At 64.2% G+C, this 56,732-nt stretch carries 50 protein-coding genes and 1 pseudogene (2 of these 51 cut by a window edge); 27 read left to right on the top strand and 24 right to left on the bottom strand.

Annotated features, from left to right (window positions below; translation table 11 throughout):
* The 7 genes from AC56LR_RS07510 to AC56LR_RS07480 form a co-directional block, all read left to right on the top strand.
* Nucleotides 1-381 carry the 3' portion of a glycerate kinase type-2 family protein gene (locus AC56LR_RS07510; RefSeq protein WP_497129162.1) on the top strand. 888 nt of this gene lie to the left of the window's left edge, so 381 of the gene's 1,269 nt are visible here — the last part of the coding sequence; its start codon lies off the left edge, out of view; its stop codon occupies nt 379-381.
* 210 nt (nt 382-591) lie between these two features.
* The gene (locus AC56LR_RS07505; RefSeq protein ID WP_497129160.1) at nt 592-2,802 is read left to right on the top strand and encodes a TonB-dependent receptor; all 2,211 of its coding nucleotides are present in this window, start codon (nt 592-594) and stop codon (nt 2,800-2,802) included.
* Nucleotides 2,803-3,145: 343 nt separating this feature from the next.
* Nucleotides 3,146-4,930, top strand: coding sequence for a S8 family peptidase (locus AC56LR_RS07500; RefSeq protein ID WP_497129158.1), 1,785 nt, complete (start codon nt 3,146-3,148; stop codon nt 4,928-4,930).
* A gap of 198 nt (nt 4,931-5,128) precedes the next feature.
* Nucleotides 5,129-6,511 (top strand): pre-peptidase C-terminal domain-containing protein, encoded by a 1,383-nt coding sequence (locus tag AC56LR_RS07495; RefSeq protein ID WP_497129156.1) that lies wholly within the window; start codon nt 5,129-5,131, stop codon nt 6,509-6,511.
* Between the two features lie 20 nt (nt 6,512-6,531).
* Nucleotides 6,532-6,927, top strand: a complete 396-nt coding sequence (locus AC56LR_RS07490; RefSeq protein WP_497129154.1) for a hypothetical protein — start codon at nt 6,532-6,534, stop codon at nt 6,925-6,927.
* A 127-nt stretch (nt 6,928-7,054) separates the two neighbouring features.
* On the top strand, nt 7,055-8,167 hold the full coding sequence (gene dinB / locus AC56LR_RS07485) for a DNA polymerase IV (protein WP_497129152.1): 1,113 nt from the start codon (nt 7,055-7,057) through the stop codon (nt 8,165-8,167).
* A 75-nt stretch (nt 8,168-8,242) separates the two neighbouring features.
* Nucleotides 8,243-9,139: a recombination-associated protein RdgC gene (locus AC56LR_RS07480; protein ID WP_497129150.1), complete on the top strand. Its 897-nt coding sequence runs from the start codon at nt 8,243-8,245 to the stop codon at nt 9,137-9,139.
* Nucleotides 9,140-9,185: 46 nt separating this feature from the next.
* On the opposite strand, the gene AC56LR_RS07475 is transcribed toward AC56LR_RS07480, so the two are convergent.
* Nucleotides 9,186-9,671: an asparaginase domain-containing protein gene (locus tag AC56LR_RS07475; protein WP_497129148.1), complete on the bottom strand. Its 486-nt coding sequence runs from the start codon at nt 9,669-9,671 to the stop codon at nt 9,186-9,188.
* Nucleotides 9,672-9,807: 136 nt separating this feature from the next.
* On the opposite strand from AC56LR_RS07475, the gene AC56LR_RS07470 reads away from it, so the two are divergent.
* The gene (locus AC56LR_RS07470; protein WP_497129145.1) at nt 9,808-10,563 is read left to right on the top strand and encodes an L-asparaginase; all 756 of its coding nucleotides are present in this window, start codon (nt 9,808-9,810) and stop codon (nt 10,561-10,563) included.
* Here the strand turns inward: AC56LR_RS07470 and AC56LR_RS07465 are convergent.
* Nucleotides 10,538-11,542 carry a D-2-hydroxyacid dehydrogenase family protein gene (locus AC56LR_RS07465; RefSeq protein ID WP_497129143.1) on the bottom strand — a complete coding sequence of 335 codons (1,005 nt, stop codon included), beginning with the start codon at nt 11,540-11,542 and terminating at the stop codon, nt 10,538-10,540. The genes AC56LR_RS07470 and AC56LR_RS07465 overlap by 26 nt on opposite strands.
* Nucleotides 11,543-11,879: 337 nt before the next feature.
* On the opposite strand from AC56LR_RS07465, the gene AC56LR_RS07460 reads away from it, so the two are divergent.
* Nucleotides 11,880-13,736 carry a phosphoenolpyruvate carboxykinase (GTP) gene (locus tag AC56LR_RS07460; RefSeq protein ID WP_497129141.1) on the top strand — a complete coding sequence of 619 codons (1,857 nt, stop codon included), beginning with the start codon at nt 11,880-11,882 and terminating at the stop codon, nt 13,734-13,736.
* Between the two features lie 175 nt (nt 13,737-13,911).
* Nucleotides 13,912-14,733 carry a lipid-binding SYLF domain-containing protein gene (locus tag AC56LR_RS07455; RefSeq protein WP_497129139.1) on the top strand — a complete coding sequence of 274 codons (822 nt, stop codon included), beginning with the start codon at nt 13,912-13,914 and terminating at the stop codon, nt 14,731-14,733.
* Nucleotides 14,734-14,896: 163 nt separating this feature from the next.
* Here the strand turns inward: AC56LR_RS07455 and AC56LR_RS07450 are convergent, their stop codons facing one another.
* Nucleotides 14,897-15,145 (bottom strand): hypothetical protein, encoded by a 249-nt coding sequence (locus AC56LR_RS07450; RefSeq protein WP_497129336.1) that lies wholly within the window; start codon nt 15,143-15,145, stop codon nt 14,897-14,899.
* A 296-nt stretch (nt 15,146-15,441) separates the two neighbouring features.
* Nucleotides 15,442-18,309, bottom strand: a complete 2,868-nt coding sequence (uvrA, locus tag AC56LR_RS07445; RefSeq protein ID WP_497129137.1) for an excinuclease ABC subunit UvrA — start codon at nt 18,307-18,309, stop codon at nt 15,442-15,444.
* A gap of 466 nt (nt 18,310-18,775) precedes the next feature.
* Here uvrA and ssb point away from each other — a divergent pair, with 466 nt between their 5' ends.
* A complete protein-coding gene (ssb, locus tag AC56LR_RS07440; protein WP_497129135.1) occupies nt 18,776-19,282 on the top strand; it encodes a single-stranded DNA-binding protein in 507 nt (168 codons plus the stop codon).
* Between the two features lie 631 nt (nt 19,283-19,913).
* The gene (locus AC56LR_RS07435; RefSeq protein ID WP_497129133.1) at nt 19,914-20,042 is read left to right on the top strand and encodes a hypothetical protein; all 129 of its coding nucleotides are present in this window, start codon (nt 19,914-19,916) and stop codon (nt 20,040-20,042) included.
* Between the two features lie 45 nt (nt 20,043-20,087).
* On the opposite strand, the gene mnhG is transcribed toward AC56LR_RS07435, so the two are convergent.
* Genes mnhG through AC56LR_RS07405 form a run of 6 tightly spaced genes read right to left on the bottom strand, consistent with a single transcriptional unit; the run spans nt 20,088 to nt 26,130 of the window.
* Entirely contained in the window at nt 20,088-20,471 is a 384-nt protein-coding gene (gene mnhG, locus AC56LR_RS07430; RefSeq protein WP_497129130.1) for a monovalent cation/H(+) antiporter subunit G, read from the bottom strand.
* Nucleotides 20,468-20,746, bottom strand: a complete 279-nt coding sequence (locus tag AC56LR_RS07425; RefSeq protein WP_497129127.1) for a K+/H+ antiporter subunit F — start codon at nt 20,744-20,746, stop codon at nt 20,468-20,470. Before AC56LR_RS07425 ends, mnhG begins: the two co-directional genes overlap by 4 nt.
* Nucleotides 20,730-21,248: a Na+/H+ antiporter subunit E gene (locus AC56LR_RS07420; protein ID WP_497129125.1), complete on the bottom strand. Its 519-nt coding sequence runs from the start codon at nt 21,246-21,248 to the stop codon at nt 20,730-20,732. The genes AC56LR_RS07425 and AC56LR_RS07420 overlap by 17 nt, the downstream gene beginning before the upstream one ends.
* The gene (locus AC56LR_RS07415; protein WP_497129123.1) at nt 21,245-22,870 is read right to left on the bottom strand and encodes a monovalent cation/H+ antiporter subunit D; all 1,626 of its coding nucleotides are present in this window, start codon (nt 22,868-22,870) and stop codon (nt 21,245-21,247) included. The genes AC56LR_RS07420 and AC56LR_RS07415 overlap by 4 nt, the downstream gene beginning before the upstream one ends.
* Nucleotides 22,867-23,211, bottom strand: a complete 345-nt coding sequence (locus AC56LR_RS07410; RefSeq protein WP_497129121.1) for a Na+/H+ antiporter subunit C — start codon at nt 23,209-23,211, stop codon at nt 22,867-22,869. The genes AC56LR_RS07415 and AC56LR_RS07410 overlap by 4 nt, the downstream gene beginning before the upstream one ends.
* Nucleotides 23,212-26,130 (bottom strand): monovalent cation/H+ antiporter subunit A, encoded by a 2,919-nt coding sequence (locus AC56LR_RS07405; protein ID WP_497129119.1) that lies wholly within the window; start codon nt 26,128-26,130, stop codon nt 23,212-23,214. It lies immediately after the preceding gene.
* A 133-nt stretch (nt 26,131-26,263) separates the two neighbouring features.
* Here AC56LR_RS07405 and AC56LR_RS07400 point away from each other — a divergent pair, with 133 nt between their 5' ends.
* The 3 genes from AC56LR_RS07400 (at nt 26,264) to nudC (ending at nt 30,324) form a co-directional block, all read left to right on the top strand.
* Nucleotides 26,264-28,027, top strand: coding sequence for an ABC transporter ATP-binding protein (locus AC56LR_RS07400; RefSeq protein ID WP_497129117.1), 1,764 nt, complete (start codon nt 26,264-26,266; stop codon nt 28,025-28,027).
* A gap of 236 nt (nt 28,028-28,263) precedes the next feature.
* Entirely contained in the window at nt 28,264-29,418 is a 1,155-nt protein-coding gene (locus AC56LR_RS07395) for an MFS transporter (protein WP_497129115.1), read from the top strand.
* An 84-nt stretch (nt 29,419-29,502) separates the two neighbouring features.
* On the top strand, nt 29,503-30,324 hold the full coding sequence (gene nudC / locus AC56LR_RS07390; protein WP_497129114.1) for an NAD(+) diphosphatase: 822 nt from the start codon (nt 29,503-29,505) through the stop codon (nt 30,322-30,324).
* On the opposite strand, the gene AC56LR_RS07385 is transcribed toward nudC, so the two are convergent.
* On the bottom strand, nt 30,321-31,190 hold the full coding sequence (locus tag AC56LR_RS07385) for a hypothetical protein (protein WP_497129112.1): 870 nt from the start codon (nt 31,188-31,190) through the stop codon (nt 30,321-30,323). The two genes, nudC and AC56LR_RS07385, sit on opposite strands and share 4 nt — an antisense overlap.
* Nucleotides 31,191-31,336: 146 nt before the next feature.
* Here AC56LR_RS07385 and folE point away from each other — a divergent pair, with 146 nt between their 5' ends.
* The 3 genes and pseudogenes from folE to AC56LR_RS07370 all read left to right on the top strand — a co-directional run bounded on the left by folE (nt 31,337) and on the right by AC56LR_RS07370 (nt 33,049).
* Nucleotides 31,337-31,903 (top strand): GTP cyclohydrolase I FolE, encoded by a 567-nt coding sequence (gene folE / locus AC56LR_RS07380; protein WP_497129110.1) that lies wholly within the window; start codon nt 31,337-31,339, stop codon nt 31,901-31,903.
* An 88-nt stretch (nt 31,904-31,991) separates the two neighbouring features.
* Nucleotides 31,992-32,314: pseudogene (locus tag AC56LR_RS07375) on the top strand (transposase); the annotation flags it as partial.
* A gap of 129 nt (nt 32,315-32,443) precedes the next feature.
* Nucleotides 32,444-33,049 (top strand): phosphatase PAP2 family protein, encoded by a 606-nt coding sequence (locus AC56LR_RS07370; RefSeq protein WP_497129108.1) that lies wholly within the window; start codon nt 32,444-32,446, stop codon nt 33,047-33,049.
* A gap of 185 nt (nt 33,050-33,234) precedes the next feature.
* Here AC56LR_RS07370 and AC56LR_RS07365 read toward each other — a convergent pair whose 3' ends face one another.
* The 3 genes from AC56LR_RS07365 to AC56LR_RS07355 form a co-directional block, all read right to left on the bottom strand.
* Complete coding sequence (locus AC56LR_RS07365) at nt 33,235-33,645, bottom strand: hypothetical protein (RefSeq protein WP_497129106.1); 411 nt, start codon at nt 33,643-33,645, stop codon at nt 33,235-33,237.
* 100 nt (nt 33,646-33,745) lie between these two features.
* A complete protein-coding gene (locus AC56LR_RS07360; protein WP_497129104.1) occupies nt 33,746-34,816 on the bottom strand; it encodes a lipid A deacylase LpxR family protein in 1,071 nt (356 codons plus the stop codon).
* A 103-nt stretch (nt 34,817-34,919) separates the two neighbouring features.
* Nucleotides 34,920-35,549 carry an HAD hydrolase-like protein gene (locus tag AC56LR_RS07355; protein WP_497129102.1) on the bottom strand — a complete coding sequence of 210 codons (630 nt, stop codon included), beginning with the start codon at nt 35,547-35,549 and terminating at the stop codon, nt 34,920-34,922.
* Nucleotides 35,550-35,728: 179 nt separating this feature from the next.
* Between AC56LR_RS07355 and AC56LR_RS07350 the strand changes: the two genes are divergently transcribed.
* On the top strand, nt 35,729-37,675 hold the full coding sequence (locus AC56LR_RS07350; protein ID WP_497129100.1) for an FG-GAP-like repeat-containing protein: 1,947 nt from the start codon (nt 35,729-35,731) through the stop codon (nt 37,673-37,675).
* Between the two features lie 18 nt (nt 37,676-37,693).
* Here the strand turns inward: AC56LR_RS07350 and AC56LR_RS07345 are convergent, their stop codons facing one another.
* The 7 genes from AC56LR_RS07345 to leuA all read right to left on the bottom strand — a co-directional run bounded on the left by AC56LR_RS07345 (nt 37,694) and on the right by leuA (nt 45,536).
* Nucleotides 37,694-38,434 (bottom strand): SDR family oxidoreductase, encoded by a 741-nt coding sequence (locus tag AC56LR_RS07345; protein ID WP_497129098.1) that lies wholly within the window; start codon nt 38,432-38,434, stop codon nt 37,694-37,696.
* A 72-nt stretch (nt 38,435-38,506) separates the two neighbouring features.
* The gene (locus tag AC56LR_RS07340) at nt 38,507-38,992 is read right to left on the bottom strand and encodes a hypothetical protein (RefSeq protein WP_497129096.1); all 486 of its coding nucleotides are present in this window, start codon (nt 38,990-38,992) and stop codon (nt 38,507-38,509) included.
* Nucleotides 38,989-39,831 (bottom strand): prepilin-type N-terminal cleavage/methylation domain-containing protein, encoded by an 843-nt coding sequence (locus AC56LR_RS07335; RefSeq protein ID WP_497129094.1) that lies wholly within the window; start codon nt 39,829-39,831, stop codon nt 38,989-38,991. Before AC56LR_RS07335 ends, AC56LR_RS07340 begins: the two co-directional genes overlap by 4 nt.
* Complete coding sequence (locus AC56LR_RS07330; RefSeq protein ID WP_497129093.1) at nt 39,828-40,289, bottom strand: prepilin-type N-terminal cleavage/methylation domain-containing protein; 462 nt, start codon at nt 40,287-40,289, stop codon at nt 39,828-39,830. The genes AC56LR_RS07335 and AC56LR_RS07330 overlap by 4 nt, the downstream gene beginning before the upstream one ends.
* A 7-nt stretch (nt 40,290-40,296) precedes the next feature.
* Nucleotides 40,297-40,776 carry a prepilin-type N-terminal cleavage/methylation domain-containing protein gene (locus tag AC56LR_RS07325; protein WP_497129091.1) on the bottom strand — a complete coding sequence of 160 codons (480 nt, stop codon included), beginning with the start codon at nt 40,774-40,776 and terminating at the stop codon, nt 40,297-40,299.
* Complete coding sequence (locus AC56LR_RS07320) at nt 40,773-43,721, bottom strand: DUF6701 domain-containing protein (protein WP_497129089.1); 2,949 nt, start codon at nt 43,719-43,721, stop codon at nt 40,773-40,775. Before AC56LR_RS07320 ends, AC56LR_RS07325 begins: the two co-directional genes overlap by 4 nt.
* A 132-nt stretch (nt 43,722-43,853) precedes the next feature.
* Complete coding sequence (leuA, locus tag AC56LR_RS07315) at nt 43,854-45,536, bottom strand: 2-isopropylmalate synthase (RefSeq protein ID WP_497129335.1); 1,683 nt, start codon at nt 45,534-45,536, stop codon at nt 43,854-43,856.
* A 742-nt stretch (nt 45,537-46,278) separates the two neighbouring features.
* Here leuA and infA point away from each other — a divergent pair.
* The 3 genes from infA to AC56LR_RS07300 all read left to right on the top strand — a co-directional run bounded on the left by infA (nt 46,279) and on the right by AC56LR_RS07300 (nt 49,517).
* The gene (infA, locus tag AC56LR_RS07310; protein ID WP_171088499.1) at nt 46,279-46,551 is read left to right on the top strand and encodes a translation initiation factor IF-1; all 273 of its coding nucleotides are present in this window, start codon (nt 46,279-46,281) and stop codon (nt 46,549-46,551) included.
* 132 nt (nt 46,552-46,683) lie between these two features.
* Nucleotides 46,684-48,333 carry an ATP-binding domain-containing protein gene (locus AC56LR_RS07305; protein WP_497129087.1) on the top strand — a complete coding sequence of 550 codons (1,650 nt, stop codon included), beginning with the start codon at nt 46,684-46,686 and terminating at the stop codon, nt 48,331-48,333.
* Nucleotides 48,334-48,434: 101 nt separating this feature from the next.
* The gene (locus AC56LR_RS07300) at nt 48,435-49,517 is read left to right on the top strand and encodes an NHL repeat-containing protein (RefSeq protein WP_497129085.1); all 1,083 of its coding nucleotides are present in this window, start codon (nt 48,435-48,437) and stop codon (nt 49,515-49,517) included.
* A gap of 24 nt (nt 49,518-49,541) precedes the next feature.
* Here AC56LR_RS07300 and AC56LR_RS07295 read toward each other — a convergent pair whose 3' ends face one another.
* Nucleotides 49,542-50,042: an NMCC_0638 family (lipo)protein gene (locus tag AC56LR_RS07295; RefSeq protein ID WP_497129083.1), complete on the bottom strand. Its 501-nt coding sequence runs from the start codon at nt 50,040-50,042 to the stop codon at nt 49,542-49,544.
* A 145-nt stretch (nt 50,043-50,187) separates the two neighbouring features.
* On the opposite strand from AC56LR_RS07295, the gene AC56LR_RS07290 reads away from it, so the two are divergent.
* From AC56LR_RS07290 to AC56LR_RS07280, 3 genes are all read left to right on the top strand, one after another.
* Nucleotides 50,188-50,754, top strand: coding sequence for a flavin reductase family protein (locus AC56LR_RS07290; RefSeq protein WP_497129081.1), 567 nt, complete (start codon nt 50,188-50,190; stop codon nt 50,752-50,754).
* 171 nt (nt 50,755-50,925) lie between these two features.
* A complete protein-coding gene (locus AC56LR_RS07285; protein WP_497129079.1) occupies nt 50,926-52,140 on the top strand; it encodes an extracellular catalytic domain type 2 short-chain-length polyhydroxyalkanoate depolymerase in 1,215 nt (404 codons plus the stop codon).
* A gap of 149 nt (nt 52,141-52,289) precedes the next feature.
* A complete protein-coding gene (locus AC56LR_RS07280) occupies nt 52,290-53,576 on the top strand; it encodes an MFS transporter (protein ID WP_497129077.1) in 1,287 nt (428 codons plus the stop codon).
* On the opposite strand, the gene AC56LR_RS07275 is transcribed toward AC56LR_RS07280, so the two are convergent.
* Both AC56LR_RS07275 and AC56LR_RS07270 read right to left on the bottom strand, forming a co-directional pair.
* On the bottom strand, nt 53,551-54,135 hold the full coding sequence (locus AC56LR_RS07275; RefSeq protein ID WP_497129075.1) for a hypothetical protein: 585 nt from the start codon (nt 54,133-54,135) through the stop codon (nt 53,551-53,553). The two genes, AC56LR_RS07280 and AC56LR_RS07275, sit on opposite strands and share 26 nt — an antisense overlap.
* Nucleotides 54,136-54,504: 369 nt before the next feature.
* Nucleotides 54,505-54,858 carry a hypothetical protein gene (locus AC56LR_RS07270; RefSeq protein WP_497129073.1) on the bottom strand — a complete coding sequence of 118 codons (354 nt, stop codon included), beginning with the start codon at nt 54,856-54,858 and terminating at the stop codon, nt 54,505-54,507.
* Between the two features lie 522 nt (nt 54,859-55,380).
* On the opposite strand from AC56LR_RS07270, the gene AC56LR_RS07265 reads away from it, so the two are divergent.
* Nucleotides 55,381-56,223, top strand: coding sequence for a DUF4007 family protein (locus tag AC56LR_RS07265; RefSeq protein ID WP_497129071.1), 843 nt, complete (start codon nt 55,381-55,383; stop codon nt 56,221-56,223).
* On the top strand, nt 56,216-56,732 hold the 5' end (the start) of the coding sequence (locus AC56LR_RS07260) for an ATP-binding protein (RefSeq protein WP_497129069.1). Its footprint extends 2,819 nt past the window's final position; the window shows 517 of its 3,336 coding nt (coding positions 1-517); its start codon is at nt 56,216-56,218; its stop codon lies off the right edge, out of view. Before AC56LR_RS07265 ends, AC56LR_RS07260 begins: the two co-directional genes overlap by 8 nt.

Genomic DNA, 56,732 nt, shown 5'->3' with positions numbered 1-56,732 from the left:
GCGCACGGGCAGCCCTTGCGCGCGCCCTGCGTGATCCTGTCCGGCGGCGAAACCAGCGTCACCGTGCGCGGCCACGGGCGGGGCGGGCGCAATGCCGAGTTCCTGCTGGCGCTGGCCGTGGCGCTGGACGGCCTGCCCGGCGTGCACGCGCTGGCCGTGGACACCGACGGCATCGACGGCAGCGAAGACAATGCCGGCGCCTGGCTGGCGCCCGGCACGCTGGCGCTGGCGCGTTCGAAGGGCATCGATGCGCGCGTGCGGCTGCTCGACAACGACGGCTATGGTTTCTTCAGCGCGCTCGGCCAGCTGGTGGTCACCGGCCCGACCCGCACCAATGTCAACGACCTGCGCGCCATCGTCATCGAGACGGATGTGTTGTAACGGTGTTGAAAAAAGCTCAACCCGGCGCGAATTGCTTGCTTTGGCAAACATCCATCACTGACAATACCGGCTTTATCAAGTCGGCAAGCTTTAGACATCATCAAGATGCGCGGCCGAGGGCGGGACATATCCGCTCGCGTCCCTGACGGGGCGTCGATTAGAAGAGAACGGGGACATCGGTTCTTTTATCAATCGTTAGGAAAAAACTCCATGATTAAGATGTCCAAGATGCACAAGCGCGTGCTCGGCGCCCACGGCGCAGCACTGGCCCTGGTTGCCGCAGCGATGCCGGTCCAGGCCCAGACGAACCAGGCTCCCGAGCTGCAGACCGTCACCGTGACGGCGCAGCGCCGCACTGAAAACATCCGCGAAGTTCCGGTGTCCGTCACCGCGCTCAAGGGCGAAAAACTCGACGTGCTGGTCTCCGGCGGCGAAGACATCCGCCTGCTGGCCGGCAAGGTCCCGAGCCTGAACGTTGAATCCTCGAACGGCCGTACCTTCCCGCGCTTCTACATCCGCGGCTACGGCAATACCGATTTCAACACCTTCGCCTCGCAGCCGGTCTCGCTGGTGTACGACGACGTGGTGCAGGAAAACCCGATCCTCAAAGGCTTCCCGATCTTCGACCTGGCCAGTGTCGAAGTGCTGCGCGGCCCGCAAGGCACCCTGTTCGGCCGCAACACCCCGGCCGGCGTGGTCAAGTTCGAATCCGAGCGTCCGAAGCTGGGCAAGGTCGAGGGCTACTACAACCTGTCGGCCGCGAGCCACTACACGCTCAACGCCGACGGCGCCGTGAACGTGCCGCTGTCGGACAAGTGGGCGATGCGCGTGTCGGCCACCGGCCAGCACCGCGACGACTACATCGAACATTTCGGCGACGTGGCGATGTCCCAGAAGCGTGGCCAGCTCGACGGCTACAATGAGAACGCCGAGCGCGTCCAGGTACTGTTCAGCCCGGACAGCAGCTTCAACGCCCTGTTCAACGCCCACCAGCGCAACACCAAGGGCAGCGCCCGCCTGTTCCGCGCCAACCTGATGCAAAAGGGCAGCAACAAGATCGCTCCCGGCTATGAGCTCGACAAGATCGTCACCAATGCCGAGAACTTCCAGCGCCTGAACTCCAACGGCGCCAACCTGCGCCTGTCGTGGGACCTGGAAGACTTCCGCGTCTTCTCGATCACCGGCTACGAGCACGTCAGCGACTACTTCAGCCGCGGCGACATCGACGGCGGCACCCCGACCGGTCCGGGCTTCATCCCGTTCCAGGTCCAGACCGGCGGCTATATCTCCGATCTCGACCAGTACAGCCAGGAGTTCCGCGTCGAATCGAAGAACACCGGCCCGCTGAACTGGCAGGCAGGCGTGTACTTCTTCGACGAAGACGCCACCGGCGGCAGCGACAACTTCAACGATGCCGGCGCCCGCACCTCGCGCCTGGTCAGCAACCAGACCAACGAAGCCTGGGCCGCGTTCGCCTCGCTGAACTACGCGATCAGCCCGGCCTTCACCCTGCGCGGCGGCCTGCGTTACACCCGGGACGAAAAGCAGTTCCGCACCATCACCGCGCAAAACGTCGTGCAGATCGGCGCGGGCTCGGTGGCGACCGACCAGGACAAGATCAACTGGGACCTGTCGGCCAGCTACAAGCTGACCAACGACGTCAACGTGTACGGCCGCGTCGCCACCGGCTTCCGCGCGCCGAGTATCGCGGCCGCGTCGGCATCGGTGCCGATCACGGTCGCCGATTCGGAAACCATCACCTCGGTGGAACTGGGCGTGAAGGCCGACCTGTTCGAGCGCCGCGCACGCACCTCGTTCTCGATCTATGACTACACCGTCAAGGACCAGCAGCTGACCGTGGTCGGCGGCAACTCGAACGTCAACCGCCTGATCAATGCCGACAAGACCAAGGGCAAGGGCGCCGAGTTCGACTTCGAAGCGGCCCTCAGCACCGCCCTGCGCGTGAGCGCCGGCGCGAGCTACAACTACACGCAGATCCGCGACGCCAGCCTGTCGGTGAACCGCTGCGCGCAGTGCACCGTGCTCGATCCGCTCAATGCGGCCGGCCGCGTCGTCATCGACGGCAACGCCCTGCCGCAGGCGCCGCGCTGGTCCGTGAACGCGACGGCCCGCTACGGCATCCCGTTCCGCGACGGCGAACTGTACTTCTTCACCGACTGGTCCTACCGCAGCAAGATCAACTTCTTCCTGTACGAGTCGACCGAGTTCACCGGTGCACCGCTGACCGAAGGCGGCCTGCGCCTGGGCTATATCTTTGGTGGCGGCAAGTACGAAGTGGCAGCCTTTGGCCGTAACGTGCTCGACCAGCGCCGGGTCACCGGCGGGATCGACTTCAACAACCTGACCGGCTTCACCAACGAGCCCCGCCAGTGGGGCATGCAATTCAAAGGCAACTTCTGATAGCTTGCTGGTAGCTCTGGTGTATTGACAAAGAAGGCCGCGCATTGCGCGGCCTTTTTCTATTGGCAACACGTTTTCAAAAGTGTCAACACAATTGTGGCAAACGATATTCGACGCTTTTAACGTTTCGCCGAAGAAAAAATGTTTCTGCAGTATCAGATCTGCCATGTGTTGTTATTACGCTGAAATTGTATCGAATTGTCACGCACAGTCTCTTCCTTTCGCGATACGCTGCTTTTCGCCGCACTCAGACGGCACCGGATATGCCGCTAGGCACCGGTTACACAACAACACAGGCGAGGCTCATTTCGCTTGACGGAAAACTATACAAAAAGGAAGAAACATGAAGCAATCGCATTCGATTCATCCTGCAATGTTGAAGATGTGTGCCGCAGTTTCGCTCGCTTTCGCCGCCTCCGTGGCCGGCGCGGCCGAGCAGAAGTTCATCCTGGAGACAGACCGTATCATCGTGAAGTACAAGGACGCCGTGCCTGATGGCAAGGGCGTTGCCAAGAAGGCCGCCCTCGGCGCCGACCGCAAAGCCAAGCTCGACCGCGCCGGCCAACAGTTCGGCATGCTGGTCAGCGAAAGCCACGACATCGCCACCGGCGGCAAAGTGTTCAAGCTCAACGGCCGCAAGGCACTCAAGGAAGTGGAACAGCTGGCTGCCGAAATGATGGCGCGCGACCCTTCCATCGAGTACGCCGAGCCGGATCGCATCATGACCCACATGGCGACCGCGAACGACCCGATGTACGCCCAGCAGTGGCACTACACCGACACCACCGGCGGCCTGCGCCTGCCGACCGCCTGGGACATGTCCACCGGCACCGGCGTGATCGTGGCCGTGATCGATACCGGTTCGCGCCCGCACGCCGACCTGAGCGGCCAGCAGCTGGCCGGCTATGACTTCATCAGCACCGCTGCAGTCGGCAACGACGGCGGTGGCCGCGACAGCGATCCGACCGACCCGGGCGACTGGGTTGCTGCAGGCGAATGCGGCACCGGTTCGCCGGCCTCGAACTCGAGCTGGCACGGCACCCACGTGGCCGGCACCGTTGCCGCCAAGACCAACAACAGCCTGGGCGTCGCCGGCGTCGCCTACAACGCCAAGATCGTACCGGTGCGCGTGCTCGGCAAGTGCGGCGGCTACACCTCGGACATCGCCGATGCGATCACCTGGTCGTCGGGCGGCACCGTGTCGGGCGTCCCGGCCAACGCCAACGTGGCCAAGGTCCTGAACATGTCCTTGGGCGGCACCGGCGCCTGCGATGCAACCACCCAGACCGCCATCAATGGCGCCCGCTCGCGCGGCTCGGTCGTGGTGGTGGCGGCTGGTAACGACAACATGAACGTCAGCAACGCCAGCCCGGCGAACTGCTCCGGCGTCATCGCCGTGGCGGCAACCGGCAAGACCGGCGGCCGTGCGTCATACTCGAACTACGGCACCCTGGTCGACGTCGCAGCCCCAGGCGGCGACGGCAGCTACAGCGTGATCTCGACCCTGAACACGGGCACCAGCTCGCCAGGCTCGGACAACTACGCAGGCTACCAGGGCACCTCGATGGCGACCCCGCATGTGGCCGGCGTGGCAGCACTGATGTTCGCCGCCAAGTCGACCCTGACCGTGGACGAAGTCGAAAGCATGCTCAAGTCGAGCGCGCGCGCCTTCCCGGCAACCTGCTCGGGCTGCGGCACCGGCATCGTGGACGCGACCGCGGCCGTGAATGCCGCGCTGGGCACGACCCCGCCTCCAGGCCCGACCATCACTGAAGTCGAGTCGAACAACACGACCGGCACCGCCAGCATGATCACGACCTCGGGCACCACCGTGAACGGCACCATGTCGACCACGACCGACACCGACTACTACCGTGTCGACCTGCCGGCCGGCAAGACGCTGAGCTCGGTCCTGACCCCAGGCCTGAGCACTGCCGACTACGACCTGTTCGTGTACAACAGCGCAGGCACTCTGCTGGGCAAGAGCGAAAACGGCGCCGGCGCCGTCGACAGCTACAGCACGACCAACACCGGCAGCACCACCGCTACCCGCTACGTCCGCGTGGTGTACTACAGCGGCGGCACTGGTTCGACCAACGGCAAGTACACGCTGAAGATGACCTGGTAATGGTTCGATAAGGACGAAGCGGCGCGGCTCCCCTGCGCCGCCTTTATCCGGAAACGCGCGGCTTGCCGCGCGTTTCTTTTTTCCAGCGTGTCCGAAACCGAAGACGTCTGGAATGTTCTTTCAAACGGATGGAAAAAGCCGTATAGGTAGAACCAGGAATTCCGTCAAATGGCGTCGTTCGACAACGGGGGAAAAACAATGCATATCGCGACAAGCTTGCGCGTTCTGCTGCTGGCAACGGCAGCCGGAGTGACCGGGGCAGCACAGGCAGCGAAACCAACGCAGCCAACTTGCGTCACCACGGAAGCAGAGCCGAACAACATCATCACCCAAGCCAACCTGCGCCTCTGCCCGGGCACGGCGGTCAGCGGCGCGGTCAGCTCGTCCACCGACTTCGACTGGTACCGGGTGGACGTGCCGAACACGGGCACCATGTCGCTCAGCCTTTCCCATGCCGCGGGAATCGACCTCGACTGGTATCTCACCAACGCCGCGGGCACCGACGTCGCCTCCGGCGCCAGCCTGGGCAATCCGGAAAACGGCACCTATAACGCGACCACGGCCGGCACCTACTATGTGCGCGTGCGAAGCAATGCCGGAACGGGCAGCTACAGCCTGAGCGTGACCTTGCCGGGCAGCGCCGCAACGGCCTGCACCTTCCCCAAGAAGGTCAACCTGGGCAAGACCGGCAATGCCACGCCGAAGGCCACCGCCACGCTCGGGGGCGCCGTGCTGATGGGCGGCGGGCTGGATGTGGACGAGGCGTTCAAGTGGATGATCGCGCGTTCCGGCGGCGGCGATTTCGTGATCCTGCGTTCGAGCGGGACGAATGCCTACAATGACTGGATTTACGCCATGGGCGGCATCAATTCGGTGCAAACCCTGCTCATCGCCAGTACGGCCGACGCCAATGATGCCTGCGTGGTGTCGACCATCCGCAACGCGGCCGCGGTCTTCCTGGCGGGCGGGGACCAGGCCAACTACATCAACTACTTCAAGGGCCAGGGCGTCGGCAACGCACTGAACTACCTGATCAATACCAAGGGCGCGCCGGTCGGCGGCACCAGTGCCGGGATGGCGGTCATGGGGCAGTACTACCACCCGGGCGGCGCCGCGGACAATGCGACCGTGCTGGCCAATCCCACCGCCATCGCAGTCGGTAACAACTTCATCGCCAATCCGGTGCTCGCCAACCTGGTGACCGACCAGCATTTCACCCAGCGTACCCGGCAACCCCGGCTGGTCAGCTTCATGGCCAGCAGCCTCTATCACTTCGGTGTGGGATGGGCGAGCATGAAAGGCGTCGGCGCCGATGAAAACACGGCGGTCGTGGTCGACACCAGCGGCGCCAGCCAGGTGTACGGCAGCGGCAATGCCTTCTTCGTCCGGGGCACCGACAGTCCCGAGGTGCTGCAGCCGTCGACCCCGCTGACCTGGTACCGGGCGGCCCAGGCACTGCGTGTCTACAAGGTGCCGGGCACGGTAACCGGCGCCAACACCTTCAACCTGATCAACTGGACCGGGACGGGGGGAACGACGGGGTACTGGAGTGCCAATAACGGCAACTGGCTCATGAACTGAGCGCTGAAAGGACCATGACAATGACATATCAACCATGCTTGTTCCTGCTTGCCGCGCTGCTGAGCGGCGCGGCATTTGCCGCCGAGCCCGTCAATCATGTCTACACGCCGGCTGCCGGCGTGCATGAAATGAAGATGTTCCACGCCTGCCACGACGATGTGGATGTGCAGAAGCGCCAGCGCATCAACCTCGTCATGAGCGGACTGGCATCGACCGACGTCGACCTGGTGGCCAGGAAGGTCGAGCCCGGCAAGCCGTCCACGGAAATGATCCTGTTCCGGGTCAAGGGAAAGGATGCCAGCATCAAGACCCTGTTCCGCAGCAACGACGGTCCGCACTGCCAGCAGGGCGTGCACAGCCTGCAGTTCACCGACAGGACGGTCCATTCGGCCGGCCAGCTGGGCCTGAACCGCTGAACCGGACGGCAGCATGAGACAAGGCCTTGCACCTGCATGCAAGGCCTTGTCTTGCAAGAAATCCACTTTCAGTCGATACTGTATGCAATTACAGTAGTCGACCCCGCCCCTGGGGCGCCTCGCCCCCGTGAACGCCCCGCTCCGTAAAATCATCCACTGCGATTGCGACTGTTTCTACGCTTCGGTCGAAATGCGCGACGATCCGTCGCTGCGCGGGCGTCCACTCGCGGTCGGCGGGCGTCCCGACCAGCGCGGGGTGATCGCTACCTGCAACTACGAGGCGCGCCGTTTCGGCATCCATTCGGCGATGGCGACGGCCCAGGCCATGAAGCTGTGTCCGCACTTGGTAGTGATTCCGCCGGCAATGGAAAAATACCGGATCGCCTCAGGCCAGATCATGGACATCTACCGCGACTACACCGAGATCGTGGAACCGCTGTCGCTCGACGAAGCCTACCTGGACGTGAGCAATGCCACGCACTGCAAGGGCAGCGCGACCCTGATCGCGCAGGAGATCCGGCAGCGCATCTTCGAGACCGTCGGCATCACGGCCTCGGCCGGCGTGGCGCCGAACAAGTTCGTGGCCAAGATCGCCAGCGACTGGAACAAGCCGGACGGCTTGTTCCTGGTGCGCCCCGAAGAGGTGGACGCCTTTGTCGCGGCGCTGCCGGTGAAGAAGCTGCATGGGGTGGGCAAGGTCACGGCCGACAAGATGCACCGGCTCGGCCTGCAGACCTGCGCCGACATGCGCGGCTGGAGCATGGAGCGCTTGCAGGAGCATTTCGGCAGCTTCGGCGCCCGCCTGCACGACCTGTGCCGCGGCATCGACGTGCGTGAAGTGAACACCTCGCGCGAGCGCAAGTCGATCAGCACCGAGGAAACCTATACGCCCGACGTGCCCGACCTGGCCGCCTGCCTGAAGCTGCTGCCGGAATTGCACGAGCACCTGCTGGGCCGGATCAAGCGCAACAAGGCGGAAAAATTCATCAACAAGCTGTTCGTGAAGATCAAGTTTTCGGACTTCCAGCAGACGACGGTCGAGTGTGTTGGCTATGCGCCACATATCCCGACCTATGCGCGCCTGATGGAAACCGGCTGGGCCCGCGCCAGCCGCCCGGTGCGCCTGCTGGGCGTCGGCGTGCGCCTGGGCGACACCGAGACAGTCGAGCAACTGCGGCTGTTCGATGACGCTGCCCCGGACGCCATTGCCAGCATTGTTGACGACTCGTCAACAGAATAATTCTCGTACTCGCTGCCGGCAACGGCAGCGTAGAATATCGTTCCCTTGAAATACTGAAACAATCGGATAACAGCTATGTGGTTCAAGAATCTCCAGATTTATCGCCTGCCCGCTCCGTGGGCATTCACCCCAGAACAGATGGAAGAAGCGCTTCAGTCGCAGGCGTTTTCTCCTGCGAGCAGCAACGAATTGCTGCGCCAGGGCTGGGATTCGCCGCGCGCCAACGGCAAGCTGGTCCACGTCGTCAACAAGCAGATGCTGATGATGCTCGGTACCGAGAAGAAGCTGCTGCCGTCGTCGGTGATCAACCAGGTCGCCAAGGCCAAGGCCGCCGAGATGGAAGAGCAGCAGGGCTTCCCGCCGGGTAAGAAGGCAATGAAGGAACTGAAGGAGCGCGTCGCCGACGAACTGCTGCCGCGCGCCTTCTCGATCCGCAGCAACGTCTGGGTCTGGGTCGACCCGGTCAACGGCTGGCTGGTGATCGATGCCGCCAGCCCGTCGAAGGCGGACGACGTCATCAAGCTGCTGCTCAAGGCGGTCGACCGCATGCCGCTGGAATCGCTGCGCGTGCAGCGCTCGCCGGTGGCCGTGATGACCGGCTGGCTGGAAGCGGACGAAGCGCCGTACGGCTTCACGATCGACCAGGACACCGAACTGCGCGCCACCGGCGAAAGCCGCGCCGCCGTGCGTTATGTAAAGCACACGCTGGAGCCGGACGACATCCGCCGCCACATCGCCGCCGGCAAGCAGTGCACCCGCCTGGCCATGACCTGGACCGACCGCATCAGCTTCGTGCTGACCGAATCGATGGCGATCAAGGGCATCAAGCCGCTGGACGTCATCAAGGAAGGCGAAGCCGTCACCTATAGCGATGATGAGCGCTTCGATAACGACATCATGCTGATGACCGGGGAACTGGCCAAGCTGATGGCGGATGTGGTGGAAGCGCTGGGCGGCGAAGCGAAGGCGTAATCAGTAATTCGCGGCGTGGGCAGGTCTCCTGCCCGCGCCCACTGCGCTACAGCTGCTGAAACACCCCCGCCGCCCGGTTCTTGGTCACGTTATCCCACGGGAAAACCTGCCCATTCATGGCGACATACACGCCGGCCGGCAAGACCTGCGCCACGCCGCAGGCCAGCCCCAGATTGAACAGCGCGTCCGAATTCGCGATCTCGTAGGGAATCATGGCGCCAGTCAGCACGATGGTCTGCTTGAGCCCGGCCGCGCCGAGCACGGCGGCGGTTTCGCGCATGGTGTCGGTGCCGTGGATGATGACGATGGCTTTCTCGCTTGCTGCCTGGCAAGCGGCCAGCACGCGCTGGCGGTCCGGGTCCTGCATGTCGAGCGAATCGAGCAGCGGCAATACGTCGAGCGCGACCGGAATCGTCATCCGCGAGCGGGCGATCACGGCCGGCAAATGGCTTTCGGAGAAGCCGAGCACGCCATTGAGTTCGTTATAGTGTTTGTCGAAAGTGCCGCCGGTGGCGATGATGCGCAAGGTCATGTTGATTTGTCCACGTGCTGAAAAAAGGTGGGTAATGATAGCCGCAAACCGGTGTGTATCCGTATGTGACTGCGCTAGAATCGGTCGGATCGGTTGAGTAAACCAAGCATCCTCCTTCCCCATTTCACTTGATCCCATGAAAGCCGTCGCACCGGGCACCGTCATCTTCCACCGCCATCGAGGCTATGGCGTGATCACCCACGTCAACCTGCTGACCGGCTGGATTTCGGCGCGTTTCGGCAGCGAAGCGCGCCCCCTCGACCTGAACCTGTCGAGCGACGAAGTGCAGCACGCCGACGGCGAGCCGATCCTGTTCCGCCGCGCCCCGCCAGACCGCATGCCGCATGCGCGCCTGATGGAGGTGGTGCGCGCGCTGCACAAGGCCGGCTACCAGAAGCTCTACCTGTATTCCTGGCCCAAGCCCTCGGGCCTGCACTGGCGCTGGCACTTGTTTACCGGCCCGCGCAACTGGATGCAGCGCACCTGGCGCGAAGGCTGGTACGGCTCGGGCGCGGAGTACAACAACAATCCGGTGATGGGCTGGGGCGATTTGCCGGGCGCGACTACCGATGAACTGATCCACGCGCTGGCGAAATTCGACCCGCAGGGCCTGGCGCAGGCGCTGGGGCGCGACGAAGACCACACGGCCTGGTTCGCGCAGGTCTGCGAGGCACTGTTGCCGGGCTACATGTACAGCCTGAACATGGAGCGGCCGAGCGGGGGAGGGCTCATCGAGGCGCCGCCGGTGCCGGTCGTGCCGGTGCGGGCGGGCCTGCAGCCGTACGCGGGGCCGGCAATCGGCTGGCCGCCGGGCTGGGCGGGCTTGTGGACGGGCCGGCATGTGATGCCGGAGCCGAAGGTGAACTTCACTGGCGAGCCGGAGTTGCGCTGAGCGCCTCCGGATTCAAGATATTATCCGGCGCCCCAGCCGCAAACCGCACGACATTCTCAAACGCCGCCTGGAAATAAATCTCGTAACTGTCCTGCTCCACATACCCCAGGTGCGGCGTGGCCAGCACCGTCGGGATGCGCAACAGCGGCGAATCCGCCCGCAGCGGCTCGCTGGCAAACACGTCCAGCGCTGCAGAGCCTGGCCGTCCCGCACGTAAGCCCTGTTCCAGCGCGCCTTCCTCGACCAGTTCCGCCCGGCTGGTATTGACGAACAGCGCGTCGGGCTTCATGCGCGCCAGGTCGTCCGGCCTGACGATGCCACGGGTAGCGTCGGACAGACGCAAATGCAGGGTCAACACGTCCGCCTGCGCAAACAAGGCTTCGCGCGAAGCCGCCGCCTGGAAACCGTCGGCCACGGCCGCCTGCCGGCTGGTGTCGCTGCCCCAGACCAGCACCCGCATCCCGAAGGCGCGCGCATAGCCGGCCACGAGCTGCCCGATCTTGCCGTAGCCCCAGATCGCCAGCGTCCGCCCGCGCAGCGAACGGCCCAGGCCGTTGAGCACCGGGTTGGTCGAGGCGGTCTGCCAGAGGCCGTCCTTCAGGTTGTTTGCGTAGGGCAGGATCTTGCGGCTGGCCGCCATGATCAGCGCCCAGGTGAGCTCGGATGGCGCCACCGGCGAGCCGATGCCCTCGGCGATCGCAATGCCGTGTTCGGTCGCGGCGGCCACGTCGATATGCCCGCTGATCTTGCCGGTCTGCGAGATCAGCTTCAAATTCGGCAGCCTTGCCAGCAGGGCCGCAGGGAAGGCGGTGCGCTCGCGGATCAGCACCAGCGCGTCATAAGGCGCCAGCCGGATCGCCAGTTGACCGAGCCCGCGGGTAGGGTGGGTGAACACCTTGACCTCATGCCCGTCGAGCAGGCGAAAGCAAGACAAACCGCGTACGGCGTCCTGGTAATCGTCGAGAACAGCTATTCGCATGAGTGTTTCTTCCAGTTAATGTTTGTCGCGTAGCGAAATAACAGGTTATAAAAAGATACCGAATAGCCTACTACATTAGTCGGGCATTATCTGCTACTTTTTTGTAGTAGGAGGCCGCGAATCCCGGTTTTAGGGGTGTACAATCGGCCAATTAATTGAGGCTTTGACACGCTTGTGTTGGCCCAGCAGCACAGTTCCCGGCGTCCCCTGGAGGACGTCGACATGACCGCCGTAAACGCCGCGCTCCGCTGGAGCGACCTGCCACGAAGGCACGGCCAGACGGGCGCACCGGGCGTGCCGGGACAGACAGTATTCTTAATTGGCATTGGAGGTATCTATGAACCAGCCCGTGATGGGCGGCGTCGCCGCTTTGAACGTTCCAGCTTACATCAAGCACCAGCAGCTTATCAATTGGGTGGCCGATATCGCCGCGCTGACCAAGCCTGACAGCATCTACTGGTGCGACGGTTCCGAAGAAGAGTACGACCGCCTGTGCGCACAGATGGTCGAAGCCGGCACCATGAAGAAGCTGAACCCGGCAAAGCGCCCGAACTCCTATCTGGCCTGGTCCGATCCGTCGGACGTCGCCCGCGTCGAAGACCGCACCTATATCTGCGCCGAAACCAGGGAGCAGGCCGGCCCGACCAACAACTGGATGGACCCGGCCGAGATGCGCCGCACCCTGAACGGCCTGTTCGACGGCTGCATGGCCGGCCGCACCCTGTATGTGGTGCCGTTCTCGATGGGCCCGCTGGGCTCGCCGATCGCCCACATCGGCGTCGAGCTGTCCGATTCGCCTTATGTCGCCGTCAACATGCGCATCATGACGCGCATGGGCCGTGCCGTGTACGACGTGCTCGGTACGGATGGCGAATTCGTGCCCTGCGTGCACACCGTCGGCATGCCGCTGGCCGCCGGCCAGCAAGACGTGCCGTGGCCGTGCAATGCCACCAAATACATCGTCCACTATCCGGAAACCCGCGAGATCTGGTCCTTCGGTTCCGGCTACGGCGGCAACGCGCTGCTGGGCAAGAAGTGCTTCGCGCTGCGCATCGCCTCGAACATGGGCTACCAGGAAGCGCAAGCGGGCGGCACCGGCTGGCTGGCCGAGCACATGCTGATCCTGGGCGTCGAGTCGCCCAAAGGCGACAAGAAATACGTCGCGGCGGCCTTCCCTTCGGCCTGCGGCAAGACCAATTTCGCCATGCTGATCCCGCCACAGGCGTTTGACGGCTGGAAGGTCACGACCATCGGCGACGACATCGCCTGGATCAAGCCGGGCCCGGACGGCCAGCTGGTCGCGATCAACCCGGAAGCCGGCTATTTCGGCGTGGCCCCGGGCACCAACGACAAGACCAACCCGAACTGCATGGCTTCGCTGCGCGAGAACGTCATCTTCACCAACGTGGCCCTGACCGACGACGGCGACGTGTGGTGGGAAGGCATGACCAAGGAGGCGCCGGCGCACCTGATCGACTGGCAGGGCAAGGACTGGACCCCGGCCTCCGGCACCAAGGCCGCCCACCCGAACGCGCGCTTCACCGTCGCCGCCACCCAGAACCCGGTGATCGACCCGGCCTGGGACGACCCGGCCGGCGTGCCGATCTCGGCCTTCATCTTCGGCGGCCGCCGCTCGACCACGGTGCCGCTGGTGACCGAAGCGAACAACTGGGTCGAAGGCGTCTACATGGCCGCGACCATGGGCTCGGAAACCACCGCCGCCGCCGCCGGCCAGATGGGCATCGTGCGCCGCGACCCGTTCGCGATGCTGCCTTTCATCGGCTACAACATGAGCGACTACTTCCAGCACTGGCTCGACCTGGGCAAGAAAGTGCAGGCCGCCCAGCCGAAGATCTTCTGCGTCAACTGGTTCCGCACTGGCGAAGACGGCAGCTTCGTGTGGCCGGGCTACGGCGACAACATGCGCGTGCTCAAGTGGATCCTCGACCGCGCCGACGACAGCGTCCCGGCCGGCAACGCCCACCTGTTCGGCAGCTCGCCATCGTACGGCGACCTGAACTGGGAAGGCGTCGAGTTCACCGAAGAGCAGTATGTGCAAATCACGTCGATCGACAAGGATGCCTGGCGCGAAGAACTGAAGCTGCACAGCGAGCTGTTCGACAAGCTGGCTTACCGCTTGCCGCAGGAGCTGGTGGAAACCAAGGCCAAGCTGGAGCAGCAACTGGGCGCATAAGCGCGGCCACGCCGAAAGCGTGAACAAACAGGGGCGGTGCCGCAGGCGCCGCCCCTGTTTTCATTGGACCTGTTCAATCATTCCTGCAGTCGTTTTCCCGCGCTCAAACTGGCGCTCCTCCTCCAAAGCGGGGTTTAGGCTTGGCTTTCCAAGGCCATTCAAGGAGGGACCGATCATGAATTCGACCATGAAGCGAATCATCGCGGCATCGATTGCCGCGCTGTTGACGGGAACGACCGCGGCTGCCCTTGCCCAGGTCGGGCCGGCACGGGAAGCCGCCACTCCGGGCACCGAGCGCCACAAAAAAGAAATGAAAAAGGCGACCGAACACGTCAACAAGGCCGTGCAGGTCGTGCAACAGATGCAGGCGACGCTCGAGATGCGCGCGCTGCTGCAGCGCGCGAAAGGCGTGTTCGTCGTGCCCGATTACGGCGGTGCGGCGCTCGGCATCGGCGCACGCGGCGGCGCGGGAGTGCTGCTGGTACGCAGCGGCGATACCTGGAGCAGTCCGGCCTTCTACAACATGGGCGGCATCAGCGCCGGCCTGCAGGCGGGCGTGGAAGCCGGCGCGATTGCCTTCGTGCTCAACGACCAGAAGGCCCTCGACAGCTTCATGAAAAATAACAAGTTCTCCCTGGGCGCCGACGCCGGCCTGACGGTGGCCGACTGGTCCAGGCGCGGCGAAGGCTCGGCCGGCTGGGGCAACATCACCGCCTGGGCCGACACCGAAGGCCTGTTCGGCGGCGTGGCCCTGAACGTCACCGACATCGACTACGACGAAGACGAGACCTCGGCCTATTACCGGCGCCAGGTGGCCGCACGCGAGGTCCTGGGCGGGAAGGTCCGCAATCCGCAGGCCGATACCTTGCGCCAGGCCCTGGCCAACATCTCCAGCGGCAGCGCTGCCTCGAGCATGGGGGGCAGCGGGGCCAAGGGCACGACTTCCTCGGGTAAGGGCAAGACCGAGGCGGAGAAGGAGCGGGAGCGCAGCCGCTAGGGTCTACCTGACTCAAGCCAGTGATGGGTGGTGGGTTTCCGTAGGGTGGTCGGCTTGGCCGACCGCGCGTTCAGCCACAGCGTGCGTCGCCACAGTGCATGCCCGGGTCGAACGCGCGCGCGGCAGAGCTCCCGCCCTGCGAATAAGCGGATCGCTGCGCTGCTCAGCTCCACCCCATCAGGCAGGGCGGTATCAGCAGCAGCAAGGCCATCACCAGGTAAATCAGCTGCAGCGGGATCATCCACTTGGCCCAGGTCAGCCAGGGGATGCGCGCCAGCGCCAGCACGCCGACCGTGATGCCCGACGTTGGAATCATCGGTGTGGACAGTTTGCCGAGCTGGAAGGCCAGGATCGCGGTCTGGAGCGTCACGCCCACCAGGTCGGCCAGCGGCGCCATGATCGGCATCGTCAGCGCGGCCTGGTGGATCAGGATGGATGTGCGGCCGGAGAGGATGCGGCAGCCGTTGTATACCGTGGAATAGGGAAGGGCTGAACGATCAAAAAAAGGGGCAGCGCCTTACTGCGTTGCCCCTTTTTTCATTCTCACCACCAGCCCTTAAACCGTCGTACGCGCCACTGGCGCCTACGACTTCCGGCGCAGGCAGGAACCCAATTTTACGCCAACCGCGAACGTTTGAAGCAGCAGGTACGCAACAAACTTGGGTCCCGGCCTGCGCCGGGACGACGGTCTGGAGGATAGCGATTACCTCAAACGGTATCGGTCGCCTTCACCTTCAACAACGGCTTCAAGTACTTGCCCGTCGCACTAGCCTTGTTCTTCGCCACATCCTCCGGCGTGCCGCTTGCGACGATCAAGCCACCCCCGGCGCCGCCTTCCGGCCCCAGGTCGACCACCCAGTCCGCCGTCTTGATGACGTCCAGGTTGTGCTCGATGATGGCGAGCGTATTGCCCTGGTCGCGCAGGCGGTGAATCACTTTCAGCAGCAAATCGATGTCGGCGAAGTGCAGGCCGGTGGTTGGTTCATCGAGGATGTACAGGGTGCGCCCGGTATCGCGCTTGGACAGTTCCAGCGACAGCTTAACGCGCTGCGCCTCGCCGCCCGAGAGCGTGGTGGCGCTCTGGCCCAGCTTGATGTAGCCGAGGCCAACATCCAATAAGGTCTGCAGCTTGCGCGCGATCACCGGCACCGGCTTGAAGAATTCGTGTGCGTCTTCGACCGTCATGTCCAGCACTTCGGTGATGCTCTTGCCCTTGTAGTGCACCTCGAGCGTCTCGCGGTTGTAGCGCTTGCCGTGGCAAACGTCGCACGGCACGTACACGTCCGGCAGGAAGTGCATCTCGACCTTGATCACGCCATCGCCCTGGCAGGCTTCGCAGCGGCCGCCCTTGACGTTGAACGAGAAGCGGCCCGCCGAATAACCACGTTCTTTCGCGGTCGGCACGGTCGCGAACAAATCGCGGATCGGCGTGAACAGGCCGGTATAGGTGGCCGGGTTCGAGCGCGGAGTGCGGCCGATCGGCGCCTGGTCGACCGAGATCACCTTGTCGAAATGCTCCAGGCCGTGGATCGATTCATGCTCGGCCGGCTCGGTCTGCGAACCATACAGGTGGCGCGACAGCGCCGGGTAGAGCGTGTCGTTGATCAGGGTCGACTTGCCCGAGCCCGAGACGCCGCTGATGCAGGTCATCAGGCCGACCGGCAAGGTGAGCGTCACGTTTTTCAGGTTGTTGCCCTTGGCGCCGGTGATCACCAGCTGGCGCGCCGGGTCCATCTTGGTGCGCTTCTTCGGCACGGCGATCTTGCGGCGGCCGTCCAGGTACTGGGCGGTGATCGAGTGCTCGTTCTTCATGATCTGCTCGAGCGTGCCTTCGGCGATGATCTGGCCGCCGTGCACGCCCGCGCCCGGACCCATGTCGACGATGTAGTCGGCGGTGCGGATCGCGTCTTCGTCGTGCTCGACCACCAGCACGCTGTTGCCGATGTCGCGCAGATGCTTCAGGGTGCCGATCAGGCGGTCGTTGTCGCGCTGGTGCAGGCCGATCGACGGCTCGTCGAGCACATACATCACGCCGGTCAGGCCCGAACCGATCTGCGAGGCCAGGCGGATGCGCTGGGCTTCGCCGCCGGAGAGCGTATCGGCGCTGCGGTCGAGCGACAGGTAATCGAGGCCGACGTTGTTCAGGAATTTCAGGCGCGCGATGATTTCCTTGATCACGCGCTCGGCGATTTCCTTCTTGGCGCCGACCAGTTCGAGCGTCTCGAAGAAGGCCAGCGTATCGCGCAGCGGCTTGTCGGACACTTCATAGATCGCACGCTGCTGCGCGCCCTGGCCGATCTTCACGAAACGCGCTTCGGTGCGCAGGCGCGCGCCTTCGCAGGACGGACACTTCTTCTCGTTGATGAACTTGGCCAGTTCTTCCTTGACCGCCATCGAATCGGTCTCGCGGTAGCGCCGCTGCAGGTTGTTGACCACACCCTCGAACGTATGCTCGCGGATCACGGTGCGGCCACGCTCGTTGACATAGCTGAACGGGATCGAGGTCTTGCCCGAGCCGAACAGCACCGCGTCCTGCGCGGTCGAGGGCAGGGTGTCGAAGGGCTTGTCGAGGTCGAAGTCGTAGTGCGATGCCAGGTTCTGCAGCATCTGGTAATAGAACTGGTTGCGGCGGTCCCAGCCCTTGACGGCGCCGGAGGCCAGCGACAGGTGCGGGAAGGCCACGATGCGCTTGGGGTCGAAGAATTCGATGTGGCCCAGGCCGTCGCATTCCTGGCAGGCGCCCATCGGATTATTGAACGAGAACAGGCGCGGTTCCAGCTCCTGCAGCGAGTAGCCGCAGACATTACAGGCGAACTTGTTCGAGAAGACGGTCTCAATCCCGGTATCCATTTCGTAGGCCACGGCGCGGCCATCGGCCAGGCGCAGCGCGGTCTCGAAGCTTTCGGCCAGGCGCTGCTTGATTTCCGAATTGACCTTCACGCGGTCGATGACGACGTCGATGGTGTGCTTTTCGGTTTTCTTGAGCTTGGGCAGCTCGTCGATCTCGTAGATCTTGGCCGGATTGACGCCGCTGGCGACGCGGAAGCGCACGAAGCCCTGGGCCTGCATCGCCTGGAACAGGTCGGTATGCTCGCCCTTGCGGTTGGCCACGGTCGGGGCCAGGATCATCAGCTTGGTGCCTTCGGGCATGCTCAGCACGGCATCGACCATCTGCGAGACGGTCTGGGCCGCCAGCGGCTCCTGCGGGTGCTGCGGGCAGTAAGGCGTGCCGACGCGCGCGTACAGCAGGCGCAAATAGTCGTGGATCTCGGTGACGGTGCCGACGGTCGAACGCGGATTGTGCGAGGTCGCTTTCTGCTCGATCGAGATCGCCGGCGACAGGCCTTCGATCAGGTCGACGTCCGGCTTTTCCATCAACTGCAGGAACTGGCGCGCGTAGGCCGACAGCGACTCGACATAGCGGCGCTGGCCTTCTGCGTACAAGGTGTCGAAGGCAAGCGAGGACTTGCCCGAACCGGACAGGCCGGTAATGACGATCAGCTTGTTGCGCGGCAGGTTGAGATTGATGTTCTTCAGGTTGTGCGTGCGTGCACCGCGGATACGAATTTCTTCCATTAGGTTTTTGGAGGCTTTCAATAAGTTTGCGGGGCCGGCACACGAGAAACTGTCGCGGTGAGCGGGCCAATCAGGGGAACCCATTAGTGTAGCGCGTTTTCCCAAGTGCTGTACATGCATCCAGCACTTTTGTGCCACCAGGACACGTTTACATGCCATCCTGGAAAGGCAGGGCTTGTGGGGACATTCGTATGTGGGCCGTTTCCCCTGCCATTCAATGACAAAGCGTTCAGCATCCTAAAATAATTTTCCGATGCAGGACGCATGGCTGGTTGGTTGGCTTTTTTGGCAAGGATGCGACGCTTTGTGCTGCCGGGAGCGCGCCGTCCGGCGCTTGCCCGCAGCGCGAAAATGGACGTTGAGTTAGACGCCCAACGGCCTCATAATAGTTGCCTGCTACACCCCGTTCCCTGACGCTTAGAAGCACGCAGAGTCAGGGCTCTACAAAATTGATTGGAGTAAGAACATGGCATCAGTTAACAAGGTCATCATCGTCGGCAACCTCGGCCGCGACCCGGAAATCCGCTACATGCCGAGTGGCGACGCGATCGCCAACATCGCAGTGGCCACCTCGTACAAGTCGAAAGACAAGAACACCGGCGAGCAGAAAGAGCTGACCGAGTGGCACCGTATTTCCTTCTTCGGCCGCCTGGCTGAAATCGTCGGCCAGTACCTGAAAAAGGGCTCGTCGGTCTACGTCGAAGGCCGCCTGCAGACCCGCAAGTACACCGACAAGGACGGCATCGAGCGCTACGCGACCGACATCATCGCCGAGAACATGCAGATGCTGGGCGGTCGCCAGGGCATGGGCGGTGACAACATGGGCGGTGGCATGGATGACGGCGGCGGCTACGAGCCGCAGCAACAGCAACAGCGTCCGGCCCCACGCCAGGCGCCTCCGGCGCCGGCAGCACGTCCGCAGCCGAAACCGGCTCCGAACTTCTCGGACATGGATGACGACATCCCGTTCTAAACCGGGCATCACAGCAAGACAGTGAATCTGGCGGAACCCTCGTGGTTCCGCTTTTTTTCGCCGGATGGTCTGCCCCGAGCAGCTTCCCCGTATCGGCCCCCTTTCGAACCACCGCGTATGCGCCGCGCATAGCAGTCTCTTTTAAGAGAATGTTATCGCTTGTATAGGCAGGATAGTTCTTTTCAGAAATAGTTTCCCCGGGCTACCATTTCGGCCTATTTCGTCCTTACGCAAGAGCCGTCACGGCTGATGCACCATAAAAATGCTTAGTCAGTGGGATTCGGTGCAGGACTCCAGCGCCTATGACTTCACCAAGAACGCCAAGACCCTGAGCGTGACCTGGGACGTGCTGTTCTAAGCAGCGCCAGCCGAGGGCCACTGTGAACCCCCCCCCCAAGTCCCTGACTTGCGGTAATGCCGTTCAGTTAGCATAAAAATGTAGGGTGGCCGGCTTCGCCGGCCGCGCGTTCACATCACCGATGCGCTGTGGCAGATCACATCGGAGCTGGACGCGCGGCCGGGAAACCCGGCCACCCTACGTTTAACTGAACGGCGTTACTGACTTGCGGGGGTTTTTTATTCGTGCACGGTTGAAAAGACCGCAGGGATCGATGCGACCCGGAAGCTGGCGGTGGCGCTGCTGGAAGCCTTCGATCGCCGCTGGAGCACTGCCAACCTGCATGACAAGATCATGGCCGTCAACGACAAGGTGAAAGCCCTGCCGGGTAACGCCTTGACAGACGCGCTGAAACAAAGCTGAGCCTTCGCCGGTGGCTGATGTGGGGAGCCCGCACCGGTGATCGGCTTATTTGCCGTCCACCCCGTCGGCAATGCTGTACACATCGCCCGCCGTCGCCCCGGCGTCAATCCTGCGGGCGCGCAGGTCGCGATACACCGCCGCCCGCATGATCGTCATCGCCACCACCGGCGCCGTCATGACCAGGAAGACCGAGATGATGATCTCGTGGATCACCAGGCGCGACTGCGCCACCGTGAAATAGACCATCGACGCCAGCAGCAGGCAGCCGGCGCCCAGCGTTACGGTGATGGCCGGTCCGTGGATGCGCTGGTAGAAGGTGCGCAGGCGCAGCAGACCGAGCGCGCCGATCAGGATGATGGTCGCGCCCAGCACCAGCAGCAGCGACACCAAGAGCGCCGCCCACCCGGGAAGATGCTCGATGCCGTTCATTCGATGATCTCCCCGCGCATCAGGAACTTCGCCATCGCGACCGTCGACACGAAGCCCACCAGCGCGATCAGGATCGCCACCTCGAAATAGGCCTGGGTGCCGAAGCGGATGCCCAGCACGATGGCCAGCAGCATACCGCACATCCAGAGCGTGTCCAGCGCCAGCACGCGGTCGTGGGCCGAGGGGCCGATCAGCAGGCGCACCGCGCACAAGGCCATCGCCGCCAGCACGCACACCATGGCGTAGCCGATCGCATATTCAAGCAGGGTTTCCATTGCCGTTCTCCGTTTTGAAAATGTCGATCAAGGGCCGCTCGTAGCGGGTCTTGATGGTGTCGATCCACCAGAGCTCGTCGTGCAGGTCGAACACATGCAGGGCCAGCTCGTGCCGCTCGGGGAAGATCTCGACCCAGACCGTGCCGGGCGTCATGTTGATGAGGCAGGACAGCATGGCCAGGCCGTAGGGATCGCGCATGGTCAAGGGCACGCGGATGAATTGCGAATTCACGCTGCGATGATCCCTGAACAGGATGATGTGGCAGACGTTGAAGCAGGAGCGGACGATCTCCACCAGCGCAAATCCCATCAGACGGATGAACGTGCGTGGCGCGCGCAGGCGCGGATAGCCGAGCGGCTGCAGGCGGCGCGCCAGCAGCGGCACGGCGATGCCGAGCAGGGCGCCGAACAGCAGGTTGGCCGCGTCGAACGACTGGTTCAGCAGCAGCCACAGCGCGCACAGCGCCAGCGATACGATGGGAAAAGGAATCCAGGGCGTCATGGCGCCTCCCCGGGGTGCGTTGGGCCGGGCACCGGCAACGTATGCAGCACGCGGTCGATGTAGAGGCCGGGGCGGTGGAGACTGCTGCTTGCGCGCGCCAGGTAATCGAACACGGGCTGGGCCTCTACCGTGAGCAGCACCGAGACGGTCAGGAGCGCCGCCACCGGCATGACTTCCGCCGTGTGCAGGCGCGGTGGGCCGACCGCGTCCGTGGCCCAGAAGGTGCGCACGCCGAAGCGCATCAAGGAGACGATGGCGACCAGGCCGGAGCTGAATACCAGCGCCATCAGGGTCCAGCCGGTGCCGGCGATCGCGGGCACGCCGGGCTCCGGATTGAGCAGGGCGTGGAACATGCCGAACTTGGCAACAAAACCCGACAGCGGCGGCAGGCCGGCAATCGTCAGCGCACAGGCCGCGAAGGCCAGCGACAGGAAGGCCATGGCGGCGGGCACGCCCTTGCCCTTCGGCTCGGCCGGGGTATCCTCGACCGCATAGGCTTCGGCCGTCAGCGCCAGCAGGGCCGCGGCCGGCGTGCGGATGCGCTCGACCAGTTCGATCAGGAGCACGAAGGCGGCCAGGGCGACGGTCGAAGCGAAGAAGTAGTACAGGCCGGCGGTCACGAGCGAGGCCTGGCCATAGCCGATCACGGCCAGCAGGGTGCCGGACGAGACGATCGCCGCATAGCCGGCCAGGCGCCCGGCGGTATCGGTGGCCAGCATGCCGGCCGTGCCGAACACGATGGTCGCCATGCCGCCCCACAGCAAGGCTGCGTAGCCGTAACGCGCCAACTCGCCCGCGCCTTCCGGGAAGGCCAGCAGCCAGATCCGCAGCACGACATAGGCCCCGACCTTGGTCATCAGGACCAGCATGGCCGCCACCGGCGGCGAGGCGGCCGAATACGTGGTGGGCAGCCAGAAGCCCAGCGGCCACATGGCGCCCTTGGCCAGGAAGGCCAGCGCCAGCACCGCGATGCCCACCTTGAGCAAGCCGGCATCGCCCACGGCCAGCGCGCCGATGCGTCCCGCCATGTCGGCCATGTTCAGGGTGCCGGTAGTGGCATAGACCAGCGCGACGCCGACCAGGAAGAACAGGGCGGCGACCAGATTCACCGCGATGTACTGCAGGCTGGCGCGCAGGCGTTCCACGTTATACCCATGCAGCACCAGGCCATACGAGGCGGCCAGCATCACCTCGAAGAACACGAACAGGTTGAACAGGTCGTGGGTGAGGAAGGCGCCGTTGATCCCCATGAGCAGGAACTGGAACAGCGAATGGAAATGCACGCCGATGCGGCTCCAGCGCGGCTGGGCGTAATGCAGGGCGCTGAGTGCCACCACCGCGGTGAGCACCAGCATGGCGGCAGATAAACGGTCGGCGACCAGCGCGATGCCGAAGGGCGCGGCCCAGTTGGCGGCGAAATAGACGCCGATGCCGTCCCGCCAGCTGCCGTCGGCCAGCGCGCCCAGGGCCAGGGCATTGGCCAGCAGGCCCACCGCCGACGCATACGACAGCGCGAACTTCAGCCGGTGCCGGCCCTGCTTGATCGCGGCGAGCAGCGCGCCGCACAGCAGCGGCAGCAGGACCGGGACGATCACCAGGTGGGCGCTCCAGTCAAGACTCATGCTGCGGGCTCCTCGCCGTCGACGTGGTCGGTGCCGGTCAGGCCGCGCGCGCCGATCATGACGACCAGGTAGAGTGCGGTGGTGGCGAAGCCGATGACGATCGCGGTGAGCACCAGCGCCTGCGGCACCGGGTCGGCCAGCGCCGCGGGATCAGGCAGCGTGCCTTTGGGCGTGAGCGGCGGCCGGTCCACATTCAAGCGTCCCATGGCGAAGATGAACAGGTTGACGGCATAGGACATCAGCATCAGCCCGATCAGCACCTGGAAGCTGCGCGGGCGCAGGATCAGCCAGATGCCCGCGCCGAACACGATGCCGATGCCGAGGGCGAGGACGGTTTCCATCTAGCGGATCTCCTTGGTGGGCGGGATCGCCGCCAGCGCGGCGCTGCGGCTCATCCTCGCACCGGGCGGCATGCGGCGGCTGCGCAGCGACTGGTGGGCCAGCGCCACCAGGATCAGCATGGTGGTGCCGACCACCACGAAGAACACCCCGAGGTCGAACACGAAGGCCGAGGGCAGATGCAATTCGCCCAGCAGCGGCAGCACCACGTGGGCCGTGTGGCTGGTCAGGAAGGGGTAGCCGAACAGCCAGGCGCCCAGGCCGGTGGCGCAGGCGCACACCAGGCCCCAGCCGATCCATTGGTGCGGGCGCAGGCGCAGTTGCGATTCGACCCAATCGGTGCCCGCCACCATGTACTGCACGATGAGGGCGGTGGCGAAGATCAGGCCGGCGACGAAGCCGCCGCCCGGCAGGTTATGGCCGCGCATGAAGAAGTACACAGCGATCACGCCCATCACCGGCAGCAGGAAGCGCAGGTAGACCGCCTGGATCATCAAATAGCCTTCGCGCGCCTGCTGCGCGGGCTTCTGGCCGATGGCCGGGTCGACGTTGCTGGCCTGCTGCAGCGGGATGGCGATGCTCTCGAGCGCCGGACGGAAGCGCCGCAGCAGCGCATACACCGTTAGCGCCACCGCCGACAGCACGGTGATTTCGCCCAGCGTGTCGAAGCCGCGGAAGTCCACCAGCAGCACGTTGACCACATTCGCGCCGCCGCCTTCCGGCAGCGCGCGCAGCACGAAGAAGTCGCGGATGCTCGGCACGCTCGCTTGCTTGAGCACCGCATAGCTCACGGCCGCCATCGCCAGCCCGCCGGCCACCGCCACGAAGGCGTCGCGCCCGCGGCGCAGGCGGGTAGAGCGCGGCGCCTCTCCGGCCAGGTGGGCCGGCTGGACGCGCGGCGGCAGCCAGCGCAGCCCGAGCAGGATCAGCACCGTGGTGACGGTTTCGACCATCAGCTGGGTCAGGGCCAGGTCGGGCGCCGACAGCCACAGGAAGGTAATGGCGGTGGCCAGGCCGGTGGCGCCGACCAGCGCCAGCGCCGCCAGCCGGTGGTATTTCGCTTTCCAGGCTGCGGCCAGCGCGCAGCCGGCGCCGATCAGCCAGAGCAGCGCGAACAGCGGGTCGGCCTTGTCGAAGGTCGGCATCGGCCAGGGTCCCAGTGGTTGCGCCAGCAGCAGCGGCACCGCCACGAAGGCGCTCATCAGCACCAGCAGCTGCGGCTGCAGCCGGCGCGTGCCGGCCACGCGGATCAGCCAGGCCGCGCCCTGCGACAGCCCGAGCAGGCTGCTTTCATACAGCTGCGCGCCCTTCAGGCGGTGCAGCAGCGGCACCCGGTCGCGCTGGGCCAGCTCGAAACGGTAGCGCAGCAGCAGGTAGCACAGCACCCCGCCGCCCAGCGCCACGAGGCTCATGAGCAGGGGCAGGTTGACGCCATGCCAGATCGCCAGGTCGTAGGCCGGCATGGTGGGACCGAGCACCGAGCCGGCGGCCACCGCCAGCACGTCGCCCACGACGCGCTCGGGCATCACGCCCACCGCAATGCACAGCAGCACCAGGCATTCGATCGGCACCCGCATCCAGCGCGCCGGCTCGTGCGGCTCGCTTGGCAGGTCGCGCGCCAGCGGCCCGAAGAACACGCTGATGAAGCGCAGCGAATACACGACGCTGAACAGGCCCATGAGCACGGCCACCACCGACATCCACCAGTTCTCGGTGCCGCCCACGATCATGGTCTCGGCAAAGAACATCTCCTTCGACAGGAAACCGTTCATCAGGGGCACCCCGGCCATTGCGGCGCTGGCGGTAATCGCCAGGGCCGCCGTATGCGGCATGGCGCGCCGCAGGCCGCGCAGCATGCGCATGTCGCGCGTGCCCGATTCGTGGTCGACGATGCCCACTGCCATGAACAGCGAGGCCTTGAACACGGCGTGGTTCATGGTATGGAAGATAGCGGCCACCACCGACAGCGGCGTGCCGATGCTCAGCAAGACCGTGATCAGGCCCAGGTGGCTGATCGTGGAATAGGCCAGCAGGCCCTTCATGTCGTGCTGGAAGATCGCGAAGAAGGAGCCCAGCAGCAGGGTGCAGACGCCGGCCGTGCCCAGGATCCAGAACCACTCCTCGGTGCCCGCCAGGGCCGGCCACAGGCGGATCAGGAGGAAGACGCCGGCCTTGACCATGGTGGCCGAGTGCAGGTAGGCGGACACCGGCGTGGGCGCGGCCATCGCGTGCGGCAGCCAGAAATGGAAGGGGAATTGCGCGCTCTTGGTCAGGGCGCCCAGCAGCACCAGTACCAGCGCCGGCACATACCAGTCATGGGCCCGGATCTGGTTGCCCGCGCCCAGCACCGTCTGCAGCTCGTAGCTGCCGGCGATATGCCCGAGCAGCAGCACGCCGGCCAGCAGGCACAGGCCGCCGATGGTGGTGACGGTGAAGGCCATGCGCGCGCCGCGCCGTGCATCGTTGCGCTCCTGCCAGTAGCCGATGAGGAGGAAAGACGTGACGCTGGTCAGCTCCCAGAACACCACCAGCTGGATCAGGTTCCCCGACAAGACCACCCCGAGCATCGCGCCCATGAAGGCCATGATGTAGGCGTAGAAGCGCGGCACCGGGTCGCGCCGCGACATGTAGTAGCGCGCGTACAGCAGCACCAGCAGGCCGATGCCCAGCACCATGATGCTGAATACCCAGGCCAGGCCGTCCATGCGCAGGACGATGTCGAGCCCGAAGGATGGCAGCCAGGCGAAGCGCGCCAAAGGCACTTCGCCGGCGGCGATGCTCCCGAATCGGGAGATGGCCAGCAGCAGGGCGGCCAGGGTGGCGATGCCGGCTACCGCAGCGGGACGGTCGCGCGAGTCGCCCGGCATGCAGGCGGCAACCAGGGCCGCGCCAAAGGGAAGCAGGAGCAGCAGGAGGAGCATCGGCCCGGGCCCTAGTGTGTGGCAAATACATCTACTTTACTGTTTTTGCATGGATTGCGGCAACGCGTTACGCCAGCCGCAGCGCGCGGCGGGCCGTGCGCGCTCCCTGTGGAGGGATTGGTACGATGCCAACATGCACATTCTCTGGAGTTATCTTCGCCCCCACTGGCGCCTTGCCGGGCTGGCGCTGCTGTTGGCCGGCATCTCGCAGGTGCTGAGCCTGGTCGACCCTATCATCTTCGGCAAGATCATCGACGAGTACGCCCTCAATCCCGCCGCCAAAACGGACGAGCAGCTGGTCCGGGGCGTGCTGCGCCTGCTGGGCATCGCCGTCGTCGTGGCGCTGCTGTCGCGCCTGGCCAAGGCGGTGCAGGAATACGTGACGCGGCTGGTGGTGCAAAAACTGGGCGTGGCGATCTTCAACGACGGCCTGCGCCACGTGCTGCGCCTGAAATACCAGGAATTCGAAGACCTGCGCAGCGGCGAGACCCTGTCGCTGCTGCAGAAGGTGCGCGCCGACAGCGAGCGCTTCATCAATACCTTCATCAATACCGTGTTCGCCTCCCTGGTCGGGGTGTCGTTCCTGATCTGGTATGCGGTGAACAAGCACTGGCTGCTGGTGCCGGTCTTTTTGGTGGGCGTGCTGGTGCTGGGCGGCCTGACGGGCATGCTCAGCCGCGAGATCAAGACCCAGCAGCGCTCGATCGTGCGCGAGACCAACCGCAACTCCGGCTTCATCACGGAGTCGCTGCGTAACATCGAGCTGATCAAGAGCCTGGGCCTGACCTTCACCGAGATCCGCAGGCTCAAGGCGCAGACCGACAGCATCTTCGCGCTCGAGATGGAGAAGGTCAAACGCATCCGCCTGCTCTCGTTCTTACAGGGCAGCACCCTGAGCCTGCTGAAACTGGCGATCCTGTTTGCGCTGCTGTGGCTGATCTTCCGCGACGTGCTCTCTCCGGGTGAACTGATCGCCATGCAGTTCATCTCGGTGGCGATCTTCGCGCCCTTGCAGGAACTGGGCAACATCATCCTGGCGCACCGCGAGGTCGAAGCCTCGCTGCTGAATTTCCGCGTGCTGATGGACAAGCCGATCGAGCGCCGGCCGGAAGAATTCGTCGAGATCGGGCCGCTCGAGCAGATCCGCTTTGCCGACGTCGGCTTTCGCCACAAGGGCGCGCAGGAAGATTCGCTGGTGGACATCTCGTTTTCCGCCGCGCTGGGCCAGACCGTGGCTTTTGTGGGGCCTTCGGGCTCGGGCAAGTCGACCCTGGTGAAACTGCTGGTCGGGCTGTACACGCCGGCGCGCGGCAAGGTGTTCTACAACGAGATCTCGACCGAAGACCTGCGCTACAACGAGGCGCGGCGCCAGATCGGTTTCGTCACCCAGGAGACCAACCTGTTCGCCGGGACGCTGCGCGAGAACCTGCAGTTCGTGAAGCCCGACGCGACCGATGCCCAGATCGTGCGCGCGATGGAGCAGGCCTCGTGCGCGAACCTGCTGCTCAAATCCCCGGAGGGTCTGGACACCGTCATCGGCGAGCGCGGCATGAAGCTCTCGGGCGGCGAAAAGCAGCGCCTGTCGATCGCCCGCGCCCTGGTGCGCGAGCCGCGGCTCTTGATTTTTGATGAGGCGACGTCGGCGCTCGATTCGCTCACCGAAGAGCAGATCACCAATACCGTGCGCCGGATCTCGGCGCGGGCCAGCCAGATCACCATCCTGATCGCGCACCGGCTCTCGACCATCATGCATGCGGAGTCGATCTTCGTGCTGGAGAAGGGGCGGGTGGTCGAAACCGGCTCGCACGACGAACTGGTGGCGCAGAAGGGCTTGTACTACGCGATGTGGCGCCAGCAGATCGGCGAGCGGCCCATGCCGCCGGTAGAGGACGAGTAGCACCGATCGCCACGGCTGTCGTTCCTGCAACTGCTTCAGGTGGCAAACGCTTGTCTTCTTTGCGTCAACGCACAACAACGTCTTTTATAAATTTTCCCGTGCGGCAAGCAAAAAATTTTGCCACTCGGTAAAATTGCCGCATGTCAGCTTTGACGCGCCAACCTCTGCGGTTGGCGTTTGCATTTCAAGGCCTGTTGCAAGTTCTTCATTCCTCCCAAAATTCGACAATTCATTCGATGCACTCACCTGTTTCCGTCCGGCGTACTTCTTCTTTCGCGCAAACCCAGCAATACGCACTGCCGACCCTGTTCGCGCTGTTCGGCCTGATCATGGGCTCGTGGGCCGGCCGCATTCCGGCGCTCGCCGAGCGGGTCCAGGTGTCGCATTCGGCGCTGTCGATGGTGCTGCTGTGCGGCGGCCTGGGCGCGGTGCTGTCCTATCCGGTCTCGTCCTTCCTGATGGGCCGCTTCGGCGCGCGCAAGTCGCTGCTCGTGTCGGGCATGGCCCTGCTCGCGGTGCTGGTGTCGATCGGCATGGCGCCGACCGTGCCGCGCCTGATGCTGGCGGTCCTGATGCTGGGCATTACCGCCAGCACCTTCGACGTCGCCATCAACTCGGCCGCGACCCGGCGTGAAAAGCAGACCGGCAAGTCGGAACTGTCGATGTTGCACGGTATCGGCTGCGCCGGCGGCCTGGCCGGCGCCACCCTCGGCAGCCTGATGGCCAGCATGAAGATCGCCCCGGCGACCCATTTCCTGATGCTGGCCGGTCCCCTGGCCGTGGTGCTGTGGTTCGCCTTCGGCATGATGCCGTTCGAGGACAGCGTCGAGAAGGTGGAGAAGAAGTCGCTCTCGTTGCCGCGCGGCCCGCTGGCGCTGCTGGGCCTGCTCGGCTTCCTGGGCTCGATGTCCGAAGGCAGCATCGCCGACTGGAGCGGCGTGTTCCTCAAGGAGCATTTCGGCGCCTCGGACGGCCTGGCGCCGCTGGCCCTGTCGGCCTTTTCGGTCATGATGCTGCTCTCGCGCCTGGTCGGCGACAAGCTCAAGGTCCGCTTCGGCGCCCAGCGCCTGGTGAGCACTGGCGCGCTGGTCTCGGCCGCCGGCCTGTTCTTCGCCGTGGTGGCGCCGAACGCCTATGTCGCCCTGGGCGGTTTCGCGGTCGCGGGCCTGGGCCTGTCGCTGCTCTTCCCCTTCGTGTTCAGCGCCGCCGGCGCGCAAGGCCCGATGGCCCTGGCGGCGGTGGCCAGCATGGCCTATAGCGGCAGCCTGATGGGCCCGCCGGTGATCGGCGCCGTCGCGCATTTTGTGGGCATGCAGGCCGCCATCGGCTATGTCGGCGGTCTGTCGGTGATCATCGCCCTGGTGGCCAGCAGCACCAGGCTGCTCAAGTAATCCTTCCCGCGGCTTAAGGCAGGCCCGGGAGCAGGGCCGGGATTGGCGGTATCATCGGGCTATCGACCTGCCCGGATACCGACCATGCTCCAGACGCCCGCTTCCTTTACGCCCCTGTTCGCCCCGCGCCCCGACCCGGCGCCCCTGAGCTTCCTGTTCCACGGCGGGCGCCTGCTGGTGCGCGAAAGCGACCTGTCGCTGCCCGATGGCGCGCTGCTGGACTCCCTCGACGTCGACCGTACCCGCCTGCAGCCGCTCGGCCTGTATGGCGAGCGCTATTGCGAGACCGGCTGGTTCGACAGCGAGCCAAGCCCGCCACCGGGCTTTGCCTTCCGCGGCCTGCGCTCGCTGTTCGCTGACATGAACGAGGAGCTGGTGGGCCTGGCCGCACGCGCCGCCCAGGTGGCCGAATGGGCGCGCACCCACCGCTACTGCGGCGCCTGCGGCAAGGGCACCGAGATCGCGGCCGGCGAGCGCTGCTTCAAGTGCGTCGCCTGCGGCCACATGGCCTATCCGCGCATCTCGCCGGCGATGATGGTCCTGATCCGCAAGGGCGACAGCGTGCTGTTGGCGATGCACCTGGCCTCGCCGACCAAGCGCTTCGTGCCGCTGGCCGGTTTTCTCGAGGCGGGCGAATCGGTGGAAGAAGCGATCCACCGCGAGGTGTTCGAGGAGGTGGGGCTGCGGGTGCAGAACCTGCAGTATTTCGCCAGCCAGTCCTGGCCTTTCCCGCATTCGCTGATGCTGGCCTTCACGGCCGATTACCTCGATGGCGAGATCCGCGTCGACGCCACCGAGATCGCGGAAGCGCGCTGGTTCGGGCCGAACGACGAATGGCCCGAAAGGGTGCCGCACATGTCGGTGTCGAGCGTACTGGTGGACTCGCACCGCCCGCCACACCGCTAGGGCTGGACGGCTGCGCTTTCCGGCGCGGTACGCGCGGCCTGTGCCTGCGGCTTGGCGCCGGTGCTGCGCAGCTGCACGGCGCGCTGCAGCAGGTCGAACCAGAACGGCGCGCCGAACAGCGTGGTGCCGGCGGTGATCAGCCATCCGGCCACTTGCAGCGCAAATGCCGAGTTGAGCGTGGGCGGGAACGTGGTCCAGCCGATCGGCAGGGCCCACATCTGGCGCAGCGCTTCGGGGTCGAGTCCGGCCGGGGCGGCCTTGATCTGGGCGGCCAGGGCCGGGTTCTGCCACAGTGTCTGGAACAGGTGGATGCTGTCGATGTTGAGCATGATGCTCAAGAGCATGGCGAGCAGGAAGGAAATCAAGAGCTGGCGCCGCTTGTAGACGCCGGACAGGCGCTCCATCGCGCTGTTGAACCAGCCGGCGATGCCTTCCTGGAAGCGCGCCAGGTCGCCGCCCGACTGGCGCAGCAGCGCCAGCAGCACGCGCCGCACCTGCTCGTCGGGCAGGGCTTCGATCGCCGCCTGCAGCGGGATGGCCGGGCTGGTGCGCAGCGAGTCGAGCAGGGCAATCGCGAAATGCGCGGGTTCGATGTAGGATGGTCCGGGGCGCGCTAGCCGGACCGACAATGGGCGCCGGGCATTCGAGCTGCCATGCGGATTGACCAGCGGGTGGTCGTACAGGCTCTGCGCCAGCGCCTCGCAGCGCGGGTCGTCAAGCATGCGCTTGATGGCGGCGAGCAGCATGTTGGCGCGCAGGCTGAAGGCCGCCGCCATGGCTTCCTGCAATGTACTGACAACCAGTGCCAGCGTGCCGTAGCAAAACGTCAGGCCGATGGCGACTTCAAGGACAGTGCTGCCGAACATGGTCTTCTCCGAAGGCTGGAACCACTGTCCACGCTACGCCGGCCGTGGCGCGGGTACATTAAGCTTGCTCAAGAAACTGGCAGCACCCGGACCTCCAGGCGCATTTTCTATATACTTGCGGCAATTCGAATTTCGTAGGGTTCACCATGTCCGACAAAGAAGCTTTCACCGAACACGACTGGCGCCGCCTGCTCACCAGCCTGGGCGAAAATCCGGATCGTCCGGGCCTGCACGAAACGCCGGCCCGCGTGGCGAAGGCATGGAAACACTGGACTTCGGGCTATGACCAGGATCCGATCGAAGTGCTCAAGGCTTTCGAGGATGGCGCTGAGGAATACAACGAGCTCATCGTCGTGCGCAATATCCCGGTGTACAGCCATTGCGAGCACCACCTGGCGCCCTTCTTCGGCAAGGCCACCGTCGGCTACCTGCCGAACGGGAAGATCGTCGGCCTGTCCAAGCTCACCCGCCTGGTGGATATTTTCTCCAAGCGCCTGCAGGTGCAGGAACGCCTGACAATCCAGATCGCCAATGCGCTGATGGAAGTGCTGGAACCGAAGGCGGTCGGCGTGGTCATCAAATGCCGCCACCTGTGCATGGAAAGCCGCGGCATCCGCGCCATCGGCGAAGAAACCATTACTTCGGCCATGCTGGGCGAATTGCAGCCGAATCTCGGGCTGCGGACTGAGTTTTTGGCCCTCGCGCGCGACTAGATTCTCCCCGTCCCGGCGGCTTGACGGCCGGGATCGCCTTGGAACCTGTTCCATATCCGGCGCCTCCAAGTAATTTTGGGGGAGTGCCATGGAACGTCCCGCTTATCCCAGCGATATTTCTCGCGAAGGGTTCGAGCCCTTGCGTGGCGTGCTGGAAGCGGCACGCCGCAAGACCCGCCCGCGCAAGCACGACCTCTACGACGTGTTCTGCGCGGTGCTCTTCTTCCTCCATACGGGCGCCACATGGCGCAGCCTGCCGCCGGGCTTCCCGCCGTGGCGCACCGTGCACGAATACTTCACCCAATGGACCATGCTGCGGGAAGGCGACCGCTCCCTGCTCGAAAGCGTGCTCGAGAAAGCCGGGCGCGAGGTGGAGCTCGCTCAGCTGCGCAAGATCCAGGGTCGCCGTTGAGATGGGGCAGTAGCCGGTGAGATCGTCACTTCCTTGTCACACGCTGTTGCATTTATCGAAATGTGCGCGGGTATTGCTGAGCTAAACTATTAAAATATTGTCAATATTTTATCGTTTTGGCGGCCACCATGCTCGAGCACCTCAACCTCACCCTGTTTTCTCTCCTGAATGCGCAAGCCGGCTTGGCCGGCTGGCAATTGCTAGGGGCCGTGTTCGCGGCCCAATGGCTGATCTTCCTGATGCCGCTGGCGCTGGTGCTGTTGTGGACGGGCGGCGGCGCGGGCCGCGAAGTGGCGCTGCGCGCCCTGGTCGCGGCGGTGTGCGCCCTCACGCTCAACGGCCTGATCGGGCAGTTCTGGTACAGCCCGCGGCCTTTCGTTGCCGAGATCGGCCACACCTTCCTGCTGCACGATCCCGACAGCTCCTTCCCGAGCGACCATGCCACCAGCATGTTCTCGGTGGCGCTGGTGCTGGTCTTCAGCCAGATCGATTCGGCACGCCGCATCGGCCTGCTGCTCTTGCCGCTGTCGCTGGTGGTGGCCTGGTCGCGCGTTTATCTCGGTGTGCATTGGCCGAAAGACATGGCGGGCGCGCTGGTGATGTCGGCGTCGATGGCGCTGCTGGTCAGCACGCCCGCAGTGCGCGGCGCCTGTGCCCAGCTGCTGCCGATGACGGAGCAGTTGTACCGCCGCGTGCTGGCGGTGCCGATCGGGCGTGGGTGGCTGCGTCCCTAAGCCGGGGCAGTGCCGGGCTATTGGTGAATCGTAGGGTGGGCGGGTTTCCCGCCCGCGCGTTCAACCAGCCGTGGAGTTGTCGCTCCCTTGCCCTTCAAACGTGATTTGAACGCGCGGGCGGCATCATCGGTCCAGGCCGAGACAGCAGCAGATCTGCCTCCACGGCCGTTGCACGCGCGAACCCCTTACGACGCCGCTTCGGCCGCCTCGAACACCAGCTTCTTGTCGGCGTCGAGATGGAACACGCCCAGCGGCTGGCCGGTGACGGCATTCGCCTCGGGGGCTTCGAGCTCGGCGCAGGCGCCGGTGTCGACCTGCCAGGTGTCTTCGCCCGAGCGCAGGGTATAGATGTTCGGGCCGCTGGCGAACAGTTCGATCTCCAGGCCCGACAAGGCTACCGGACCCAGGTCGATCAGGCGCTGGCAGTCCGGCAGCCGCGCGGCGGTCAGCGTCATGCTGCCTTGCTTGCTCCAGAAATAATCCTGCACCACGCGCACGGTCAGCGCGTGGTCGTTGCTGTCGATCCGGTAGCTGGCCGAGTCGTTGACGCAGCCGGTGAGGAGCAACGGTGCAAGCAGGAGAAGTCGAAGGCGCATGGAGGTTCCGGGGTCAAGGATGCAGGAATGCATCGCCTGACGGAGTATAGAAGCGCCCGGAGGCAGGCGCAACCGCGCACCGGGATTTGACCCGCCCAGGCTAGAACTCGGCGCCGAGCGTGAGCGAACCGATCGTATGGCGCGGGACGTTCACCGGCGCCCGGAACTCGGCGCTACGGCGGGTGACGCGCAACTGCGCGAACCAGGGGCCGTGATCGCTGCCGCGGGTGGTGGGAAAATCCATCCGCAGCCCGGCGGTGAGGTCGCCCACCCAGCGCCGCGGCCGTACTTCCGGATCGTCGCGCCATGGCCGGCCCTGCAGGAACATGTTGTAGGCCATGCCACGCACCTCGGCGCCCAGCGTCACCGTGCACTGGATCCAGCGCAGGCGGCAGGCCGTGTCCACCGGGGCGGCCCGGTTGACGATGCCTGGTGGCGCCGGCGACACGGGCGGCAGGTTCTTGCCCAGCGTGAAAGTCACACCGCCGGCCGCATAGCTCATGAGGTTGCCGACGGCCAGGCGCCAGTGGCCGGCCGTGTGCAGGCGGATGTCGCCCAGCACCGCGCCGGACAGGCTGGGCCAGGCCGAGCGCCGTTCGGCCGACACCAGCACCGCCAGGGTAGTGCCGACCTGGTGGTCCCAGCCCTGCGGTTGCGGGCGGTCGAAGATGCGATGGAACAGTTTCTGGGTCGGTTCGGCCAGCGACAGCTTCCCCGTCACGCCGGCATGAAAGCTCAGGGTCGTGATCGCCTGCTCATCCTGGTCGATGAACAGCCACGAGCGCTCGACATACAGCAGGCCCGCATACGGCCGGTCGAAGGGCTGGGGGACGGGATTGGCGATGTCGCTGGGTGTGTACATCAGCTGCCCGACGCTGTGCTGGCTGAACAGGAAGCGCGCATCGCCGCAGCCGAACCAGCGGCAGGCGGCGCCGGTCCAGCGCCGCGTGAAGTCGCCGCGATCGTCTACCGTGGAGCGCGAGCTGAACTGGATGCCGTTGGTGTAATAGCGGTCGGTCTTGAACCAGCTGTCGTTGTCCCAGGTGACAAACCGCGCTTCCGCGGCGCCCGCTGCCGGCGCATCGCTTGCCGGTACGCCCCCTTCCTGCGCCGCACACGGAACCGTGAGAAGACTGGCGAAGAGGGTGAGAACACTGGCCGGGGTCCGCATGGTCGTCCTTTCTGAATCGAAATATCCTCCAGTCTTGACCTCCTGCAGAAGATCTTGTTGATCTGCAACAGCATCGAGTCGGATTCACTCCACCAGCCAATGATCAGCCACGCAGAATGCGCAGCAGTTCGATTGGTACGCCAAACTCATGCGCCGGCCCCAGCCGCCGCAGCGCCTCGATCGGCGCATACCCCCAGCTCACCGCCCCAAAATCCACCCCTGCCTTGCGCGCCGCCTCGGCATCGAGCCCCTGGTCGCCGATATACAGCGCGTGCGCAGGCAGAACGCCCGCCTGCCGCAGCACCTTGCGCAGCCGCGCCGCCTTGCCGAACACCGACATCCCGCATTCATGGTGCGCGAACAAGGCGCTCAACGCCGGCCCCAGCACCAGCCGCACGTTCTGCTCCGAATTCGAAGACACGATCGCCAGCCGCACGCCGGCGCGATCCAGCGACTCCAGCACGTCCTGGATGCCGTCGAACAGCGGAATGTGCGCCGCGTTCTCGCGCATCAGCGCGATGAAACTGCTTGAGGCCAGTGGCAGCTTCCAGGCCGGCATGCCGACATGGCGCATGATGGCGCGCGTGTCGTGGTGGCGCAAACTGTGCGCCTCGCCTGCCTCGATGCGCCGGAAGCCGTGCTGGTCGGCGATCTGGTTGAATACGCTGACGAAAAACGGAAAGGAATCGGCCAGGGTGCCGTCGAAGTCGAAAATGGCAAGGCGATAGGGCATTGGGGGCAGGGGCAGCGTGGACGGTCCGATTATAGGCGCGGGCACTGTTGTGTTTTCGTCCGCCTGGCGATGGCTGGTGTGGCAATAGCTTGAATCAATAAGTATTTCCTGACAGAATTTGCAAACTGACAGTTCCAGACGCCCGATGCCGGGTTGTCGCTAATCTTCCCCCTGATACCATGATCCAAAACGCCGACGACTACTTTGACATGGCCCGCGCCACGTCGCCCCTCCCCGTGAACCAGGCGTCCCAGACGCTGCCGGAAGTCGTCGACGCCAATGGCGACGGCATCAAGGACATCCTGACCTTCGGCGCCTATTTCCCCTTCAACGGCAGTGCCCCGGCGGGCCAGCCGGCCCTGCTGATGCTGGGCAAGGGTGACGGCACCTACGCGCCGGCGCCGGCGGGCATGCTGCCGGCCAGTTTCACCACGGTCCATCCGCGCGAAGTGGTGCAGGCCGATGTCAACAAGGACGGCTTGATCGACCTGTTCGTCGTCGACCACGGTTACGACACCATGCCCTATCCGGGCGGGCAGAATCACCTGTTGCTGGGCAAGGCGGGCGGCGGCTTTACCGACGCCAGCGCCAACTTGCCGCAGCTGTCCGACTTCTCGCACAGCGCGGCGGCGGGCGACGTCAATGGCGACGGCAACCTGGACCTGTTCGTCGGCAACATGAGCAGCAACGCCAGCCCGACCGAGGCCTATTTCCTGCTCGGCGACGGCAGCGGCAAGTTCACCCAGTCGAATGCCGGCCTGCCGCTGCAGCCGGGCGGCCTGCTCAACCGCCAGAGCGGCAACTTCGGCTTCACCTCGTCCCTGCTGGCCGACCTGAACGGCGATGGCCGGCCGGATCTCGTGCTCGGCGACGAGGGCAATGTCAACAACCGCGAGCACCGCTCGCTGGTGTTCTGGAACACCGGCGCCGGCTACAGCGCAGGCAGCATGTCCTACCTGCCGCAGGGGTATTTCGGCAACACCCGCATCGTGCACGACATCGCCGCGATGGACATCGATGGCGACGGCGACAACGACCTGCTGCTACTGTCGTCCGAATCGACGCCCAGCACCGCCTATGCCGACGGCTGGTCGCTCGAAGTGGCGCGCAACGACAACGGCACGTTCGTGGATGCCACGCTCGACCACTTCAAGGCGGAAGACAGCCGCGAAGGATTGCCGAACCAGGACAACAACGTCGGCGCCAGCCAGTTCATCAAGCTGATGGACGTGAACAACGACGGCAGCAAGGACATCGTCATCACGCAGTTCATGAACGACCTGCCGTCCGCGAACACGCCGATCGTCTGGACCAATGACGGCTTCGGCCACTTCTCGGTGGCGCTGCGCGCCGGCCAGCTCACTACGCTGGCGAACGACAAGTATTTCGTCGGCGTCTTCAACGTGCCGGTGGCCACCGCCAAGGGCGTGAGCTTCAGCTCGATCAACGTCTACGAAGGCAATGTCTATTCGAACACCGCGCTGGCCACCAGCGCGCTGCCGCCGGCCGGCGCGATCACCGCCACCGCACGCAACGACATCATCCGGCAGAACGCGGCCAACAACACGATCGACGGCGGCGCCGGGCGCGACGTGGTGACCTACGGGAAGACGGCCGCCAGCTACCAGGTGAGCATGACGAACGGCACCGCCACCGTGCGCGACCTGAGCGGCGCCGATGGCACCGACACCCTGGTCAATGTCGAGCGCCTGCAGTTCGGCGACACCAATATCGCGCTGGACGTCAACGGCATCGCCGGCCAGGCCTTCCGCGTCTACCAGGCCGCGTTCGCGCGCACGCCCGACCTGCCGGGACTGGGTTACTGGCTCTCGATGATGGACAAGGGACTCGCGCTCGGTTCCGTCGCCAGCGGCTTCGTGGACTCGAAAGAGTTCCGCGACGTCTATGGCGCCGCGCCGAGCAACCGCGAGATCGTCGAGAAGTTCTACCAGAACGTGCTGCAGCGTCCGGGCGAAAAGGCCGGCGTCGACTACTGGACCGGCATCCTCGACAACAAGCAGGCGAGGGTGGCCGACATCCTGCTCGGCTTCAGCGAAAGCGCGGAGAACCAGGCGGCGCTGGTCGGCGTCATGTCCAACGGCGTGGCCTACACGCCCTACGGCTGATCCGTCAGCCGGCCAGGCTCACGCGGTGCCGCCGTTGGCGCGCAGCACCTGGCCGTTGATCCAGCCGGATTCTTCGCTCACCAGGAAGGACACGATGCGCGCGATGTCGCCCGGCTCGCCCAGGCGCTCGAGCGGCGGCAGCTTCGCGAAATGGTCGACCTGCTCCTGGGTCTTCCCGGTGAAGAACAACTCGGTTGCGACCGGCCCCGGCGCCACCGTGTTGACGCGGATCTGCCGGCCGCGCAGCTCCTTGGCGAACACGCCGCTCAAGGCTTCCACCGCGGCCTTGCTGGCGCTGTAGACCGCATAGCCCGGCAGCTTCATCGCCAGCACGGTGGTGGAAAAATTCACGATGCGCCCGCCGTCGTTCATGCGCTTCGCCGCTTCGCGCAGGGTGTTGAAGGTGCCCTGCACGTTGACGCCGAAGGTCTGTTCGAACAGCGCGTCGCTGGTGTCGGCCAGCGCCATGGTCTTGAGGATGCCCGCGTTATTCACCAGCACGTCCACCTTGCCCAGCTCGCGCTCGGCGGTGTCGAACATCGCGCGCACCTCGTCGGCCTTCGACACGTCGGCCTGCACGGCGATGGCGGTGTGCCCGGTCGCGTGCAGGGTGGCGACGACGCGCTGCGCCTCGGAGGCGTTGGCGGCGTAGTTCACGACAATTTGATAGCCATCCTCGGCCAGCCGCTGCGCGATGGCGGCGCCGATGCCGCGCGAGGCGCCGGTGACGATGGCGACTTGCCGGGTGTCCTGGTTCATTGCGCGGCTCCTGTGGCGTGGTGAATAACGCCATGATGCATCAATCCAGGTTTTGATGCTGGCGGGCGCCGCTCAGCAGTCGGCGTTGGCGCCGGCCCGGCAGAGCGTCGCGACGCGGCGCCGCTCGACATAGTCTGGCCGCGAGACGATGGCCGCATCCGACGTGCCGCAGGCGGCGGCGTTGCAGGCCACCGCGTTGATCGTGAAGATCGTCTTGACGATCAGATTGCCGCCTGCGTCGCGCGTTTCGCCCTCGGTAAAGGTCCAGGAGGTGCAGCTCACGGCGACCATGAAGCCGCTGGTGGCGACAAAGTCGGTGAGTATCTGCGGGCCGGCATTGCAGACGCCATTGTTCAGGCGGTGGAACCCCCACTCGACGCCGCCGCGTGCCGCCAGATTGGCGCGCGCGCCCATCAGCCCCTGGCTGACGGTGGCCTGCTGGGTTCCCGACAGCCGCAAGAGCGCGGTGCACACGCCCGCCACGACGATCAGCAGGATCACCGCCGCGATGTAGGCAAAGCCGGACTGGCGCCGGCGCACGGTCATGGCGCCGCTCATGGCACGTTGCTCACATGGGCGCCGAGCGTCAGCGGCACCGATTCGCCGCCGTCGGTGAGCGTCAGCTGCAGCTGGATGAAGCCGCTCTGCTGGGTGGCGCCCTGGTTGGGATTGAAGGTGAATTCGCAGCGCGAGACCCGCCGCGCCACCACCGCGGCCCCCGCTGTCGCAGGGCAGGCCGCCCCAATGCCGGCAACGGAGAGCGGCCGTGCGACGCGCGACAGGGTGCCGCTATTGAGATCGCAGACATAGCTCACCGCCTGCTGCGCACCGGGCACCACCACAAAGCGGCCGCCTTCATACCCGAACGGGATCCGCAGCGCCGGCGTGACGGCAAGCCGGTGCGGGCCCATCCACGCGTCCGCTGCCGCCGGCTGACGGGTCGTCACCGTCTGGATGCTGGAGACGTTGATTCCACTGTAGATATCCCCGGGGTTCTGGTTGCCGATCACGACAAGGTCGCCCGCGACCGGCACCCTGGTAAATGGCGTCACCACGTCGAACTGCGTGGAGGCGGCGTCGTAGTCGAGGAAGGCATCGCCGCTGCGGCTGTTGGAGACGTCCGGGCCGGTACGATAGCGTCCGCCGTCGATGGTCGGCACCAGCTCCAGGCACTGCGCGCTGTGCAGCCTGAGCGAATTGGGCACCGCCGCGCGCACGTCGGTGACGATGCGGCGCAGCGCCGTATCGGCCGCATCGGTGAGCCCCGCGCGCCGGCCCACGTCCAGGTAGCCCTGGATCGTCGGTCCCAGCTGCATCGCCAGGATGCCGCCGATGGCGCCGATCAGCACGATCACCACCACCAGCTCGACCAGCGAGAAACCCTGCTGGCGCCTCATGGCCTGGTCCTCCAGCCGGTCAGCACCAGCTGCTCGGCGCCGTTGCTGACGGTGACCGTGACGCGCAGGACGTCGCCGGCCGGAATGTTGGTGAGCGTGACGCCGTTGACGTTCACACGCACGCTGACGTTATAGCCTGCCAGGCCGGGAACGGCGACGCCGTCGATGTCCTTGATGCCGGTACTCGTGTAACCATAGTTGGCGTCGTCGACCGGATCGAAATCGCGCACGTCGTTGAACTGGGCGCGGGTGGGGACGGGTACGTCGTTGGCCGCGAAGTCGAATGGCTTGAGCAGCACCTCTTCCATCATGCTCTCGCCGATCGTCAGCATCTGCTGCGCGATGACCGGGTCGGCGCTGGCGCGGTTGGCCTGGGTGAAGGCGCCCACCAGGCCGGCCAGCGCCGCACTGATGATGACGATCGCCACGATCAGCTCGATCAGGGTGACCCCGGCCATGCGCCTGCTATTCATATTGCACATAGCCGGTGCTGCCTTCGTAGCGGATGCGGCGGCTGGTGGCCGTGCCGAGCCGGATGAGGACCGTGCCGCTCACGGGCGCGATGCCGGCCAGATCCTGCGTGATCCTTCCGTCCGGCTGGAAGAACAGGGTGTGCTGGGTTGCCGTGACGCCGCGGGCGCTGGTGGCATACGTCTCGCCGTTCAGGGGCGTCGTGCAATCGGGGTCAACGATTTTCGGGGAGATGGTCAGGGTGACCGCCGTGCCGCCGACGGTGGCGCAGACCACCCGGCGCTTGGCGGCGGCCGCCTTCTGCGCGGTGCGCAACGCGCTCACCACCTCGTCGCCAAAAGCGGCGGCGTCCATGGAATTGTCGCCCATCAGGCGCGGCACGCCGATGGCGGCAATCACGCCGATCAGCACGATGACCACCACCAGCTCGACCATCGTGAAGCCGCCGGCGCGTTTGCATGCGGCGCCGTTCAATTGAACACCTCGCGCACGTGGATGATGCGGCGCTGTTCCGGCGAGGACACGCCGAAGGTGGCGCGGCCGGGCGGATCGGTACGGTTGCTCGCGTGGCAGGCGGTATTGAGCGGTTGCAGCCAGGGCGCGGCCGCGCCGCTGGTCACGGGCTTGCTGCCGGCGGCCACGACGCAGGAGGTATCGCGCGTGACGGTCGCGGCATTGAGGTTGACCGCGATGTCGGCCCAGCCCGGCCCGCCCGCGCTCACTTGCAGCGTCAGCGCGGCCTCGCCCTTGACCAGCTTGTACGGCGCGGCCAGAAAGGTTTTCGACACCGTCATGCCGGCCACGTTGGGCGTGACCGCAAACGCTTCCGGCCGAAGGATGGTGTAATCGTCCTCGTCGTTGCGCAGCCAGCTGCGGCCGGTCCAGTATTCGGCCGTTACGGGAATCGTCAGGGGCGTTTTCAGCCCCCCGAATCGGCTGCGCAGCCGTAGGCGTCCGCTGCGGACGACAGGTTTGGCTTCCTCGGCCGTCGTCGGCAGCGAGGAGCCGATATCCCAGGAAGCGGCCGGCGTCCTGGTGTGGACGTTGGCGGCGCGCAGGCGGATCTGGACCGGCGCGGCCGGGTAGGTCGCGAGGGTATAGACGGGGTCGATCTTGGCGACACCGTTCTGGAAGCTGCTCGCCGGGACGGTCAAGGGGGCCACTGCCGTACCCAGCGCCAGCGTCCCCGGTGCGGGCGTGCCGAATGCGGCTCCGTCCTTGTCGAGCGCCACCAGCGTGAAGGCCTCGCTCAGTCCTAGTCCGGTCGTATAGTTCTCGGTGATGATGCCCCCCACGTTCATGGCGGAGACTTCCAGCCCGAGGGGCTCGCCGGAATAATACGATTTGCGCCCGCCGGGCTGCGCGACCTTGAAATAGGCGGGAATGAACGGCCCCACGTTGCCCGAGCAGCCGGACGCCGCCAGGTCGGTGCTGCCGCCGGGAGCGAGCTCGCTGCCCAGGAAGTTGACCACGCTGGCCTTGAGGTCGATCTTGCCGACTTCCGACCACGCCGGCTTCGCGGTCGCCACGCCGTTCGAGAAGGTGAAGGCCGGCGTACTCAGGACGCCGTTTTCGCCTGCCTGGCCCCGGCAATCGATGTCCAGCGCGACCGTGTGGCTGGTGCCACCGGCGCTGGTGAGCTTCGCGGTATCGAAGTTCGGGGTGATCTCGCCGGCGGCGTTCCTGGCCCGCACGGCCAGGTCGAAGCTTGCGCCCGCGCGGATCGGGGCGGCCGGCTTGAGCAGCTCGAACGACTTGGGCGCGACGATGAAGCGGGTGCTGCCGGCAGCCGTCATGCCCTTGCCGCTGTCGGCGGTGGCGCTCAGCTCCACTTCGCCGGCATCGGGATAGACCAGCGTGAGCTGGTCCATCCCATTGGCGTCGAAATTGGTCTTGATGCTCGTGCCGGGTCCAGTACAGGCCAGCGCGGTGCCATTGAGGGTGAGCGCCTTGGTGCCGGTCGCCGGTTTGCTGTAGGTGCACTGGTAAGGAACGCTGTAGCTGACGTTGGAGAAGGCGGTGACGCAGGCCGTCTGGGTATCGTTCGCCTTGACTGCCCTGACCTTCAGGGTCGTGCTGTCGCCGGCCAGGTGGTGGGGCACATCGAGGATCAGCTTGGACCCGCCCAAAAACTCCATGGCGCAGCTGGCCGTATTCTTGGCAGTGTTGGTGCAGGTGTCGGCCCAGAGCGACGCAGGATTGGCGGCGGAGATGGCCAGCGCCACCGCTCCGGTCGGGATGCGCATTGCGCTCACCACGGCGGTCGAGGCGTTGACCGGGATGGAAAACGCCGTCCCGAAGGGGCCCAGGGTAGCGTTGACGCCGGCCGTATAGTGCGGCGCCGTGCAGGTGGCGTTTGCGCAGGCCAGGATGGTGACCTGTTCCGGCACGCAGGTGTCGCCGACGCCATCGTGCGTGATCTGGAAATGGTGCGGGCCCTTGGGAAGCGGGCCGTCGCAACGCGGTCCGTTCGCGCTGTTGAGCGGATAGCCGCTGTTGTTGGTCACGCAGTCGCACTTGTCCTTGGCCGTGCCGTTCTTGCAGGTGATACGGCCAAGTACCCGCCCTGTCCATTCGAGCGTCGCATAGTTCACGCTGGCGTTGCCATTGATGGTAGCGCTGGATGACTGCAGCAGCAGGTCGCCTGTATCGACATTGCCGCCGACGCTCGCGCTGGAACCCAGCGTCAGCTTGGTGCTGGCGATGATATTGCCGTTGACCTTGGCGCCGGAAGCAAGCAGTTCAGTGGTCGGCGCCGTGACGTTTCCCGTGACCGTCCCGGACGACCCCAGGCTGAATCTGCTGCTCGCGGTGACGCTCCCGCCGATCGTCACCGACGGGCCGGCATTGACCACGGTGCCGCTGACGTCGCCGTAGATTCTCGATCCGTAGGAAATCGTGACCAGGCCGGTCGAGGTCAGCGAACCGTTGACCGTCACATTCGAGGTGCCGAGCTGCACGCCCCCGGCTTTCACATCGGCACTGATGGTCTGCGTCACGTTGCCCATGTAAAAAGTCCCGCCAACCTCGATACTGCCACCCAGGACGTCGAGATTGTTCGCTTTCATGTCGGCGACGCTGAGCGACCCGGTGGTAATGAACCTGGCCGTATCGACCATCACCAGCCCCTGGTTGAACCCGAAGGTGAAGCTGCCGTTGATCCTGAGGGTGTAGCCGGCGGCGACATAGATCGTGTCGTTGCCGTTCATGCCGGGTGTGGGGCAGCTGTATTCCTTAGCCACCAGGGTGCAGCCGCCAATGTTCCGGCCATCGAAGGCGAAGGTCGCCGCCTGCAAGGGCGCACTCCCCAGCAGCCCCGCCAGCGCAATGACGAGCGCCGGCAGCCACTGCCCGAAGGCGCGGCGGCGGGGCAGGTGGGTGCGGGCTAACAGGAGCGCGAACAGGGACGGGAAGGACAAGGTGGCGGCCGGCGTCAAAGCATCAATGCCGAAAGTTTGCCCCAGTTACCTTGACCCGACAACGGATTTTTCGCTCAGGCAACGCTTTTCTCTGCATGCGGGCCACGCCGACCCACTTGGCTTGTCATCATGTCAGGCCGCGATGGCTTGCTCGCCCGCCGCCGTGATGCCCAGGTGGCGGTTCACCGCGGACAGCACCGCGCGGAACGAGGCCGTCAGAATATTGCTGTCGATGCCGACGCCAAACAGGGTCTGGCCGCTGCCCACGCGCAGCTCGACATAACAGGCGGCGCGCGCATCGGCGCCGCGGCCGATCGCGTGCTCGTGATAATCCATCAGGCGAATGTCCAGGCCCAGCGCCTTCACAAACGCGTCGATCGGGCCATTGCCTTCGCCGTGGCAGGCCTGCGCCACGCCATGGCGCGACACGGTCAGGTCGATCTGCACGCCGTGCTGGCTGTCCTCGGTCATGCGGTGCGATACATAATTGAATGGCGAATCCTGCTCCAGGTATTCCTGCGAAAACAGCGCATGGATGCTGGATGCCGCAATCTCGCGGCCGGTTTCGTCGGCCATGCGCTGCACCGCGCGCGAGAATTCGATCTGCAGGCGGCGCGGCAGCTCCAGGCCGTATTCCTGCGCCAGCAAATAGGCCATGCCGCCCTTGCCGGACTGGCTGTTGACGCGGATGACGGCGTCGTAGCTGCGTCCCAGGTCGGCCGGGTCGATCGGCAAATAGGGCACTTCCCAGATCCCGTCCTTGTCCTGCTTGGCGAAGCCTTTTTTAATCGCATCCTGGTGCGAGCCCGAGAAGGCGGTAAAGACCAGGTCGCCCGCATACGGATGGCGCGGGTGCACGGGCAGCTGGTTGCATTCCTCCACCAGCTGGCGCACGGCGTCGATGTCCGAGAAATCCAGGCCCGGGTCGATGCCCTGGGTGTACAGGTTCATGGCCAGCGTCACCAGGTCGACGTTGCCGGTGCGCTCGCCATTGCCGAACAGGCAGCCCTCGACGCGGTCGGCGCCGGCCATCACGGCCAGTTCCGCCGCCGCCACGGCCGTGCCGCGGTCGTTGTGCGGGTGCACGCTGATGACCAGCGACTCGCGCCGCTCGAGGTGGCGGCACATCCACTCGATCTGGTCGGCGTAGACGTTGGGCGTGCTCGCTTCCACCGTGGAGGGCAGGTTGACGATCATGGGATTCTGCGGGGTCGGCTGCCACACGCCGCTGACGGCATCGACGATCTGCTTGGAGAAATCGAGCTCGGTGGTCGAGAAGGATTCCGGCGAATATTCGAGGCCCCACCGGGTTTGCGGGTGCTGCGCCACCAGTTCCTTGATGAGCTGCGTGCCCTTGACGGCGATCTGCACGATCTCGTCGCGTTCCATGCCGAACACCACGCGGCGGAACACCGGCGCCACCGAATTGTAGACGTGGACGATGGCGCGCCTGGCGCCCACCGCGGACTCCACCGTACGCCGGATCAGCTCATCGCGCGCCTGGGTCAGCACGATGATGGTGACATCGTCCGGAATATGCTTGTCTTCGACCAGCATGCGCACGAAATCGAAATCGGCCTGCGAGGCCGACGGGAAGCCGACTTCGATTTCCTTGATGCCGACTTTCACCAGCATCTGGAAGAAGCGCAGCTTCTTCTCCGGGCTCATCGGCTCGATCAGCGCCTGGTTGCCGTCGCGCAAGTCGGTGCTCATCCAGACCGGCGGGCGGGTGATGGCGCGGGACGGCCACTGGCGGTCGGTGAGGGGAACGGCAGGGAAGGGACGGTATTTGGCGGCGGGGTTCTTCAGCATGATCGTTGCTCCTGGTGCAATTTGTCTCTGGGCCCGGTGAGGGCGGAATGCGGCGGGAGGCTGCCGGGCGGGCCGCGAACGCTAGGCCCGGCAACCGGTCGGTAGCTTTAGGGTCAACTGCGTGATGGAGAACGATGCTGCTGGGGAAGGAATCTTGGACATCGGGTCGAACTTTCCTGGACTACGTGCTGCTTGCTTGGCCGGCCTGGGCCGGGACCTACGGCGTGATTCACGCGCGTAGTAGCAGGGCGGCCAGCGCTAGCGCGCCGGCGGCAGGTAGGGAAGTCGACAGATGCAGGTGGAAGGACATGTCACTGAATGTAAAAGACGACAGAAGGGCGTGTCAAGCGAAAAATTGTGCGCTGCGGTAAACCACAACACCCGCCCAGCCACCGCACGGGTTGGTTCCATGCGAAGTCCGGAAATCGCGCTTCAGGACGACCTCGATCAACCCCTCTTTCTGCACCGCACGATGTTTACTGGTATACTGTGCTTTCCCTGTCGATGAAGCAGCAGCGCTTCCCGGCACCAACCCGGTCACGTACCAGCACACTGCGACACCGCACTGCGATACGCCACCGCCCAAGCCTCCGCTCCTTCCCAGGTTGCGCGCTTCCGTTTCCAGCCCTGGCTCCCGGTCAGGCCAGCACCAATCGCCGCCTTCGTGACATGTCTGGCGGTGCGACCGAAATACAACGAACCCGCGCGCCGCCCGGGCCGTAACGCACGCTTTAGGAGAACCAGCATGGCAAAAGAAGAACTGATTGAAATGAACGGCCTCGTGTCCGAAATCCTGCCGGAAATGCGTTTCCGCGTCGACCTCGACAACGGCCACAAGCTGATCGCTTATACCTCGGGCCGCATGAAGAAAAACCACATCCGCATCCTGGCGGGTGACCGTGTCACGCTCGAGCTGTCGCCGTACGACCTGAACAAGGGCCGTATCGTGTTCCGCCACATCGAAACCCGCGGTCCTTCGACCGGCGGTGGCCAGCGCCCGGCACCACGCCGCCGCTGATCCCAGCAGGCGCCGGTCTTGTCCTTTTCAGGACGGACCGGCGGATCGTGTTGGCCCCTGTGCCAATAGTGCGGTTGCGCGGCGTGAACAGCCTTACAATGTGTTCACAAAACGACAACTCCCGGACGATCCATGGCCCATATCCATCCTGCCGGCTGGCGCGAAATGTCCGTCACCGGTTCTGCCGCACGTGAGATCGAAACCCTCACCCTCCTCGACAAGCGGCTGTCGGATGCACCCTACGAGATCTACCACGGCGTCCACTGGACCAATGTCGAGCACGGCTTTTCGGCCTATGGCGACATCGATTTCATCATTGTCGCGCCCAACGGCAGGGTCCTGCTCATCGAGCAGATCGCCGGCTTCCTGAACGAATCCCCCGACGGGCTGGTGAAGAACTACCAGGGCAAGCCGCGCAAGATCCGCCAGCAGATCCTGCACAGCATCGAAGGCTTCTCCAAGCGCTACCAGGGCCAGCTGTCGATCGACTACCTGCTGTACTGCCCCGACTACATCGTGCGCGACCCGGTTCAAGCCGGCATCGATCCCAGCCACATCATCGACGCCACCAACAAGGGCAGGCTGGGCGCAGTCATCCGCGAAATCCTGCCCATCACCCCGCGCACCGAAGAATTCGACAAGGTCGCGCGCTACCTCGGCGACACCCTGAGCCTGCGGCCCGACCCGAGCTCGATGATCGGCTGTGCCACCCAGATGGTCACCCGCCTGTCCGGCGGCCTGGCCACCTGGGCGCGCCGGCTCGATTTTTCTCCTTTCCGCCTGCGCGTGATGGGCACCGCAGGCAGCGGCAAGACCCAGCTGGCGCTGGCCGAATACACCGCCGCGCTCGATGCCGGCCTGCGCCCGCTGTATGTCTGCTTCAACCGCCCGCTGGCCGACCACATCGGGCGCCTGGTGCCGAACGGCGGGCGCGTGGCCAACTTCCACGAGCTGTGCGACGCCTGGCTGCGCGCCCAGGGCAAGACGCCCGACTACGCCTCGCCCGAGGTCTGGGCCGAGATCGAAGGCTCGCTGGTGGCGGCCAAGCTGCCCGAGACCTGGCAATACGATGTGGTGATCATCGACGAAGGCCAGGATTTCTCCACCATGTGGCGCGACATCGTGCTGCGCATGCTCAAAGAGAATGGCCGCGCCATCTGGCTCGAAGACCCGGACCAGAACCTGTACGACAAGGCCTCGGTGCCGCTCCCTGGCTGGGTGGTGCTGCACTCGAACACCAACTACCGCAGCCCGCGCCAGATCGTGCAGATGCTCACCTCAATCGGCGCGGTCAGCCAGCCGGTGGAGGCGGGCAGCCCGTTCAAGGGCGCTGACATCGAAGAAATGACCTACCCCGAGGGCGATGTCGATGCCATGCTGGCCGCGACCCGGCGCGCCGTCACCTCCTGCCTGGCGGCCGGCTTCGGGCGCCAGGACATCGCCATCTGCTCCTTCCGCGGCCGCGAAAAATCCAGCATCCTCAAGCTCGACAAACTGAGCGACGCCCACACGCTGCGCTCCTTCACCGGCGAATACGATTTGTTCGGCAACCCGGTGTTCCGCGAAGGCGGCCTGCTGGCCGAATCGGTCTACCGTTTCAAAGGGCAGTCGGCGCCGGCGCTCATCTTCACCGAGATCGACTTCGAGGAGATGGACGAGCTCACCCTGCGCAAGCTGTTTGTCGGCATGACGCGCGCGCGGCTGAAGCTGGTGCTGGTGATGAGCGAGCGGGCCTCGGTGCAGTTCCTCGACCGGATGGATGCGGCGGACTTCGCCGATTGATCAGCGCGAACCCGGAGTTTATGCAGGCGCCATGCGGATTCAAGCATCGCGCCGGCCGGGGCGTGCTAGCATTTTGCTCATCGAATCCGGGAGACGAACAGATGAAACAGCAGGCCGTGGAAAACGCTGGACGCAGGCGCCTCACGTTATTGGGCGCGTCGGCATTGATGGTGTTGCTGGCGGCCTGCGGCGACCATCCGCCCAAGGACAAACCCGACGACGACACCCCGCCCCCGCCGCCTGCGGCCATCACGCTCGTCGCCGGCGACGCAACTAGCTCCGGCAGCAGGGATGCCAGCGGCGCCACCGCGCGCTTCAATGCGCCGCACGGCATCACCATCGATTCCGCAGGCAACCTGTATGTGGCAGACCGGGGCAATTTCACGATCCGCAAGATCACGCCTGCGGGCGTCGTCACGACGCTGGCCGGCTCCGCAGGAAACAGCGAATTCATCAACGGCGTCGGCGGCACCGCCCGCTTCACCAATCCGCTGGCGATCACCATCGGCCCCGGCAACCTGCTGTATGTCGGCGACAACCGCCTGGTGCGCAGGATCGGCACGGCCGCCCAGGTCGAGACCGTGCTGGAGATACCGCTAGGGATCAGCGGGGACAGCCGCAGCGCCCCCTTGCTCGACATCGGCGGCATTGCCGTCGACTCAAAGGGCGACCTCATCGTGACCAACGGCCACAGCACCCGCCGCGTCGCATCGAATGGCGCGACCGTGATCCTGGAAGGCACACCGGTCCTGAACGTGTCCGGCACCAGGACCTTCGTGCAGCGCGGGGTGGCGGTCGACGCCGGCAACAACGTCTATGTGCTGACCCTGGACCGGACCATCAGCAAGACCAGCGGCTCCAATACCCTGGCGCGGCTGGCCGGTTCGCCCGACCAGCGCGGCTTTGCCGACGCCACGGGCGCGGCGGCCAGATTCGAAGACGTGGTGGCGCTCACCAATGACCCGCAGGGCAACGTGTACGCCGCGGACAACATCAACAACCTGGTGCGCAAAATCACCCCTGCCGGCGTTGTGACGACGGTTGCCGGCACGCTCAAGGCCACCACGCTGGCGACCGGCGCCTTGCCCGGCAGCCTGCCGAACATCCGCGGCATCACCACCGATGGCAAGGGCTACCTGTACGCCACCACCGGGAACGCCGTCATCAAGATCAAGCTGCCCTGAACGGGCGCGCCGGCAGCCAGAAGCTCAGTGGCCGATGGCCGCCGTCGCCACCCCCTGCGCCACGCTCGATTTGCTGGTGGTCGTGGTCAGCGCAAACAGCGGCTTGCGTTCGGACTTGTCGGTGCTCCACTCATAAGCAACGGTCTGCTTGACCCCGTCCGTCCCCGGCTCCGAGGTGTTGCGCTTGCGCTCGCTGTGGAACGGCGCCGGCGCCTTGCCCACCACCTTCTCGAACAGTTGCTGCGCCACCGTGGCCGGCACCGTCTTCGCGTACAGCGCGCACAGATTCTTGTCGGCGTGGACCACCAGCACGAACTGCCCGTGCCGGCTCGGCATGACCCAGGCGCCACCTTTCGCGCCCTGCAGGAACATCGCCGCCTTCTCCGCTGGCAGCTGCGGCAAGGCCTTGAGCTGCTTGCGCAGGCCGTCGAAGTCGTGCAGGTACTTGAGGCAGTGCGACGAATAGATGTCCATGAAGGCGGCAGCCTGCTGTTCGGGCGCCGCGATGGCGGTTGAAGTTAGCAAGATGGTCCCTCCGAGTGTGATGGCGGCCTGGCGAAGAAGTCGCATGGAAGCGTGCTCCGGCTGGTTGCGGGGAGGTCCTACTATAACAACCTGGTCATCAAAACCTGGCTTGCCCGAAGGAATTGAACACAGCATCGGAGGGCGCATGTCACCTGCTTACAAGAAGGAAGCTGTTCCGCTGCAGAAGATCCGTCGCTACCTCGAGCCGGGGCCGATCGTGCTGGTCAGCTCGGCTTGGCGCGGCCAGCGCAACATCATGACGATGGGCTGGCACACGGTGATGGAATTCTCGCCCTCGCTCGTGGGCTGCGTGATCTCCGCAAGTAACCACAGTTTCGAACTGATCCGGCAAAGCCGAGAATGCGTCATCAACCTGCCGACGACGGCGCTGATCGATGCCGTGGTCGGCATCGGCACCACGACCGGCAGCGAGATCGACAAGTTCGAGCGCTTTGGCTTGACGCCGGAAGTGGTGGAGGGCGTCGGGGCGCCGGCCATTCGCGAATGCCATGCGCAGTTCGCTTGCCGCCTGCATGACGACAGCCTGATTGATAAGTACAACTTCTTCATCTGGGAAGTGGTCGCGGCGCGGGCAGCGAAGTCGCCGAGGCATCCGGAGACGCTGCATTACACCGGCGAAGGCGTGTTCATGGTGGCGGGGAAGGTGATCAGCCGGCGATCGAAGGGCTTGCTGGCCATGGAACCGGGCTGAATCCTGCCTGCATTTTTCGTCGGCGCAATCGTGCACACCCCCTGTGCATCGGTGCGCTGATTGTTCGCTTGGACTATGTTCTTACCTCAACTATTCTGATTTCAGCCACGTGAGAACGATGGCTGGATCGTCGCACGACGACTCCCCGATAACGACAACAACGGAGACGGAATGAAAGTTCAACACGGAGCCTTCACGGGGCTTGCCGCCCTGGTGATCAGCCTGCTCGCAACAAACGCCCACGCAGCGGTAGTCGCCCTGCCGAAATACAACGTCAGCGTCAACGAGGTGTCGGTCTCCGGCTTCTCCTCCGGCGCCCACATGGCGGCGCAGATGCACTTCGCCTATTCGAAGACGGTGAAGAAGGGCGCCGGCATCATCGCCGGCGGCCCGGTCTACTGCTCGCAGGGCAGTGTCTCCATCTCGGTCGGCCCGTGCATGCTCAACACCGCCTCGCGCAACCTGCCTTACCTGCTGTCGGTGGTGAACACCTGGTCGGGTAATGGCTATATCGACCCGACCAGCAACATGGCGGCGTCGAAGGTGTATTTGCTGTCCGGGACGATCGATTCGACGGTGAAGCAGCCGGTGATGAACGACTTGCACACGATGTATGGCAACTATCTCCCTGCGGCAAATATTACTTACAAGAATAACCTCACAGCCGAACATTCCATCCCGACCGACTTTTTCGGCAGCGGCTGCAGCGTCAACGGCTCGCCGTACGTCAATAACTGCAACTTCGATACCGCGGGCGAGATCCTCAAATGGATTTACGGGCCCTTGAGCGCGAAGAACGTCAGCACCCTGAGCGGCACTTTCATCAACTTCGACCAAGCCGCCTTCTGGGGTAACCGCAACCCGAACACGCACGGGATGGCGAGCAGCGGCTATGCCTACGTGCCCGCTGCTTGCGCCGCAGGACAATCCTGCCGCCTGCACGTGGCCTTCCACGGCTGCATGCAGAACGTCGCGGCCGTCGGCACCGCCTTCTACCAGAATGCCGGCTACAACCGCTGGGCCGATACGAACAAGATCGTCGTCTTGTATCCGCAGGCGACGACGACTTTCAATAATCCGGGCAGCTGCTGGGATTGGTGGGGGCATGACGACGTGAACTTCCCGGCCAAAAGCGGCGGGCAGATGGTGGCGATCAAGACCATGATCGACAAGATCGTCGGGGGGAATGTAGCGGCGCCGTTCACGTGCAGCTCCTGGTACACCAGTAACTACTCGCATGTGGCAGCGGGGCGGGCATACATCGGCGGGGATGGGCAGGTGTATGCGGTGAATTCGAATCAGTATTTGGGGTATTACATGACGACGGCGTATACGGATGTGAGGAGGACTTCCGCAGGGTATTACGCTTACGGGACGTGTTCGTAAGCAATTAATGCGTCGAACGAGAGTCACGTAAGCTTGGCTCTCGTTTGAGCTTGGCATCGTCGAACTAGCCGAAGAGAGCCTCAAGGAACGTATCTCACAACAGCAGAATATCTTTCCCTCTATCAACGTTCATTTGATAGCATCTTGAAATGAACGATTTCCCCGCTTACGGAGTCACGCCTCCACGAATCCGCCGTCGCCAAACCTTGGCCCTTGTACTGTTAGTCGTCACCGGCGTCATCAACTACCTTGACCGCGCTACCCTCGCGGTCGCTAACGAGTACATCCGCGCCGACCTTGAACTCTCGCTCGGCCAAATGGGCCTGCTGCTGTCCGCCTTCTCATGGAGTTACGCGTTGTGCCAACTGCCCGTAGGCGCGCTAGTTGACAAAATCGGACCGCGCTGGTTGCTCGGCATTGGCCTCGTAGTGTGGTCGCTGGCGCAAGCGGCAGGGGGCCTTGTGTCGACCTTCGGTTGGTTCGTGATCGCGCGTATCGTGCTCGGTATCGGTGAGGCGCCACAGTTTCCGGCGGCAGCAAGGATTGTCAGTAACTGGTTCCCATTGCGCGCACGTGGCACGCCTACAGGTATCTATAATTCGGCGTCGCCGCTAGGCGTCGCACTTGCACCGCTGCTTTTGTCACCGCTAATCCTTGCAACGAGCTGGCACTGGGCGTTCTTTATAACGGGCGGGATGGGTCTGGTCGCAGCAATCGTTTGGGTCACGCTCTACCGCGATCCGGTCCGCGGGCAGATGTCGGATGCCGAGCGTGCCTATCTCGACGAGGGCCAGTCAACCGAGGCTGCGCCGAAAACGAGCTCCGCAACTTGGCGCGCGCTGTTTCGATATCGCGCCACCTGGGGCATGCTGCTCGGCTTTTTCGGCTCGGTCTATCTGAACTGGGTCTACCTGACCTGGTTGCCAGGCTACCTTCGTACCGAGCGCCATATGGATTTGGCATACGCAGGTGTAGCGGCCTCTATCCCCTTCATGTGCGGCTTCGCAGGCGCGTTAATAGCTGGCTGGGCTTCCGATCGTGTGACACGCAATGCAGTCTCGCCCGTGTCGAGTCGTCGGAAGGCGGTAGTAACGTCCATGTTGGGCATGGTGGCCTTTACGATCCCGGCTGCACTTGTCGAGAGCAATACTGTGGCTATCGCCTGCATCTCGGTTGTCATTTTCCTAGCCAATGCTTCGTCGGCCTGCTCATGGTCGCTCGCCACGGCAGTAGCGCCGCGCAGCCGCATTGCTTCACTGGGGGCGATCCAGAACTTCGGCGGCTTCCTCGGTGGCGCGCTTGCACCGATCCTGACTGGCTATATCGCGCAGACATGGTCCTTCGTTCCAGCCTTACTGACAGGCGCTGGGATCTGCTTCATCAGTGCGATGTTTTATCAGTTCCTGGTCGTCAGGCCGATTCCAGAACAGGACTGAGCTGCGCTTCGTAGACCGTGCGTTCAAATGACTGCAGCAAATCACTTGTGGAATCTATGCCATTTTCTTGGACACGATACTTCTCCCAAAAGGTCTCTTCGTCCAGGTAGCATTCGAAAGCAGCCAGCTCGAGCGGCAATGGAGCAGCATATAGTCCCACTCCCTGCTTGGCCCTGACGGCGCTTCGCAGGTAAGAAAGAGGATCGGCGTGTATTTCGTATAGTGCGCGAAAGTGGCTTGTCGAGCGGCCGTGCTGGCACGCGGCTTGGCTGGCAGGTGGCACTTCAAAATATTGAAGAAGCACGTCGCTACCGAGTGAAAAATACAGCAGGCGATTGATGAACGAATCGCGCACTAGATTTGTCGCGAGCGCTATCTCATCAACGCGTTCAGCAGTAGTGGAATCGAGCTGGACGTTGATTTGCGAGCAGCCTAGCCGCTTGAGTGAGCGGGCAACGAAGCGCCTGATGAACACCGGCAGATGCTTGCCTTGAAGGTCATTCTCGAGGTGTGGGAGCTCGCGGTCGATCAGATGGTTGAGGAATGAGTCCCTCTTCATATGCAAATCATCGAGCTTGGATTCAAACTCGTGAAGAAGCGGCGTGAATTTTTAGCGTAACCTTGCGCCTCATTTCGGAACCTCTCCTGACTGGACTAAATGCGTAATCGCCTTCACGTCCGCGTCCTTGGTCGCAACATTCCGAGGAGTGGCTCCGGGCTTGGGTGGTTCCCCCGATGAGCCGATGACTGGCGTTGCACCATTTTCAATGGCAGTCGGCGGGAAGCACTCAAATACGCGGGCAATGTGCTTCAAGTTGCGTTGACAAGGGCGTACTGCCTCACCGGCACGCCGAGTACTTCGCCCGTGATGTTCGAAACTCATCCTTCATGACGTAGACGTCTGGCCGGTGCTTCGTGGTTCTGCTGTTCAACTGTCTTTCCAGTCCCGAATGATCCGGGCCAGATCGGCGCGCGTTATTTTGCGTGCTTTAAGTACTCGGACTAGATCGTCCTGGGAAAGAATGGACTGTTTCAAAATGGTTGAGACATCCTCCGTACCTATCGGATAGAGCCAGAGAGATTCGGTCGGCGCACCGACTGGGACCGGAGTTGCGGGTAATTTTCCCTTAGCAAAAACCTGAACAGTGTAGAGCTGATGCCCTTCTGAAAACCCCTTCTCCAACTGCAGCACTGTGTTGGTGGGAATCATGTAATAGGATTCGCCCTTGGTCGACGAAATCAGCATCGGTTCGTTCAGGCGATATATGGCTTTATCAGCCACGACCTGATTCCAGTGGTACGCAAGCACACCTCCCACCGCTAGGGGCAAGAGCACAGTGATTAGCTTTATTAGCTTAGGTCTTATTGCAGTCCAAATGGTCGATCAAATGACATTATTCAAGCGTCTCGTCAATTGCAACTTGAGCAAGCGCAAAGCGTTGGGTTCGCTACACACCCGAAATAAATTGATTGTCTGAGGTCTCTCTACATTCTGCACACTTCTACTCGGCCCAGGGTGATCCTGCTCCGATCATCTCTTTTTCAGTCGGGACATGTGACATTCGGAGTTTTAATCAACAAAATTTACTTGTAAGTAATTTTGCTGATTAGAAGCCCTTGGTAGGTACTGGTAGGGCAGCGTTTGTGGTAGATTAACTACTGTGTATTTTTACAGTAGTTTGAGTTGCCCGAACTGGCGGAATCCACCAGTTCGAGTTAAACTGTCACCATGAATGCCATATCTAAACTTAGTCGAGGAGCGTCCGTCCATTTCTCGGGCCACGAGACATTTCCCTTGCGTCAAATGTGGCTCAAGAAGTTGTTCGACCAAGCGAGTGACGGGTTGATCTCTAAGTCGACTTTTTCCCACGAACAGTCCATTGCAGATTTCGGCGTAGGCAAGAACATGGTGGCATCAATCCGCCATTGGGCCTTAGCTTGCGGCGTGATGTTCGAGGATGGCGACAGTTTCCGCATTCGAGGCCTTGCTGAGGAGATACTGAATGATGGCGGGCTCGATCCCTACGCTGAGAGCCCATCGACAGCTTGGCTTGCCCATTGGCAACTCGCGGGCCGCTGCTTTCGCTCGACGACGTGGCATTGGTTGTTCAATCATGTGACGGCTCCGACCTTCACCCGCCAAGAACTAGAAGATCCTTTAGCCCGCTATGCGCGCGAGATAGACCCGAAACATCGGTTGTCGGCCTCGACGATCTCGCGGGATTTGGAGACGTGCCTTCGCAGTTACGCGCCGCGTGCCGCGGGCGGCTCTCCTGAGGATTTCGCTGAGCCACTCTTGGGCGAGTTGGGCCTTTTGCAAGAGGTCCATAAGGGCCAATACGCTTTTCGGCGCGGCCCAAAGGCCTCGCTTCACAACGGCATCTTCGCCTATGCCTTAATCGACTTTTGGAATCGAGCAGCCGAGGGGCAAAGCTCGCTGGCCTTCGAAGCCGTGGCTTACGCGGAGGGCTCGCCAGGACGGGTCTTCAAGCTCGACGAGGAGTCAATCGCCCAACGACTGATTACTCTCTCGGACTTCACGGGACGCAAGGTCGAATGGACCGATTCGGCTGGCCTTCGCCAAATTCACCGCAAGGATCTGTCTAAGGAAGACGTGAAAAACATGATTAGGCGCGCCTATGACTGATCAAAAGCGAGAGGCGCTTTCGGACATCGTCCAGATTTCGCACCAATACCAGCGCTCCATCCGCGTCGACGCCGACATTGGCCGCGCCGACGCGCTTGCCGGTTACATCTGCCACGCGACTGCTTCTTCCGTAGTCGATGGCATGTGCAGGCAGCTCTCCAGCACCAACCAACGATGCTTTACCTGGACGGGACCGTTCGGAGGGGGCAAGAGCTCATTAGCCGTCGCCTTGGCAAGTGTGCTGCATCCCGACAAGAATCTTCGGGCAAAAGCGCGTGAAGCCTTGCGCCTGGATTCCAAGCCCTCTTTCGATAAGGCGTTCCCGGTCCACAAAGGCTGGCTGCTCGTCCCGACCGTTGGTCGGCGTGGCAGCGTCGTGGCAGAGCTGCATGCCGCGCTGCGCCGCGCGCGGGGAAAAACTGTCGATGGTCGCAGCAAGCCGAATGCACAAGCGCTAATCGCAGAGCTTCTCGAAGAGGCTAGAACTCGCCCGCATGATGGCGTGCTAG

This window comes from Telluria sp. ZT3P39 (assembly GCF_059685935.1).
Note: the sequence above shows the minus strand (reverse complement) of the source record. Positions and strands in the feature narration are given on the sequence as shown.

Excerpts from the sequence above, each read along its gene's own strand:
- AC56LR_RS07505 (WP_497129160.1), top strand. The coding sequence starts at position 592 with ATGATTAAGATGTCCAAGATGCACAAGCGCGTGCTCGGCGCCCACGGC.
- AC56LR_RS07500 (WP_497129158.1), top strand. The coding sequence starts at position 3,146 with ATGAAGCAATCGCATTCGATTCATCCTGCAATGTTGAAGATGTGTGCC.
- AC56LR_RS07495 (WP_497129156.1), top strand. The coding sequence starts at position 5,129 with ATGCATATCGCGACAAGCTTGCGCGTTCTGCTGCTGGCAACGGCAGCC.
- AC56LR_RS07490 (WP_497129154.1), top strand. The coding sequence starts at position 6,532 with ATGACATATCAACCATGCTTGTTCCTGCTTGCCGCGCTGCTGAGCGGC.
- AC56LR_RS07480 (WP_497129150.1), top strand. The coding sequence starts at position 8,243 with ATGTGGTTCAAGAATCTCCAGATTTATCGCCTGCCCGCTCCGTGGGCA.
- AC56LR_RS07475 (WP_497129148.1), bottom strand. The coding sequence starts at position 9,671 with ATGACCTTGCGCATCATCGCCACCGGCGGCACTTTCGACAAACACTAT.
- AC56LR_RS07470 (WP_497129145.1), top strand. The coding sequence starts at position 9,808 with ATGAAAGCCGTCGCACCGGGCACCGTCATCTTCCACCGCCATCGAGGC.
- AC56LR_RS07465 (WP_497129143.1), bottom strand. The coding sequence starts at position 11,542 with ATGCGAATAGCTGTTCTCGACGATTACCAGGACGCCGTACGCGGTTTG.
- AC56LR_RS07460 (WP_497129141.1), top strand. The coding sequence starts at position 11,880 with ATGAACCAGCCCGTGATGGGCGGCGTCGCCGCTTTGAACGTTCCAGCT.
- AC56LR_RS07455 (WP_497129139.1), top strand. The coding sequence starts at position 13,912 with ATGAATTCGACCATGAAGCGAATCATCGCGGCATCGATTGCCGCGCTG.
- uvrA (WP_497129137.1), bottom strand. The coding sequence starts at position 18,309 with ATGGAAGAAATTCGTATCCGCGGTGCACGCACGCACAACCTGAAGAAC.
- ssb (WP_497129135.1), top strand. The coding sequence starts at position 18,776 with ATGGCATCAGTTAACAAGGTCATCATCGTCGGCAACCTCGGCCGCGAC.
- mnhG (WP_497129130.1), bottom strand. The coding sequence starts at position 20,471 with ATGAACGGCATCGAGCATCTTCCCGGGTGGGCGGCGCTCTTGGTGTCG.
- AC56LR_RS07425 (WP_497129127.1), bottom strand. The coding sequence starts at position 20,746 with ATGGAAACCCTGCTTGAATATGCGATCGGCTACGCCATGGTGTGCGTG.
- AC56LR_RS07420 (WP_497129125.1), bottom strand. The coding sequence starts at position 21,248 with ATGACGCCCTGGATTCCTTTTCCCATCGTATCGCTGGCGCTGTGCGCG.
- AC56LR_RS07415 (WP_497129123.1), bottom strand. The coding sequence starts at position 22,870 with ATGAGTCTTGACTGGAGCGCCCACCTGGTGATCGTCCCGGTCCTGCTG.
- AC56LR_RS07410 (WP_497129121.1), bottom strand. The coding sequence starts at position 23,211 with ATGGAAACCGTCCTCGCCCTCGGCATCGGCATCGTGTTCGGCGCGGGC.
- AC56LR_RS07405 (WP_497129119.1), bottom strand. The coding sequence starts at position 26,130 with ATGCTCCTCCTGCTGCTCCTGCTTCCCTTTGGCGCGGCCCTGGTTGCC.
- AC56LR_RS07400 (WP_497129117.1), top strand. The coding sequence starts at position 26,264 with ATGCACATTCTCTGGAGTTATCTTCGCCCCCACTGGCGCCTTGCCGGG.
- AC56LR_RS07395 (WP_497129115.1), top strand. The coding sequence starts at position 28,264 with ATGCACTCACCTGTTTCCGTCCGGCGTACTTCTTCTTTCGCGCAAACC.
- nudC (WP_497129114.1), top strand. The coding sequence starts at position 29,503 with ATGCTCCAGACGCCCGCTTCCTTTACGCCCCTGTTCGCCCCGCGCCCC.
- AC56LR_RS07385 (WP_497129112.1), bottom strand. The coding sequence starts at position 31,190 with ATGTTCGGCAGCACTGTCCTTGAAGTCGCCATCGGCCTGACGTTTTGC.
- folE (WP_497129110.1), top strand. The coding sequence starts at position 31,337 with ATGTCCGACAAAGAAGCTTTCACCGAACACGACTGGCGCCGCCTGCTC.
- AC56LR_RS07370 (WP_497129108.1), top strand. The coding sequence starts at position 32,444 with ATGCTCGAGCACCTCAACCTCACCCTGTTTTCTCTCCTGAATGCGCAA.
- AC56LR_RS07365 (WP_497129106.1), bottom strand. The coding sequence starts at position 33,645 with ATGCGCCTTCGACTTCTCCTGCTTGCACCGTTGCTCCTCACCGGCTGC.
- AC56LR_RS07360 (WP_497129104.1), bottom strand. The coding sequence starts at position 34,816 with ATGCGGACCCCGGCCAGTGTTCTCACCCTCTTCGCCAGTCTTCTCACG.
- AC56LR_RS07355 (WP_497129102.1), bottom strand. The coding sequence starts at position 35,549 with ATGCCCTATCGCCTTGCCATTTTCGACTTCGACGGCACCCTGGCCGAT.
- AC56LR_RS07350 (WP_497129100.1), top strand. The coding sequence starts at position 35,729 with ATGATCCAAAACGCCGACGACTACTTTGACATGGCCCGCGCCACGTCG.
- AC56LR_RS07345 (WP_497129098.1), bottom strand. The coding sequence starts at position 38,434 with ATGAACCAGGACACCCGGCAAGTCGCCATCGTCACCGGCGCCTCGCGC.
- AC56LR_RS07340 (WP_497129096.1), bottom strand. The coding sequence starts at position 38,992 with ATGAGCGGCGCCATGACCGTGCGCCGGCGCCAGTCCGGCTTTGCCTAC.
- AC56LR_RS07335 (WP_497129094.1), bottom strand. The coding sequence starts at position 39,831 with ATGAGGCGCCAGCAGGGTTTCTCGCTGGTCGAGCTGGTGGTGGTGATC.
- AC56LR_RS07330 (WP_497129093.1), bottom strand. The coding sequence starts at position 40,289 with ATGGCCGGGGTCACCCTGATCGAGCTGATCGTGGCGATCGTCATCATC.
- infA (WP_171088499.1), top strand. The coding sequence starts at position 46,279 with ATGGCAAAAGAAGAACTGATTGAAATGAACGGCCTCGTGTCCGAAATC.
- AC56LR_RS07305 (WP_497129087.1), top strand. The coding sequence starts at position 46,684 with ATGGCCCATATCCATCCTGCCGGCTGGCGCGAAATGTCCGTCACCGGT.
- AC56LR_RS07300 (WP_497129085.1), top strand. The coding sequence starts at position 48,435 with ATGAAACAGCAGGCCGTGGAAAACGCTGGACGCAGGCGCCTCACGTTA.
- AC56LR_RS07290 (WP_497129081.1), top strand. The coding sequence starts at position 50,188 with ATGTCACCTGCTTACAAGAAGGAAGCTGTTCCGCTGCAGAAGATCCGT.
- AC56LR_RS07285 (WP_497129079.1), top strand. The coding sequence starts at position 50,926 with ATGAAAGTTCAACACGGAGCCTTCACGGGGCTTGCCGCCCTGGTGATC.
- AC56LR_RS07280 (WP_497129077.1), top strand. The coding sequence starts at position 52,290 with ATGAACGATTTCCCCGCTTACGGAGTCACGCCTCCACGAATCCGCCGT.
- AC56LR_RS07275 (WP_497129075.1), bottom strand. The coding sequence starts at position 54,135 with ATGAAGAGGGACTCATTCCTCAACCATCTGATCGACCGCGAGCTCCCA.
- AC56LR_RS07265 (WP_497129071.1), top strand. The coding sequence starts at position 55,381 with ATGTGGCTCAAGAAGTTGTTCGACCAAGCGAGTGACGGGTTGATCTCT.